The organism is Candidatus Lariskella endosymbiont of Hedychridium roseum, from assembly GCF_964020185.1.
Taxonomy (GTDB): domain Bacteria; phylum Pseudomonadota; class Alphaproteobacteria; order Rickettsiales; family Midichloriaceae; genus Lariskella.
This window is the reverse complement of record NZ_OZ026538.1, coordinates 1,268,770-1,326,440: the sequence shown is the minus strand read 5'-3', so window position 1 is coordinate 1,326,440 and position 57,671 is coordinate 1,268,770. Positions and strand designations below refer to the sequence as shown.

Sequence of the window (57,671 nt, the reverse complement as noted above, 5' to 3'; positions counted from 1 at the left end):
GAATCTACTCATCTATCACTATAGTAAAAAGATAATAGACCTCTTGCATAACCTCATTCTGAGGTAGAAATTCTTATAGAGTAGATTTTTGCAAAACGTCACCAAACAATGATCCACGTGAGTGTTTTTATGTTTTAGTGACAATCAAATCACGGTTTGGAACAGGTTATGCAAGAGGTCTAATACATATTATAGATTTTTTATATTAAGCTAGCAATAGAGAGCTAACGTACCATAGGCTAACTTGAGAAATAAGATTTTTTGTTCAGTAGGCTAGATTTTTCAATTCTACCTTACATGATATTTTTATACTGCCTTGACATACACCATTTTACAACTTTAGTAGTTGCTTACAACATATCCACTTGCAAAAATCGTTGAATTTTATATTTCAAAAACTTTAGAAATGTTGCTCCTGACTCAATTTTCACACATTATACTGTTAATAAAGGTGCTTGCGTGATGATTTTTTTAGAGTTTTCACATAAAGATAGATAAGAGCTGTTCTTGATATTGTTTGAATATTTGTGTAATAGTAAGAGCGCACCAAAGCTTGATGGATCCGTATACCATTGACTCTTTTTTAGAAACGATTTTAGTGCGCCGTGTCATTCGGCATAAATGATGTCGCGTGTTGCTATTATCTCTCTCGATACATACTGTGCCAGACTTTCCAATTGTATGACGCTCTTTGGGTAAAATTTTAGAAAAAGCATCCCAATCATCCGTATAAAAATGACATTCTTTCAGATGACTCACTTTTTGTAGAGCTTTTGGAATGTTGCAGTATCACGATTGCCTGTAACCCAGGCAAATGTTCTCCTTGTACTACGATCAACTGCCTTAATGATCCAAAGCTTGTTTTTTTTGAACCAATAAAATGCCACATCTCGTCGAATTCCATCTCCATAATATCCGAAGAGACACCTGGCTCCTGAGTCTTGCCCATCGCCTCTACTACCCAGCGATAAATTATGGACGGCGAATGCCATAATATCTTGCATAACATAGAAAAAGAGCCATTACCAAGACTATATAGCATAACGCATAATGCTTTCTTAACAGCTGTTTGAGGCTTCTTGCCCAGATCGCCCTCAACAAAATTTAGAACATGATCTGCACTTATAACGCTGTACACCCCCTCACAATGCCATTCTTTACAAAGATATCAGAGCAACATCCCTTACAACAAACCATAAAACCACTCTTTAGTTTTTAAAAAAGTGATCATATCATACTTCTATCTAATTGTGAAAACTCTCGATTTTTGAAGTATGACTAGTTTTCTGCCTATAAGAAATGAAGAGTTGGTATTTAACTTTTGCACATATGAAGTTAGGCTTCAAAAAGAGCTGGGAAGAGTCAAAGGAGAATTTGTATAATCAATACATAACGCTACAAGGACCTGACGATGCCAATTTTGCAAAGTATGAGAGTGTATAATTGCATTAAAATATCTTTAAGTACTTTTTACTTATCACTTCAAACTTTAGAGAAATAATTCATTAATCTGTTACAGTAAGATAAATAGAATGATGTCATGAAGTATATATAGTTGATTTTTTATTAGAAAGTTGCTAAGAAGAATCTTGGCGTATAGTAGAAGATGTTAGAGCGTCAATTGGAGATAAATTTTAGATGGGTTTGTAGCTCAGGTGGTTAGAGCGCACGCCTGATAAGCGTGAGGTCGGAGGTTCAACTCCTCCCAGACCCACCATCTTAATATTTGACTTTTACTTTTGCTGACTTGGTTTTGAATACCGAAGATTGTGATAAGAAATGTGATAGGTCAGCTATTTAACTAATATCTAATAATTCATATCACACTTGAGCATATGATAGTAACTAGATTGGCAAATTTTGGGCTCATTCTACATAGAGCAGTCGAAAAAGGTGTATTATTATTTGGCTCTGCTATATTTGCACTTCTAATTGCGAATTCTCATTATTTTGACGTTTATAATGCGATTTTGCACGAACAATTTACTCTTTCTTTTGGCAACCATGCTTTTAAATTATCATTAGAGTATTGGATAAATGACTTCTTAATGGCAATATTCTTTTTAGTTGTTGGTACTGAGATAAAACGAGAGTTAATTGCCGGTCATCTTGCAAACCCTGAGCAAAGGTTACTTCCTGTCGTTGCTGCTATTGGGGGCGTGCTGGTTCCTATTTTAATATATTTGACCTTTAACTATAATGACCACGTGAAAGTAAGGGGTTGGGCTATCCCCGCCGCTACTGATATAGCCTTTGCACTTGGTGTACTGCTACTCTTTGGAAAATCTCTTCCAGCTCAGCTCAAGATTTTTCTGACAGCCCTTGCAATAATAGATGATCTGATTGCAATAGTAATGATTGCTTTCTTTTATACAGAGACAATAATCTGGTATTATTTAGCTTGTGTAGCAGTTTGTGTGCTGGTTCTATTGCTTTTAAATCGCTATAAAGTAGCGTATATTCCAGTTTACTTGCTTGTTGGACTCATTATGTGGTACTGCTGCTATATGTCTGGCATACATGCAACAATCGCTGGTGTAATCCTTGGATTTTCCATCCCGCTTTATATTGATGAAAATTATTCACCACTGAGATCTTTAGAACATGCCCTCACACCATTTGTTTCTTATATTATTTTACCTATGTTTGCATTTGCAAATAGCGGCATTTTATTGTCAGACCTTTCATTCAATAGTATATTTAACTCAATTACTCTTGGTATAATATTTGGATTATTTTTTGGTAAACAGATTGGTATTTTTGGCACTATATTTCTCTTGGTGAAGTGTGGAGTAGTGAAGCTACAGCAGAAGGTTTCAATGCTGCATTACTACGTTGTATCTATAATGTGTGGCATAGGTTTTACAATGAGCCTGTTCATTGGAATACTATCTTTTGAAAATCAGATGTATTTGTCTAGCGCCAAAATTGGTGTAATGTTAGGCTCAGCCTTATCTTGTGTATATTGTGGTATTGTAATGCTAATCGTAAAATTATGCTCTTTTGAGCATGATTAGCTGCAAGGCATATATAAATAATATATCTTCGATCAATGAAAAGAGTTGCTATTTCATCGATTTGTTACGCACATTAATTTTTCTGAAAGTTGAATATACGAAAATTAGCTTGAAAGCACACATAGGCTAATTTTCTGGTATGTAATTTGTCCTGTACCTAGCAAATACTACTTAACAAAGTCCATAAGGCTTTTGGCAATTTTATCACTTTTTCTGCGGGACTTTCGGTGCATCATAATAACTTGAAACCGACATAAATCCTCAAGTCTTAGAGTTATGACGCAAGTGACTCAGAAGAATGAAAGTGCGCAAGTAGCACTGCCTTCATAAGTTGGGCGCGAGGATTTTAATAGCATAATTTTTTAGAGTGCATAGAAAATCAGGCCAAAAAGTCCTGCGCAAGTGGCTTTGCCGGCAGCGTCTACATAAGAAGCATTTTAAAGATGCCAATTTTGAAAAGTACGACGAATATTACTTTATTCTATTGATATCGCATAAGCGATTATAGATTGAAACGACCGATTATTCTTCTATTTTTTTTCGGACATCATCTGGAATGTTGTCCTTATATAAGTTATACATGAATTTTTCGTATAGACTGAAATCTTTGTATTTTTTACCACTTGGTATAGAGAAGTTGTGCATTGCACTGCTTGAACCGTGTTGCATAAATTGAAAAGAAGAAAATAAATCATTATCCACTTTTTTTCTTTCCTTGTTGTATTGACAGTACAAGTAAACTATGAGCAGCAATGCACCTATATTCACAATTTTGCTATTAAATGAGATCATAGAATGTTTTTAAAGTAATAATAATGCGTAACAAAAACCAGTAAGCGGCCCACCTCCATAAACTATGTGGCAACAGAAGTAGAAAGCTTGTAGTACATATACCAGCATGCAAATGAAGAGTTGGCGTTTATTATGTACATACTAAATTAAACTTTAAAAAGAGCCATGAAGAATGCTGGCATATGTGTATACACATAAAATAACATAAGGAGTATTTTGACAACGCCAATTTTGAAAAGTATGACTAGTATATACAAAGCAATGCCAAACTTCTTTGCAAAGATTTGCCATAAAAACGGCTCAACATTTAATCAATATAGCATATTAAAAAGAGATAAGTAGCAAAAACTTCACATGCAAAAAAACACATTTAATCTACATACAGAATTTTTACCAGCAGGCGATCAACAAAAAGCCATAGACTATTTAGTAAAAAATATAGACCAAGAAGCAAAAGATCAGGTATTACTTGGAATCACTGGTTCTGGCAAAACATTTACTATGGCAAATGTGATAGCGAAAACAAATAGGCCTACCATCATTATGGCTCATAATAAAACATTGGCGGCACAGTTATATTCTGAGATGAAAGGTTTTTTTCCTAATAATGCAGTAGAATATTTTGTTTCATATTACGACTATTATCAACCTGAGGCATATATTCCAAAGAGAGATCTATATATAGAGAAGGATGCAAGTATAAATGATAGGTTAGATTTACTTAGGCACTCTGCGACCAGAGCATTACTTGAAAGACAAGATGTAATAGTAGTTGCTTCTGTTTCCTGCATATATGGACTTGGTGCGCCAGAGCTCTATCTAAAAATGACTCAAAAGCTTGAAGCTGGTATGAAGCTTTCTAGAGAAGCATTGATAGAAAAGTTAGTGGAGCTGCACTATAAGAGAAATGATACCAGCTTTGAACGCGGTACATTTAGGGTTAGAGGAGAAAATATAGACATTTTCCCATCGCACTATCAAGATAGGGCTTGGAAAGTTACATTTTTTGGCAATGAAATAGAGAAAATTAATGAATTTGATCCAATTAATAATAAACGTACAAACACTTTATCTGAGATAACTATATTTGCCAATAGCCACTATGTAACACCGAGACCAACCCTTCAACAGGCCACTCGCCTTATCAAGCATGAGATGCAGCAAAGAGTAAAATATTTTGAAAATCAAAATAGGATGCCTGAAGCGTTTCGTATTGAACAAAGAGTGAAATTTGACTTGGAGATGATGCTAGAAACTGGTAGTTGCAATGGAATAGAGCATTATTCAAGGTATTTGTCTGGTAAAGAGCCAGGAGAGCCACCTCCAACTCTTTTTGAATATTTACCTAAAAATGCATTATTGTTTGTGGATGAAAGTCATGTGACTCTTCCACAAGTCGCCGCAATGTTTAATGGCGATAAAGTGCGTAAAGCAAATTTAGTTGAATATGGTTTCAGGTTACCATCTGCAAAAGATAATAGACCTCTGAAATTTGAAGAATGGGATACAATGCGCCCTCAAACTATTTTTGTCTCAGCAACTCCAGGAAAAATAGAACTTGAGTTAGCTGGAGACAAATGTATAGAGCAGGTAATAAGACCAACAGGACTTTTAGACCCTGTATGTATAATCAGACCAATTGAGACGCAGGTTGATGATTTATTAAATGAATGTAGAATTGCTGCTGAAAATAACGAGCGTGTTATGGTCACTACGCTTACAAAAAAAATGGCAGAAGATCTTGCAGACTATCTAGCAAATATAGGTGTAAAGGCTATATATCTTCACTCTGAAATACAGACTCTTGAAAGAGTAGAAATTATAAATAAGTTACGTATTGGCATTGTAGATGTATTAGTTGGAGTAAATTTATTAAGAGAAGGCTTGGATATCCCCGAATGTTCACTAGTTGCCATACTTGATGCAGATAAAGAGGGCTTTTTACGCTCAGAGACATCGCTCATACAAACTATCGGAAGAGCTGCACGAAATGCTAAAGGAAGAGTAATACTCTATGCAGATCGCATTACAAACTCTTTGGAGAAAGCTTTGAGCGAAACTGAAAGGAGGAGAAAAATACAAGAAACATATAATGAAGTGCATGGTATAACACCAGTTTCTGTCAAGAAAAAAGTAAGTGACGCTATCAATGAAGCGCTTGAGATTCTTGGAGCCACTGAAAATGGCGCAAAAATTTACAAAGATGATTCTTTAGACTTTAAAAAACTTAGTATAAGAGAAATAGAGAGAAGTATAGAGCGCATTAGATCTCAGATGCTTGCTGCAGCTAAAGACCTTGATTTTGAGCTCGCGGCTGAACTTAGAGATAAAATAATTACTCTGCAACAGTTCTTGATAGAAGCTGGCGTAGAAGAATAATACTAATTTCCTAGATGCCGCGCTCAAGGTCAGTGCCCGCGCGAGGATTTTAAGAGCATGATTTTTTAGAATGCCAGCGCCATATATAACAGCTTAACTTCAAAATTTTTTAGTTTTATAGGAAATGCTATTGGAAATTATATTATATTATGATCATAAAAATTGCTCTTATATTATCAAAGCAGTATAAATGACTTTTTATCGAATAAATCAATAAATTTATTATATATCGCGACGCCAAATTTAAAATTTAGGTGATAATACGCAATTTAACAATAAATAATTATGTAGTATTATAATAAGATGCTATAATCAAATTATGGTTGTATAGAATCGAGTACAGCGAAGCTTATCAGCAAGATAATGCTCAAAAGCATGATCTTTGCCAATTTTCGCTAAAAATACGAATGAGAATTGCAAAATTCTGCATAATCTCGGAATTAGCCTCGATTACCGCCTGTTTTCACAAGAATCATAGAATCCTTGCTTGTTTTGATATCTAAGCAAGCAAATTATGTCCTAGGCGCTGCCTTAAGTAAGTGCACGCGCATGAATTTGAAGGGCATGATTTTTTAGAGTGCAAGTGAATTTTCGAGTCAAATATTATATATTTGCGAAGAAATTGACGAAGTAATGCCAACTACCACAAATAACAACATATATTTGCTGTTTATTTTTTAGAAAATTTGAGAGTTTTCACATAAAGATAGATAAGAGCTGTTCTTGATATTGTTTGAATATTTGTGTAATAGTAAGAGCGCACCAAAGCTTGATGGATCCGTATACCATTGACTCTTTTTTAGAAACGATTTTAGTGCGCCGTGTCATTCGGCATAAATGATGTCGCGTGTTGCTATTATCTCTCTCGATACATACTGTGCCAGACTTTCCAATTGTATGACGCTCTTTGGGTAAAATTTTAGAAAAAGCATCCCAATCATCCGTATAAAAATGACATTCTTTCAGATGACTCACTTTGTTGTAGAGCTTTTGGAATGTTGCAGTGTCATGATTGCCTGTAACCCAGGCAACGGTTCTCCTTGTACTACGATCAACTGCCTTAATGATCCAAAGCTTGTTTTTTTTGAACCAATAAAATGCCACATCTCGTCGAATTCCATCTCCATAATATCCGAAGAGACAACTGGCTCCTGAGTCTTGCCCATCGCCTCTACTACCCAGCGATAAATTATGGACGCCGAATGCCCTAATATCTTGCATAACATAGAAAAAGAGCCATTACCAAGACTATATAGCATAACGCATAATGCTTTCTTAACAGCTGTTTGAGGCTTCTTGCCCAGATCGCCCTCAACAAAATTTAGAACATGATCTGCACTTATAACGCTGTACACCCCCTCACAATGCCATTCTTTACAAAGATATCAGAGCAACATCCCTTACAACAAACCATAAAACCACTCTTTAGTTTTTAAAAAAGTGATCATATCATACTTCTATCTAATTGTGAAAACTCTCAAAATTATTTATCAATTTTTGAGAGTCTATGGTTGTTTTATTTGTATCTTTGTTACATCCAAGCAGCATAAGACTTACGAGCAATAATGATACAAAAAATCTACACATAGCCATTTAAAAATATTGCATAAATAAGATATAAATCAATTACTACCGGCTAAAGCGCGGTAGTTTGTGTAACGCTTGCAAAGCAGATTAAAGGCGTAAACGCTAAAACTCTGATATTCTAAAATCATCTTTTTTGTGATGTTCCTCATGCTGTTCTATATATTTTTGCACTTCTTCTGAATTCACATTGCCAACTGTCACAACAAAATACCCTCTGGCCCAAAGATGTTGTCCCCAATACCGCTTACGGAGCAGTGCAAATTCCTGTAGCAACTTACGACTACTTATACCTTTAATATATTGCACAGCTTTAGATATTGATATACTAGGCGGAACCAATGCTAATATATGTACGTGATCAGGACTCATACTGCCACTAATTATATTTATGTAATTAGCAGCACATATTTCTCGGATTACTTCCCTAGTTCTAATCGCAACTTGCCCAGTTAAAACTCTATACCTATACTTAGTACAAAATACTATATGATACTTTAGGTCATATAGGCTGTGGGATCATCTCCTATATTCCATTCGTCCTCCCTTAGCACATTTCCTAGATAACTAATACTAAAGTGTTCGCCTAAAGGCGAGGGTGTTAACCATATCACATATAACTACATAAACTTAATATTATCAAGCGATATGTCGCCGATATTGCGATTTTAATATCAATTAAACACGAATCTATCTCTATCTAACCATAAGTAAATTATAAAAAGCATAATCACCTTATTATATCTAAAAGTCACAATACAATGAGTATATATAACAGGCGAATATATCATATTACATACAAATCCTTTTAAAGATACAATTTACGATACGTATTATTCAAGCTAATTATAAATCCTTATGGAGTTTTTATATTTGCAATATGATTATTGCAAATATTTTAATATATTAAGAGTATGTTAAATCTCATTTATGCATCTATAATACTGTTTGCATTACATTACTATGATGATATAAGGGACTTTGATATGTTGATTGTTTGTTAAATATTTTAGAGAATGGTTTATTGCTTGCAAATTCTCAGGTCACTTCGATTAAAAGACATAATGTATATAAAATGGCACTATTTGCTCCATTTGCAACTCATCAAGCCTTTTTTCATTTTTTTTCTTTTGATACAGTTTTGTGTACGCTTATGGCTGATAATTAGCGAATACCATAATATTAAGGAAGATCAGTGTTGTATATTTTATGTTTTTTTATGTGGAACTATAGAGGATATATGCATATTTATATGCCTTCTTACTATAACCTTCATTTTTCTCTCCCTTCCATTCAAAAAAGCAGCGTTCTCTAGATTATATAACGTAATTGTATTATTTTTTCTTGTTTCATTCGTATATCTTATAGCAACAGCAGAATATTTTTTCTGGGCTGAATTTCATAATCGTTTTAATTTTATTGCGATAGATTACTTGATTTATACAAAAGAGGTGATAGCAAATATCAGAGAATCATATTCTTTATATGTAATATTCTCTACAATACTTGTATTACCTTTGATTACTACATTTCTTTTATCAATGAATCTATGGAAAAAGAATATAAATAGTCTTTTATGTTTTAATCTCACTATTTTATATCGCGGGATTGCACTATGCGCTTTAGCAATCTTTTTATATGTTACTTCTGAGCAGTATCTATATGATATTAATAACCAGTATCTAAATGAAATTGCAAAAAATGGGTACCATGCCCTGCTTTCTGCACTTCAAGAAAGTGAACTTTCATATGATGACTTTTATCTACAAAGAGAAGAAAAGGATTTACTAAAGCGTTTAAGAGCTGAAATCATAACTCCAAATAGCAGATTTCTTAATGATGTCATTATGAGAGAGATAAAAGAAGAAGGTCCTGAAAAAAGATATAATGTAATGCTTATAGTTGTTGAGAGTTTGAGCGCAGAATTTTTATCTGCTTTTGGTGATAAACAGAATCTAACTCCTTATTTAAATGACCTTGTCAAAGAATCAATATTATTTACTAATTTATATGCAGTTGGAATAAGAACAGCATATGGTCTCTCCGCGCTAAACTTATCAATACCACCAATTCCTGGCCATGCAATAATCCAAAGATTACATAATGAGAATTTATTTTCATTAGGATATATCTTAAATAGCAAAGGATATGAAAGTAAATTTATACAAGGTGGAGATAGTAACTTTGATAATATGCGTTACTTTTTTTCGAATAACGGATATGAAGTTATAGATAGAAGTAATTTTGCGGAGGAGGAAGTAACATTTTCAAATGCGTGGGGAGTTTGTGATGAAGATTTATTTAATAAAGTGATTAGAGAGAGCAACAAATCGCACTCAAGAAATAAGCCTTTCTTTAATATGATTGCGACAATATCAAATCATACGCCTTTTACATATCCAGATAACAAAATAGATACTCCATTAAATAATAAAAGGAAAGGAGCTATTAAATATACAGACTATGCAATAAAACAATTTATTGAAAATGCTAAAACTCAAGCCTGGTTTGATAATACAATTTTTGTTATAACAGCTGATCATACTGCAAATAGTGCTGGAAAAGTAGAATTAGACCCTGTCAAATATAACATACCCATGATTATTTATGCGCCTAAAATTATTCCAACTATTGATTCATCAACAAAGCTAAATTGCTTAGAAAATAAAAAGGAAAATAGACTTCTTCGGAAATTTGTTCCAGTTACGCAAGTGAAAGGAGCATATGGAGCTGTGGAGCACAGTGTACAAAAAATACATGAGCATCCTGAAGTTAAGGATGTGACAAAGCAATGTGCCGCTGGAATAGAGTTTCAGAAGGAGTCTAATATTACAAAATACTCTGGCATGTATGTTGATCAACTCATTAGTCAGATTGATATAGCACCTACAATACTTGGAATGCTAAACATGAGTTATAACAGCACATTTTATGGAAAGAATGCATTAAAAGATGACATAAACAGAAGCTTTATTTCAAACTATCAAAAGCTTGGATACTTGACAGATAAATCGCTTTTTATATTAAAGCCACAAAAGTTGTACTCTCACTATAAATTAGATAAAAATAATGTTGTATCGGAGCTAATCAAAGATTCTACACCATTAGAAACAGCACTTTGCTACTTTCAAATTGCATCAAAATGGCGAAAATTTAACTCTATTTCGGTCGACTAGAAAGTCACATCCTACTTTGATGTTTAGCTTATATGCAAAAATACATTAGACCTCTTGCATAACCTCATTCTGAGGTAGAAATTCTTATAGAGTAGATTTTTGCAAAACGTCACCAAACAATGATCCACGTGAGTGTTTTTATGTTTTAGTGACAATCAAATCACAGTTTGGAACAGGTTATGCAAGAGGTCTATTAATTAGTAAGCACGCTTAAAAGTCTCAAAACAAGCATGAAATGATGCCACGAGTGTCAAAATAGCGCTTTAAATCCGTAAAAAAATGTGAGAGTTTTCACATAAAGATAGATAAGAGCTGTTCTTGATATTGTTTGAATATTTGTGTAATAGTAAGAGCGCACCAAAGCTTGATGGATCCGTATACCATTGACTCTTTTTTAGAAACGATTTTAGTGCGCCGTGTCATTCGGCATAAATGATGTCGCGTGTTGCTATTATCTCTCTCGATACATACTGTGCCAGACTTTCCAATCGTATGACGCTCTTTGGGTAAAATTTTAGAAAAAGCCTCCCAATCATCCGTATAAAAATGACATTCTTTCAGATGACTCACTTTGTTGTAGAGCTTTTGGAATGTTGCAGTATCATGATTGCCTGTAACCCAGGCAACTGTTCTCCTTGTACTACGATCAACTGCCTTAATGATCCAAAGCTTGTTTTTTTTGAACCAATAAAATGCCACATCTCGTCGAATTCCATCTCCATAATATCCGAAGAGACAACTGGCTCCTGAGTCTTGCCCATCGCCTCTACTACCCAGCGATAAATTATGGACGGCGAATGCCCTAATATCTTGCCTAACATAGAAAAAGAGCCATTACCAAGACTATATAGCATAACGCATAATGCTTTCTTAACAGCTGTTTGAGGCTTCTTGCCCAGATCGCCCTCAACAAAATTTAGAACATGATCTGCACTTATAACGCTGTACACCCCCTCACAATGCCATTCTTTACAAAGATATCAGAGCAACATCCCTTACAACAAACCATAAAACCACTCTTTAGTTTTTAAAAAAGTGGTCATATCATACTTCTATCTAATTGTGAAAACTCTCGAAAATGTTATAATAAACGCAAAAAACTTACGGATTTTGTGAAAGTATTCTTCATGAATAAACAGAAAGTTGCTATATTAAACCCTTATTATATTTACTACTATCTCAGGTCTTTTGCCTATTTGTTGTTTTAATATACTACGCACTATACTCACTGTAGTTTTTTCTATTGCCTTATCTGGCAAACGACCCGAAGATTTAAGCGCAGAATTTAGTTCTTTCGATATCATGTCTAAAAGTTCACTATCAGTAGAATACTCCAAAACGCCTGGCGCATTTATTCTCGGCTTTTTCACCATGACATTCTTACTATATAGTAAGTTAGCTACAACCAACCCATGATCGCGCATAGAACGGCGTTTTCTTATGATTGTACTATCTGAATCTATCAAACAATATCCATCTACAAGTGTATAACCTGACTCTACTACTCCTATTTTTATAGGGTTTGGTGAGTTTATTTGGAATACATCTCCATTTGCAATCTCAACTGCATGTTTGCAACCCTTTGACCTAGCAAGCTTAGCATGCTCATGAATATGTATTGCTTCACCGTGCACAGGAATAGCAATTTGAGGTCTAATCAAATCATACATCCTAGATACTTCATCTCTAGCAGGATGACCTGAGACGTGTACAAAATGATCCCTCTCTGTTAGAACTTCTATACCTTTTCTACAAAACTTATTAAATAACGCATATATTTTCTTCTCGTTTCCTGGGATGATCTTAGAAGAAAAGATTATAACATCTCCTTCATGCAGTTTAATGTTTGGATGCGTCTCATCAACCATCTTATTAGTTGCTGCAAGTAACTCTCCTTGACAACCTGTGCAAATTATTAAAACCTCATGCCTTTTAAATTGGCTGATTTGAGAATCTGGTAAAAATTCTGGCAAATCTTTGAGATATCCAGAAGCGATTGCTGCTCTATAAAGCCTCCAAAGAGATCTGCCAGCAAGTATTATCCTCCTACCAGACTCTGCTGCTGCCGTCGCTATTGCAGAAAGTCTTGCTATATTTGAAGCAAAGGTTGTTATAACAATCATTTTGTTCTCAAAGCCGCTTATTATCTCATGCAAGCTCTCTTGTAGCGCTCCCTCAGACCCTGACCAACCATGATTGAATATATTGGTTGAATCCCCGACCATAGCCAGCACTCCTTCATCACCAAGTGACTTGAGCTTTACTTCATCAGTTGCTTGTCCAATTAGTGGATCACGGTCAAGCTTCCAGTCTCCTGTGTGAAATATGTTTCCTTTATCTGTTCTTATCATTAGACCATTCATTTCAGGAATAGAGTGAGTAATATGAATCATCTCTACATTAAAAGGTCCTATATCAACCTTTTTGTTGGACAACATTTCATGTATAACAACATCATGTCCCAACCCTGCTTCAAGCATTTTTGCTTTTAGAACTTCTGATGTGAATTTCGTTGTATATATTGGACATTTGAAATCTGTCCAAAAGTATTGCACTCCTCCAATATGGTCTTCATGCGCATGCGTTAATACAAGTCCTACTACATCTTCTGCATATTTTGATATAAAACTAACATTAGGAACAACTACATCTACTCCTGGGAAGTTACCATCTGCAAATCCTATACCTAAATCTACCATTAACCATTTTCCTTTATGGTAGTAAAGGTTTAAATTCATGCCAATCTCTCCGGCACCGCCTAACGGCAAAAATAACAAATCGTTATAATACTTTTTAAAATCTAAGCTCATTTCTTATCTGAATTAATCTTGTTTAAATAAAACGTGTTTTAAAAGTTGGAAATTTTCAAGCACTTTTCCAGTTCCAAGCACAACACATGTTAACGCATCTTCCGCTATATATACAGGAATCCCAGTTGCAGATTGTATTACTACATCTAAGCCTTTGAGCAGGGCCCCACCTCCTGTCAGCATTATTCCACGAGTTACTATGTCTGATGAAAGTTCAGGCGGCGCAGACTCAAGCACAGTCTTCACAGTCGCTATAATCTGGTTAATTGGCTCATGCAAGCTTTCCGCTATTTTTTCTTCTGTCAGTACTATTTCTTTTGGAATTCCATGCAGTAGATCTCTGCCTTTGATCTGCATACTGTTTGCTTTACTCATCTTGGAAGTTGGATTTGCAGAGCCAATCTCTTTTTTAATTTTCTCGGCAGTAGATTCCCCTATAAGCAGATTATGATATCGTTTTATATAAGAGATGATTGCTTCATCCATTGTATCCCCACCGACACGTACAGACTTTGCAGTCACAACCCCGCCAAGTGATATAATCCCAACTTCAGTAGTTCCTCCTCCTATATCCACAACCATACAACCAGTTGGCTCTGTAACTGGAAGATTTGCTCCTATAGCAGCTGCCATAGGTTCTTGTATTAAATATACTTCTCTTGCTCCTGCACTCTCCACCGCATCTTGTATCGCTCTTCTTTCAACAGGTGTCGAACCGTATGGAACGCATATAATTACTCTTGGTCTTGCAAAAAAACTTTTATCATGAACTTTTATGATAAAATGTTTAACCATCTCTTCAGCAGCCTTAAAATCTGCTATTACTCCGTCTTTTAATGGTCTTATAGCGTGAATCTCTGTAGGAGTACGTCCAAGCATCATCTTTGCTTCTTGTCCAAATGCATATGGAACCATCGTACCTCTATGATTTAACAATGCAACTACGGAAGGCTCATCTAACATTATCCCTTTTCCTGGGATATAAACCAAAGTGTTCGCCGTCCCCAGATCTATAGCCATATCCAGCGAAAATAAACTAAAAAAAGCGTTAAACATAAAAGTTGTCAACTAATTAATAACAAAACGATCAAAGATTGGAATTTTTATAAAAAGCTAAACTGCTGTTACAATCACATCTTCATATTAATACTCTACCTGAGCAACACACATTAAACACAGCAATTTAGTTTGACACTACTTAAAAACATAGAACTCATACAACTATATCGCGCAAATAAAAGCATATAAATAAAACAAAAACGCTACACCATTTTATCATACTAACGGTGCAGATGATAGAATATTTACAAAATATAATCCAGCACTATATAATAGTGCTTCACTTACCTACTATTTATGATGTAGAGCATTTTGGCCCACAAGTATAGCTTTTGCTAATGTTACTTTTATATTAATCATTAATTTTGACAATGAATTTCTTTTACTGCTATACAACTCAAGAAATAGAAAGTTATATTATATACTGTAATTTTGAGGCTAACGTATGTTGAAAAAACCTCTAGTTATTTCTTTCATGTTAAGCGCAATGCTGATATATTTCACGTATCATATGTTTGCAGGAAATAGAGGATTATTTTCTTATTTTGGATACGAAAATATAATCGCTGAAAAAGAAGGTATTTTAGATTCTTTGAATTCCGAACAAATCGCCTTAGAAAACAAGGTTCATATGTTATATGCAGAAAGTATTGACATTGATTTTTTAGATGAACTCGCTAGAAGTAAATTAGGACTCATTGCAGAAGATGAGGAATGTATGTTGAACTACAGCTCATCTACAAGTATAGCAAAGCCTGAGTAGATTAGAGCGTATAGACGCAGCTTGCTTTTATCTTGTTTTCTATTTATACGTAAGAATTAAATATTACTTTGAAATACGTAAATGATAAACGTGAAGTTAACAAGATATACCGTGCTTAATCTGCACGCAATTACGCTTTACTTTTTTACATTTAGTTTATAGGTTAACTAACTCAACTATTATTTGTTTAAGGTTTATGCATGGCTTGCTCGGATAAAATAAAAGCAAGGATTGCGCCTTCGTCTCTTATCTCACAATACGTCAAGCTGAAGCCCAAAGGTGGTGGCGAATTTTTGGGTCTCTGTCCGTTTCATCAAGAAAACACACCATCATTTACTGTCAGTGACGTTAAGGGCTTCTATTATTGCTTCGGCTGTGCGGCTCACGGAGATATCTTTTCATTTATAATGGATTTTGAAGGACTAGATTATAAGACAACACTTGAGAAGCTGGCGGCTATGGCTGGTGTCGAACTAGAAAAAAAGCATGAGCAAAGCAGAGATAAAACTAAAGAAGTATGTTATGCAATTTTTGAAGAAATAACAAAATTTTACCACAATCATTTACATTCGCAAAATGATACTTCCGGGCTGGATTATCTGTGCCTTAGAAAGATAAAAACCGATATTATAACGTTATATAGATTAGGACTTGCTCCATATGACTCAAGCAAAATATTTTCATATTTGAAAAAAAGATTTACCCTCGAAGAAATTGCTTTGTCTTCTGTATTTGGGAAAGATTTAAGCAATCTTAAAGATTTGATGCGTGGTCGTGTGATATTTCCTATATTTGACCGTAGCAAGCGTGTTATAGCATTTGGTGGTAGATTGATAAACAGTAGTCATTATGGACCAAAGTACGTAAATTCATCTGAAAATCCACTATTTCATAAAGGCGATATTCTGTATGGACTCCATGAAGCAGAAAAGGCTGCGCGCAAGGCGCGGGAGATCTTCGTAGTTGAAGGATATATGGATGTGCTCGCTCTTGCAGGCTCTGGATTTAAAAACGCTGTTGCGCCACTTGGAACAAGTTTTAAAAAATCTCATGTTGAGTTGCTTTGGAATATATCTAAAAATCCTATTATATGTTTTGACTCTGACAATGCAGGTCTGACTGCTCAAAAACGTATAGCTCTTGAGGTTTTACCAGATGTTACTCCTCAAAAATCGTTACAATTTTTGATGCTGAAAGACGGAAAAGATATCGATGAGGTTATAAACAAGTTTGGAGGTGATATAGAAAGACTCGGAGAAGTATTAAATTCAAGTATATCACTTGTAGATTTTCTTTTTGCAACCGAATCTAGCGCAAGAAAATTATCAACTCCAGAATCTCAAGTAGAGTTTAAAAATACACTAATAAATCTTGCAGCTTCTATAAAGGATAAAGCACTAAGCATCGAATATAGGCGATATTTTTTAGACTTATTTTTTAAAAAACGATACAGTAAATTTAATAGTAGTTCTAAAAATGTAGCGCATTCTGCAGTACTAGCTAGTCAAATGAAATTCTTGATGAATAAAGAAAATAGTCATACAATGGCCATTTTGTGTGTATTGTTGAAATTTCCTGAATTGTTGAATGAACACGAGATATATGATGAGTTTGTGAACTTTGAAGCTAAAGATTTTGGTCTATTTAGCGAAATTAGGGACTACGTTTTGCAGCGCTCTGCTAATAATTGTAATAACGAGCTTGATTCTATAAAAGGAATAAAAAGTACAATATTGAGTAGAGCGGAAGAAGCAAGTGTTTATATAGGTAGCTCTATAGATGAAGCAAGAGCTGTTCTGACTAGGGCATTTCGTGTACATTCGTTACTAATATTGCGCTCTCAGATCGAAGAAACACAACAGGAGTTGCTGCAAAATCCGAGTGATGAGCTTATGTCTAGGCTTTTACAGCTTAAGTCATATGAATTGCGTTATAAGAATGAGCTAAAAATTGCGTAGTACTAAACTTTGCTTCAATTAAATTTTGATGATTAACCTAGTATTTATCACATTGGAGGTGAACTGGCTGTGAGTAATAACCTGCGAAAAGAAAAAGAGCAGAATAAAAATGCTGCTACTAAGAAAACTTTGGAAGAACTCATTGAAAAAACCAAGGATATAGGGTTTGCTAATTATGATGAATTAAATAAGATTCTTACTTCAAGTGCAGGTCAAGAAAAAGTAGATGACACAATGTCATTCTTTAGTGATGCCGGAATCAGCCTTTCTCAGGCTCGCGAAGATGAGGAAAACATAGATACTATAGATCTAGATGTTTCTATAAAACCACAAAACTCTTTTACTACTAAAGGAGAAAACGATGTGGATGAAGCTGAAGCTCTAAGTAGCAATGACCCTGTGAGGATGTATCTCAAAGAGATGGGGTATAGACTTCTTTTAACTAGAGATGGTGAAGTTGAAGTTGCAAAAAACATAGAAGAAGGGAATAGAAGAAGGATTGCACATCTATGTAGAAGTCCACTTGCTGTCAAAGCAATTATGAGGTGGTATGAAGGACTTGTGAATGATACTATAATGCTGCGTGAAGTGATAGATCTTGATGCTACATATTCACAAGAATTACATAAAGACAGTTTTGGCATAGAAGGCGGAAAGGGCGACTTTGATGAAGAATTGTCTGAGAATGAAAATATGGATTCAGAGATAGAGGATATAGATGAAAATGAGAGACATGAGAATGCTTCCATACTCAGCATGGAAACTGAACTAAGACCAAAGATCATGGCATTGTTTAATAGTGTTGTGGATTTAGGTAGTAAGCTTCTGGTTTTGCAACAAGAAAAATTAGATCTAATACTAACTGGAAAAGCTTTCTCAGCTGAACAACAAAAAACATATGAGGATTTAATATCGCAGCTTTCTGATATTATGCTTGAGATGCGATTGAATGAGACGAATATAGAAGCATTGATTAGTGAGCTTTATCAAAATAATAAAAAGCTGATTCAAGTTGAAACAGAGTTGTTAAAATTAGCTGTATCTTATGGGATAGATAGAGCAGACTTTTTGAATAAATATACAAAAGAAGAGCTAAATCCGAATTGGATTTCTAGCTTGAAAAAAGATCCTAAATACAGCAAGTTTATTTCTGAAAATGAAAGCAAAATTGATGAGATTAGAAATGAAATTAAGCAGATGGCAATAGTTTGGTCAATTGATGTAGCAAGCTTTAAGGAGCTTGTTGCGGAAGTACAAAAGGCTGAAAGGATGGTTGCTAAATCTAAAAAAGAGATGATAGAAGCAAACTTAAGGCTTGTAATTTCTATAGCTAAAAAATATGCAAATCGCGGCTTGCAGTTCTTAGATCTGATACAAGAAGGAAATATAGGGTTGATGAAAGCTGTAGATAAATTTGAGTATCGCAGAGGATATAAGTTTTCTACATATGCAACTTGGTGGATTAGACAAGCTATTACTAGGTCTATAGCCGACCAAGCAAGGGTAATTAGGATTCCTGTGCACATGATAGAAACAATAAATAAGATACTGCGCACTGCAAGACAAATGACACATGATTTGGGAAGAGAGCCTACACCTGAGGAAATAGCAGTAAAATTAGATATAGATGTAGACAAATCTAGAAAGGTGCTAAAGATAGCTAAAGAACCTATGAGTCTTGAAAATCCTGTTGGTGATGATGAAGGTAGCGTCCTTGGTGATTTCATTGAAGATAAAAATGCATTACAACCTCTGGATGTCGCTGTACGCTCTAATTTGCGTGACGTTACCACTAAAGTCTTAGCATCTCTAACACCAAGAGAAGAAAGAGTCCTGAGAATGAGGTTTGGTATAGGGCTTTCTATTCAAGATCATACTCTGGAAGAAGTTGGACACCAGTTCTCTGTTACCAGAGAACGTGTGAGACAGATTGAAGCAAAAGCCCTGAAAAAATTAGGAAGACCATATAGAGCGAAGCAATTTAAAGGATTTGTTTAAAATACGAATAAAAAGCTAGAATCTTATAATTTGCTTGTTATGTTTTTAAACTTTTATCTTATTATTGCGTAGCTTGATTGCTATAGTCGTTGCAACAATGCAGTTAAATGAAATTTAGTGATGCTAGTTATTTAGCTGCACTAGTTTTATGTCGAGAGTTATATTGTACTAAGTATAGGTATAGAGTTTTAACTGGGCAAGTTGCGATTAGAACTAGGGAAGTAATCCGAGAAATATGTGCTGCTAATTACATAAATATAATTAGTGGCAGTATGAGTCCTGATCACGTACATATATTAGCATTGGTTCCGCCTAGTATATCAATATCTAAAGCTGTGCAATATATTAAAGGTATAAGTAGTCGTAAGTTGCTACAGGAATTTGCACTGCTCCGTAAGCGGTATTGTGGGCAACATCTTTGGGCCAAAGGGTATTTTGTTGTGACAGTTGGCAATGTGAATTCAGAAGAAGTGCAAAAATATATAGAACAGCATGAGGAACATCACAAAAAAGATGATTTTAGAATATCAGAGTTTTAGCGTTTACGCTTTTAATCTGCTTTGCAAGCGTTACACAAACTACCGCGCTTTAGCCGGTAGTAATTGATTTATATCTTATTTATGCAATATTTTTAAATGGCTATGTGTAGATTTTTTGTATCATTATTGCTCGTAAGTCTTATGCTGCTTGGATGTAACAAAGATACAAATAAAACAACCATAGACTCTCAAAAATTGATAAATAATTTTGAGAGTTTTCACAATTAGATAGAAGTATGATATGATCACTTTTTTAAAAACTAAAGAGTGGTTTTATGGTTTGTTGTAAGGGATGTTGCTCTGATATCTTTGTAAAGAATGGCATTGTGAGGGGGTGTACAGCGTTATAAGTGCAGATCATGTTCTAAATTTTGTTGAGGGCGATCTGGGCAAGAAGCCTCAAACAGCTGTTAAGAAAGCATTATGCGTTATGCTATATAGTCTTGGTAAGGGCTCTTTTTCTATGTTAGGCAAGATATTAGGGCATTCGCCGTCCATAATTTATCGCTGGGTAGTAGAGGCGATGGGCAAGACTCAGGAGCCAGTTGTCTCTTCGGATATTATGGAGATGGAATTCGACGAGATGTGGCATTTTATTGGTTCAAAAAAACAAGCTTTGGATCATTAAGGCAGTTGATCGTAGTACAAGGAGAACAGTTGCCTGGGTTACAGGCAATCGTGATACTGCAACATTCCAAAAGCTCTACAAAAAGTGAGTCATCTGAAAGAATGTCATTTTTATACGGATGATTGGGATGCTTTTTCTAAAATTTTACCCAAAGAGCGTCATACAATTGGAAAGTCTGGCACAGTATGTATCGAGAGAGATAATAGCAACACGCGACATCATTTATGCCGAATGACACGGCGCACTAAAATCGTTTCTAAAAAAGAGTCAATGGTATACGGATCCATCAAGCTTTGGTGCGTTCTTACTATTACACAAATATTCAAACAATATCAAGAACAGCTCTTATCTATCTTTATGTGAAAACTCCCAGAATTTCTACCTCAGAATGAGGTTATGCAAGAGGTCTATTGATGTCACTTCCTGTTTTTGATTCTTATAGGTCTCAATTTTTTTTGGCACGCACACTATATTAGTACAGTACGCCAATTGTACTTCAGTAATAAAAAACAAAGTGCAGATTAATGCCAATTTTTGGCTATAACTCATCGTGTTGCGCATTATTATATAAACCTATGTCTTGAAACAATTGGTACGTAAAATCTATGTAATTTTGACTGCATATAAAATCAATGTCTGGGTAATATACAGCAAATTTCGATTTGCATTCCTCAGAAAAAGATTCTTTAAGCTCACCATTTTGCACTGTAACGAATTCTTTTGCATCAGGATTTTGTATGCTTGACGTGTAAGGTTTGATTCTTGCATTTGTTAATAAAGTCGTAGAAAAACTATTCAAGTCTATAAGACTTTGCGGCGGTTGGTTATTTGTGATTAAGCTAAGAAGTGCTTCTTCTTGTGTCCCGCTTGGATTTTGATTAAGCAGTGCTATTAGTGCAGAGAGTATTCCATTAGACAGGGATGAGGAAGCCTTTGCAACATCAATTCCTTGATTAGTTTGTAAAGATTTGAAGAGCGTTATAAGTTCACTATTATTCCTTATAGTTCCATATAACATAGAAAAACTGTATAGATAATCAAAAACAAATTCATTGGATTCTGTGTTATGCTTGGCTGTTTTGACGCAGTTCATTAACAAAGAATACATAGCCTTATAATGTTCAAGAGCATCCTTGAGCGACTCTTCTTTTGTTTTTTCTGCGTACTTCTTTTTAATAGACCTCTTGCATAACCTCATTCTGAGGTAGAAATTCTTATAGAGTAGATTTTTGCAAAACGTCACCAAACAATGATCCACGTGAGTGTTTTTATGTTTTAGTGACAATCAAATCACAGTTTGGAACAGGTTATGCAAGAGGTCTAATGTATTGTATCGTATAATTTGGCATAAAGAGACTGATTCCATTTTATAGTTTATAGTCTTGTGCGTCAAAATCGATTTGCTATGCTAATTTTTGGACATATAATTTGTCCTGTTTCTAGCAAATACCACTTAACAAAATCCATTTTTCTGCATGATTTTCTGCGGATCATCATTGCTTGCAGGCAAAGATAAATCCTTGGCTTTGAGAGTTATGAAGCAACAATTTTATAACTAAAGTTATAGTTTATTTGTGTGGCATAAAATCATATCATGCTAATTGTTAAAGTCTGGCATTATAGCGCAGCATTTTATTTCTACCTTATTGTTTTATTTTATGTATAAAACATTTCAAAATAGAATGACTTTAAGTGCTGCTTAGTACTTATTTGCGAAATATTTGCATCATTCATGCATTACTTTAATACGTTTTGTTTTCCTCTCAAATGTTGAGCTTATCACGCTTAAAGATTGTGCACGAGCAAATTATTCAGGTATGCACCAGTCAGTCTATCTGCCAAGGCATGTTTTGCTGCGCAAATAAATTGTTGCGCAGCAGTTAAATGTACAAAAATACTCACCAAACTATTTAATGCCAGTGCTTATGAATAAAGCCCTATGCTGTCAAAGAGATTGAAAACAGAAGAAACATATTCATCTCCACAGTAATACTTTGCTGCATATTGACCACTACTTTCTGTATATTCAGCGTTGCAAAGAGAAGTAAATGCTTTGTGCATATTAGTACCATGATCTGTATATTGATCGCCCTTTTCAAAGTTGCTGCTGGCTAAAGTTTTAAATACACTTTTTGCTTCGCCATGCATTGCTTTGTCATACAATTTTCTCTTTGAGCTTTCTATAATTGACTCAAACAATTTGCCAAAATCAATAATGCTTTCTCCTTCTTCTCCTTCCTGTCCCTTTCTCATCATCTTTTGTACTAGATCTGCAATTTGCTGATTGAATTTCTGTCCAGCAAATTTATCTTCATCTAGCGCGCTTTCATATGCGTCTTTAAATGCTTTGGAAAAAGTGCCGGCTAGAGCTTTAGCTTTTGTATTATCGCCTCTGAATGTTGCTGGCATTGAGTTTATATTCTTAAGCTTAGCTGTGACGCTTTCATCTTTGGATAAAACTTCAAACATCCCAAGGAATGATTTGATATCATCAGCCAGTGAACTTGTTCCTTCTATTTATGTGTGCGGCTGTTGCATTTTGCATAGACTTTTGCATGAGCGAGTTTATTGACTTGAAGTGTTGGAATGCATCAAAAACTTTTTTGTTGAATTCAACGCTTGCTTCAGCTTCTTGCATTAAATTAGTTTTGCAATGTGAAGAGAGTGGGAAATTTGCTGTTTGTTCATTGCAATTAGGTAAACCTACTTCGTTTTTCATGTCTATATTCTCTTTTTTAGTGTTATGTTGAGTTGAAAATTCTTTTTGTGCAAAATTACTTGTAATTTTATCGCTTTTTCTATGATCATCGCTGTATTGTTGCTTAAACTCTTCTGCATCTTTAATGCTGCTAGCTGCATCGCTATTTGTTTCGTTATCGTTATCGTAGCATTGCTCTCTCCGGCTCTCTGGAAGAATGCTATCCTTATAGCTAAACATATACTTCTCTAAATCTTATTAATACTACTCTTGATTGCTCTATAATTCTATAGATTGATAATACAAGCATTGTCCTGATAATAGACTTGCTACACATCTAATTTTAAATTAAACGAAGCTCATTCTATATTTTGCTGCAAAAATCGCCAATTAAATTAAAATTCGCTACCGGCTTCTTTACCGGGCATCGTCATCTGCTCTCTTTATCGATTTATCTGATAAATACTGAGAGCTTTAGCTTTAAGTTTGTGGAGAAATCTTTTTAATAAGCAAAAATCGCGATTCCAATGCGAAGTTGTAGAGCGAATTATAATACTAAATGCATTAATATTCAAATGATAGAATATGAAGAATACAGAGGAAGCAGTATAAAATCACCATTTTGTTACATAAATATTAACAATACGAATAATCTTCAGAAAAACAAGCGCTAAATTTTTGTAATTTGTTATTGTGCTGTTAACAAGACAATATGCGCGTAGCATCATAAACATAAATTTTATTTGACTGATAAGCTATAGCTAAGGCAGCATAAAAAAGTTATGCTAAACTTTGTCTTTTTGATAAATTTGAAGTCAGCTTTTCGCATGAAATAGCAGCCATAGCAAAAGAAGTTGAAGAGGCTATAATTGTAAGCTCTGATGTTAGATTTTAAACTTCAAGCTATGCAGTCCATCGGCCAAAATAACCTATAACTCCCTAAAATCTATCACGCAGCAATCAGGATAGACTAATGAACTAACTTGTAAATAAACTAAGCAATTTATCTCTATACATAGGCTTTTTCATTATAACCTCGTGAAGTAAATGTTTGCACATGAAGTGATTAATAATTGTAAAACCTTGCAATATTTCTTCGCGTTTAATCTGTTCTGTTTGATATAAAAAAAATTGCGGTAGTCTAAACAACTTTGATTCATATGGACCTGCGCATTCAGCTGAGACAGCGCATCCAGATTTTGGCGAGATAAATTTTAAGTTGTGATTTTTCCCACTGACTACGCATTTTGTAAGATCTAATCCAAAACCGCTTTCTTTTAATATTGCAAGTTCGAACAATAAATACTCCGCAGCAATAAGATTTAAAGAATCTACCTCAGAGCTTATTTTATATGCAATAACCTTACGGAAAAATCTTTCTGTGGTTTCAAAAGTAACACCTTGCGCATCTCCTTCTTGCAAGAAGGCATCAAGCAGCTGTATTACGCTATTTATAATCAACATTTTATGGTAGGAACTTGCAACTAGCGCAAAAGTATGCAAAACAGGTTCAAAATTATAGTACCCCAAACTTCCAAGCTTTCCAGACCATCTTGCTTGTACAATATTGCAAGGAGCAAGAGAGCATGAAAGTTTGTTGGGTCTATAAAGGCCTTTAACAACCCCATTTTGGTTAAGAAAACACTTTACAATAAACCTTGACTCTTGAAAATGAGTCATTCTTAAAATAATCCCTTTATCTTCTATTATCATTCAGATAGAATTCCTTTTGCGTGAGATGATAGTACTTGATTAAAAATGACATCCAGAGACTAACACCTAGTTTATCTTCATTAAAATCAAAATGCCGTCAAGGTGACTATTAATTCTCTATTATAAAATTTTGGTGCTTGTCTTTTTCTCTGCTTTTTGTTAGCGGCTCTGCTTGCAATATCAGATATGCATTAAACAGAAAAATAACGAGCCGCAAAACATGATATGCTGACGTAACATTGCTATATTATCATGCGCTTCGCTGGTTATTGAACTGTGGTTATTATAGCAGTATAACTTCAGTATTACAAAATGTAATAAGATGATAGGTGATGCGTTACGAAACAAGAGATAAATAGGATCATCATTGTGTGTTACACCTAATAAGTTGGTCATTTATACTGCTTTGTACTGTATTGTTTTATAAAAAGTAAGCAATGTAGTGATACAATCTGCGTACTGTGTTGATTTAAAATTCTGTGTAATCGATAAATTCTTAAAACATCTTAATTTCTTGCAGACTATATGAACAATGTATGCATCGTAAATTTATAACATGATGTCACATCACAGATGCGCTGCTTGATACTAATAATAATTAAAAGAGAAGATAAATAAAATGAATAACGGATTTATCAGAGTAAGGGGCGCAAGAGAGCATAATCTAAAAAATATTAATGTAGATATTCCAAAGAAAAAGTTAGTAGTAATAACGGGATTGAGCGGTTCTGGAAAGTCCTCTCTAGCTTTTGATACTATATATGCAGAGGGAAGACGAAGATATGTTGAGAGTTTATCTGCATATGCAAGGCAATTCTTGGAAGCACAAGCAAAACCAGATGTAGAATCTATTACAGGTCTTTCTCCTGCAATTGCAATTGATCAAAAGACTACCTCTAGAAATCCGAGATCAACTGTTGCAACAGCGACAGAAATATATGATTACCTTAGAGTTTTGTATGCAAGAATAGGGGTCCCATATTCACCAGCAACTGGACTGCCTATCGAAAGACAAACTGTTACTCAAATGGTTGATGATATCCTTTCTTTGCCTATGGGTACAAAACTATATGTAATGTCTCCTATAATTAAAGGACAAAAGGGAGAGCATAGGAAAGAACTTCTAATTTTGCGGAAGCAAGGTTATGAGAAAGTAAAGATAGATGGTATCTTTTACGATCTTGATGATCTACCAATGCTTGATAAGAATAAGAAGCATGATATTGCGGCTGTTGTAGATAGGATAGTTTTAGAAGAAAATCTTGGTAATAGACTGGCAGATAGTGTTGAGACTGCCCTCAAACTCAGCGATGGAATCTTATTCATTGAGATCATTTCAATTCCTGAAGAAAGTGTAGATCCAGAAAATGGTAATCAGTATAAGCCGGAGGATGTTCTTGTATATTCTGAGAAATTTGCTTGCTATATATCAGGATTTACGCTTACTGAAATAGAACCAAGAATTTTCTCATTCAATAGCCCTTATGGAGCATGTCCTAAGTGCAGTGGGCTTGGTACAGAAGTGTATTTTGATGCGGATTTGGTAGTTCCAAATCATAGTATTGGCCTAAAAGATGGTGCAATTTTGCCATGGAGTAAAGCTGCTTGTTCTGTTGTATCGCAGTTAAAATTTTATGATCAAACTATTGCTGCACTTGCTAAGCACTACAACTTTAGTTTGTTAGCGCCGTTTTCTTCTTTACCTGAAAAAATACAAAATATAATATTATACGGTTCTGGCAATGAAGAAATCACGTTTTCATATGATGATGGGTTAAGACGTTCTAATGTTAAGGGGCGATTTGAAGGTGTGATTCCATATCTTGAGAGAAAGCTACAGAAAACAGAAAGTAATGGTGTGATAGAAGAGCTCTCAAATTATCAAAGTGCGAAGAGTTGTCAGGCTTGTTTAGGATATGGACTAAAACAAGAATCACTATGTGTAAAAATTGCAGAGAAACATATAGGAGAAGTATGTGCAATGACAGTACTTGAGGCGATAGATTGGATCGATGGCCTTGAGTCAAAACTAAGTAACACACATAAACAAATTGGTGAGAGATTGCTGAAGGAAATAAAGAAACGCATATGTTTTTTAAAAGATGTTGGGCTTGATTATCTGACTTTAAACAGAAAATCTACCACTCTTTCTGGCGGAGAAAGTCAGCGGATAAGGCTTGCCTCACAAATAGGTTCTGGTCTGAGTGGGGTGTTATATGTGCTTGACGAACCTTCAATAGGTTTGCACCAGTGTGATAACATGAGACTTCTGACCACACTCAAGAATTTAAGGGATCTTGGTAATACTGTGATCGTAGTAGAACATGACATGGATACTATGGTTGAAGCCGACTACTTAATTGATGTTGGGCCTGGTGCTGGAGTGCATGGAGGCAACATAATATCACAAGGAACCCCTGCAGAAGTGACCAAAGATTCGAGTAGCATTACTGGAAAATATCTTGCAAAAGAGCTAAATATAGATGTTCCAAAAGAAAGAAGGCAGACAGACCCAAACAAGAAAATCGAAATTATTGGAGCAAGATCAAACAACTTAAAGAATATTTCTGCTCACTTCCCGATTGGCAGCTTTATATCAGTTACAGGTGTATCTGGTAGTGGAAAATCTAGCTTTGTGATTAATACGCTTTATAAAGCTGCTATAAAGAAATTACATAATACCAAGGTTGTGCCTGGTCAGCATGATAAAATACTTGGTCTTGAATATATAGATAAGATAATACAAATTGATCAATCTCCAATAGGCAGAACACCAAGGTCAAATCCTGCGACTTATACTAGTGCGTTTACGCATATAAGAGATTGGTTTACAGGGCTTCCAGAATCCAAGGCAAGAGGGTATAGCCCTGGTAGATTTTCCTTTAACGTAAAAGGTGGAAGATGTGAAGCATGTGAGGGAGATGGAGTAATCAAGATAGAGATGCATTTTTTACCTGATATATATGTACAGTGCGAAGAATGTAAAGGGGCTCGTTATAATCGAGAGACATTAGAAGTCAAGTATAAGGGGCATTCTATAGCAGATGTTTTGACACTCACTATTGATGATGCAGCTGCGTTTTTTGAAAATATTCCATTAATTTATGAGAAATTAACAGCACTTCAGGAAGTTGGTTTGGGTTATATGCGTCTTGGACAATCAGCCACAACACTTTCTGGTGGAGAAGCCCAGCGTGTGAAGCTTGCTAAAGAGTTATCAAAAAAATCTACAGGTAGAACTCTTTACATATTAGATGAGCCAACAACTGGATTGCATATACATGACATTAAAAAGCTGCTGGCTGTTTTGCATAAGCTAGTTGATGGTGACAATACTGTTACTGTAATTGAGCATAATCTAGATGTGATCAAGACTTCAGATTATATTATCGATATAGGGCCTTATGGTGGGAATAAAGGTGGCACTATTGTTGCAACTGGAACTCCTGAGGATATTGCAAGAAATCCAAACAGTATTACAGGTCAATACCTAAAGCCATATTTGCCGTGTCTATAAGTATACCACAGGTAAAATGAAGAGTTGGGTGTTTGAATTATGCCATATGCAATCTAACTTCGTATATATGCAAGTTAAATATTGAAAGGCTAATCGACAGCTTGTTATAGAGTTTATAAGTGATGTAGTCCATCCACAAAAATTGATATACGCAAACAAATAAATTTTTGTGGAGAAGTGAAATGTGCAAAATTTAGCCCTTAGATCGGTCCTGTGCTAATTTTTGGATATATTAATTTGTCCTGTGCCGCGCGCAAACACTACTTTCACAAAATCCGTAAGTTTTTTGCGCTGACTTATAACATTTCCTTACGGATTTAAAGCGCTATTTTATGCGCACTTTCGAGGCTTTTGGGCGCGGGGGCGGCGTATTATGGATTTAACTTTAGCCTTAAAATTAGCTCAAATGAGTCTCAATAGGATTTAAATCTGGCGAATAATGAGGTAAGAAAAGTAGATGCAACCTGCATTTTCTATGATCAATTTTTGATGGATATACTTCATGTTATAATAAAAGTTATAAATATGCAGATTGTCATATAAAGCAAAAAATGCTGTATACAATATACACCATTTTGTGATGGGTCTATTAAGTGCATAGATGTGTCTTTTTTCAAGAAAAGCTTCCATGAAATTGTAACCAATCCCAATATGAGGATCATGATAATCATGCTTGTAAGCAGCAATATGCAGAGTGATAATAGAAACATATTTTGTGCTATTAGTACTAGCATTGAAGATATACAGATGGAAGTAGATGCAAGTAATCTAAATGTAGTAGTTTGTAACGCTACGCGCCAGTCTTTTTTTACCACTGCTTGTTCGATTAAGAGTCCATATTGTCTATAAAATATTGTATTATAAACTTGCATTATGGAGCTGACTACTATTTCTGCCGCTACTATTATGAACATAATATATGCCATATTTTCTCCATAAAATGACCTGATACTAAAGCTTGCCACCAGAGAAGTGCAGAAAATTTGTGATGTATGATAAATAAACGCTGCAATGTTGCCATTGTATAGTTGATTTGTGATTTGTGATCCATATCTTCCAGAGCTATTTATTGCCCTTCTGATTAATAGAGATGATAGACCAAGCACAGAATATGATACCAGATTGATTAGTTCTCCCAGCGGAGACTCTTGTGCTTCACGTGATATTACTCCAGAAACTAAAAGAAAAGATACTGTGATGATACAAATCACAGAGTATACGTACATGTTATATTGTTCTGCTTTAAGGCGTGGCAAATCTATGTCGAACAATATATTTGAGCTTTTGAGGAATAAAACTATTAGAGAAATAACATAGAAAAGTTCAAGGCATATTATAAATATATCGTATTGTGTAATAGACAAAAAATCTTGTAAATTTCCCATTGTGTTTACTAATTTAGAGATATAGTGCAAAAATTAGGCGCATATTATATAGAATTTGTAATATTACAGCTCAAATTTGATATGCTTCTAATTTTACAATGCTTCACATTTTATTTATAAATCTTTGAATTTATACTGTTATCAAGATGTGAATACATTTAAAAACTCTTTTTATGGCTGCCTTCTTCTTCAGCTCTAGTTTAAAAATCCTCATATACGCAACACTTGGATTCTGAAGTTGATATAAAGCAATATATATACTCGTTATATTTCATAAATTGATGCATCTTAAAGACTGCTCGTTATGTATTGATTATACGCATGCTATCTTAGTTCTTGCTATCTCTTTTTGAAATATTGCACCGCTGGCCGGGCCATAGCTTCGTATCAAAATACGAAAATACCAACTCTTTATTTCCCTGCAGTATAATTTATCATATTTTTCAAAATTGGTGCCTTTAAAATGCTCCTTATGTATTTTGTTTCAACATTGCTGGCAAAGTCATTGTGAAAGTATTTTTGGCCTGATTTTTAAGTATTGCTTCGTTAATTTCTTCGTAAATATGTGAAAATATTTGATACAGAAATTAACTTACGCTCTAAAAAAACTATGCCATCAAAATCCTCGCTCGTGCACTTTGCAGGTAGTAGCATAAATAACCAATCATAATTTATCGTACGAAAAGTTATTTAATGATACAAACATTATATTTAAAAAATTTCAATTTTAAAAATAAACATCAAATTATGATGACGGTAAAATCAATAATCGAGAGTTTTCACATAAAGATAGATAAGAGCTGTTCTTGATATTGTTTGAATATTTGTGTAATAGTAAGAGCGCACCAAAGCTTGATGGATCCGTATACCATTGACTCTTTTTTAGAAACGATTTTAGTGCGCCGTGTCATTCGGCATAAATGATGTCGCGTGTTGCTATTATCTCTCTCGATACATACTGTGCCAGACTTTCCAATTGTATGACGCTCTTTGGGTAAAATTTTAGAAAAAGCATCCCAATCATCCGTATAAAAATGACATTCTTTCAGATGACTCACTTTGTTGTAGAGCTTTTGGAATGTTGCAGTGTCATGATTGCCTGTAACCCAGGCAACGGTTCTCCTTGTACTACGATCAACTGCCTTAATGATCCAAAGCTTGTTTTTTTTGAACCAATAAAATGCCACATCTCGTCGAATTCCATCTCCATAATATCCGAAGAGACAACTGGCTCCTGAGTCTTGCCCATCGCCTCTACTACCCAGCGATAAATTATGGACGGCGAATGCCCTAATATCTTGCATAACATAGAAAAAGAGCCATTACCAAGAACTATATAGCATAACGCATAATGCTTTCTTAACAGCTGTTTGAGGCTTCTTGCCCAGATCGCCCTCAACAAAATTTAGAACATGATCTGCACTTATAACGCTGTACACCCCTCACAATGCCATTCTTTACAAAGATATCAGAGCAACATCCCTTACAACAAACCATAAAACCACTCTTTAGTTTTTAAAAAAGTGATCATATCATACTTCTATCTAATTGTGAAAACTCTCAAATCATCAATCATACACTGCATTCATGAAGTAGTCTCACAGTTTTTTGTTTTGCTTCTAATAGAATTCGATTTTAGCTGTCCACAAGCTGCCATAATATCTTGTCCTCTATTCTTTCGTATTGGTGATGGGTATCCATTATCTTCGAGAATTTTTGCAAATTTCCTGATTTGTGTATTGGAAGAAGTACGAAATTCAGTTCCAGGCCATGTATTAAATGGTATTAGATTTACTTTGGCCGGGAGGGAAGCAAGCAATTTCACCAACTCTTTTGCTTCCCCAATGCTATCATTGATGCCGTCTAGCATCACATATTCAAAAGTGATGCGTTTATTTCCGGTAATTGCAGAGTACTCGCGGCAGGCTTCTATCAGTTCTTGAATTTTATACTTCTTATTTATAGGAACTAACTTATCACGGAGTGAATCGCGCGTGGCGTGCAGAGAGACTGCAAGATTTATTCCCAGTTCCTCGGCGCAACGTACTATTTGAGGTATTATTCCAGATGTTGATAATGTAATGCGATTTTTAGATATATTTAGGCCATTTTTATGCATCATATTTTTGACTGCGATTGATACATTTTCATAGTTTAAGAGCGGTTCTCCCATACCCATAAGTACGATATTTGTTATGCGTTTCTGAAACTGTTGTTTAGTTGTGTTATTTTTTTCTTGTTCTAAGAATTTTTTAGCTAGCATGACTTGCCCTATAATCTCTCCAGCCTTGAGGTTTCGCACAAGTTTTTGTGTTCCTGTATGGCAGAACTTGCATGTAAGTGTACATCCTACCTGTGATGAAATGCAAAGAGTTCCTCTTTCTATTTCTGGAATGAAAACTGTTTCTATAGTATTGTCGTCTTGCATTTTTAGTAGCCACTTTACTACTTCATCTTGTGCTGTTTGTTGCGTTGCGATTTGAGGATATTGTATCTCGCATTGCTCATCTATTGTGAGGCGTAATTCACGTTGCAAGTTGGACATATTATCAAAATGTTCAACTCCCTTGCGATACACCCAGTCCCAAATTTGCATTGTTCGGAAAGGTTCTTGTTGCATATCGAGTAGTAGATCCTTTGCTCTATTAAATTCTAGGTCTAAGAAATTAGCTTTATTCATTTGTTATCTTATCATAAGTTAGTTAGTTATCTGCCTGCGCCATAACTCTAAGAAGTGCAGGATTAATGTTGATTGTAAACGATTATAATGCGCTGAAAGTCCAACAGAAAAAGTGGCAAAATTGCCAAAAACCTTATGGATTTTGTGAGGTGCTGCCTTAAGTAAGGGCATGCGCACGGATTTGAAAGGCATGATTTTTTAGATGGCCAGTTAATTTCTGAATCAAATACTTATATATTTGCGAAGAAATTAATAAAGTAATACTTAGAAATCATGCTAAAAGGTCTCTGCAAGTGGCTTTGCCCGTAGTATATAAGTAGTATTTGCTAAGTACAGGACAAATTTATATATCCTAAAATTAGCGCATGGCAGTTCTAAAAGCTAATTTTTGTATATTTAACTTTACGCAAAAATTGTTTTGCGCAAGCAAATAAATTTTTGACGGGCAGACTAGTTACTTTCCTCTTCCAAAGCTGATTACGCTTGGCATTTTTGATGACCCCAGTATTGGTGGCGGTGTTATACTACTTGCGATATTTGCCAAACTCATAGAATTTGCCATACCTTGAAAAGCAAGGAAAAATCTATCCATAAAGTCAAAAGCGATAGATGAAGTTTTTTTTGGTATCCTTTCGAGTGAGAGATCCATATCGTTGAATATAGTGGCTCCATTAGATGCGCCTATTGATGCTCCGTTTGATATGCCACGTGACATAGATGAAGCGAAAGAGCCCATTGCGCCATCAAAATCCATATACACATTCTCCCTAAATATTGTTTAATAATCAAAACAGAGTCTGCATTTTGGCAGCTCTATACTTAAGCAAGCTTCATTGTAACACAAAGTTAAAAATTAGTTGCTGCGGGTTACTTGTAGAACTTTCCATTATGTCAGAAGGCGTATTGCACAAGTGTTATGATGCAGCACTAAAATAGCTATGTAATTTAGATTTTACAGTATAGCTCTGCAATAATCGATAAATATAACTCTTTTTTAAAATCTATTATGCTATTTATTAATAAGTCCTGAGTGACCCATTGCCAACTCTTGAATTCTTGATTTGCTGTATCAACTTTAATATCAGAGTCATTACCTAAGAAACGCACTAGAAACCATTTTTGAATTTGTCCTATATACATTCCATCCCAGAGTTCATTAATCATTTCCTTTGGTAGATCATACTTAAGCCATTGTTTGCTTTCCGCTATCAGTTCAACACTTTCTTTTGGTACCATGACTTCTTCATATAGTTCTCGAAATGCGGCTTGTAGAGGTGCTTCTCCTTCATGCATGCCGCCTTGTGGCATTTGCCATCCTGGGATTTCACAATCTATACGTTGTCCCGCAAGTATTAGACCATTTTTATTAACAAGCATTATTCCTACGCCTTTTCTATAGCTAGAATTTGTTGCTGCCATTTTTTATCTCCTACACATATAATCAATAGACCTCTTGCATAACCTCATTCTGAGGTAGAAATTCTTATAGAGTAGATTTTTGCAAAACGTCACCAAACAATGATCCACGTGAGTGTTTTTATGTTTTAGTGACAATCAAATCACAGTTTGGAACAGGTTATGCAAGAGGTCTAATGAATAAAATAATTTAATTTCAATTCATAATGCGTTTGTTAAATAACAAACATAAGTTTTTACGCAAGTTTTAGTTAAGTTTATGGCAAAATAATGCTTAAAATGTATATATAAAGAGCATTATTTCTCTTCTTTAGATTCGGCTTTGCGGTGTTGAATACTAGATTAGTGTATACAAAAAAGGCAATGAAGCGGCATGCTCGTCATATTTTTTGAAATCAGCGTCTTACAAAAAGCTTCTTATGTATTTTTGTACATGGCTTTGTTAACCAAGCCACTTGCGTAGACATTTTTGGCATGATTTTTAGTATTATTTCGTTAATTTCTTTGTAAATAATGTACTCTAAAAATTTAGCTCTTAAAATCTTTGCTTAGTGCACTGATGAATGCAGTGCGATACGTGCACTTCCATTCTTGGCTTGCTCTTTTTTAAGTCTAACTGCGTTTATCAGCAGTACATGAGTCTTGCGAAACAGCAACCTTCTACTACATATATGTTTTTAGATCGAAGGTCTATTAAACATGTTCATTATGTGTTCATTATGCTTACGTAAAAACGTTAAAGATTTTGACAGAATGCTAAGTAATAAGCAACACATATATGTGAGGCATTATTTCTCATTGAGTGGTATATAGGTTTTGCGCTCGTAAGATTGGTGTTTTGTGTAATAGAGTAGTGGATATTTGACGCAAATGCAGCTTGTCAAGCATACTTGATTTGTCAGTAGAATAAAAAAATGTAAAATGAGTGTTGACTATTTATGTGTAATCCTCTATAACCTGTTGATGACTTGTTGTCTTTGAAATTGTGAATGTAAACCAAATGAAAAAATAATGATAACCGTATCAATAAAGCTGAATTACAAATTTAGTTCTGTAAGCAATAAAAGCAGTCAGTAAGCTTTAAATATGAGAAGAGCATTTGATGGATGCCTTGGTGGTAGGAGGCGATGAAGGACGTAACAGGCTGCGATAAGCTGTGGGGAGGTGCCAATAACCTTTGATCCGCAGATTTCCGAATGGGGAAACCCGCCGAGTTTACTCGGCATTCTAAGATGAATCAATAGTCTTAGAAAGCAAACCTAGGGAACTGAAATATCTAAGTACCTAGAGGAAAAGAAATCAAACGAGACTCCGTTAGTAGTGACGAGCGAACGCGGACTAGGCCAATGTTCTTGCTGTAATAATTAGAATCTCTTGGAAAAGAGAGCCATAGTAGGTGATAGCCCTGTATAAGTAAAAAACAGTAAGGAATTTGAGTAAGGCGAGGCACGTGAAACCTTGTCTGAATATGGGGGGACCACCCTCCAAGCCTAAGTACTATCTACCGACCGATAGTGAACAAGTACCGTGAGGGAAAGGTGAAAAGAACCCCGATTAGGGGAGTGAAATAGAATCTGAAATCAAATGCTTACAAGCAGTCGGAGCGGTCCAGTCCATTTATGGATTGGTGCTGTGACGGCGTACCTCTTGTATAATGGGTCAGCGAGTTAGTGTATCTGGCGAGGTTAAGCCGTTAGGTGTAGCCGTAGCGAAAGCGAGTCTGAATAGGGCGCTTAGTCAGATGCATTAGACCCGAAACCGGGTGATCTAGCCATGAGCAGGCTGAAGTTAAGGTAAGACTTAATGGAGGGCCGAACTCGTCACTGTTGCAAAAGTGTGAGATGACTTGTGGCTAGGGGTGAAAGGCCAATCAAACTCGGAAATAGCTGGTTCTCCGCGAAATCTATTTAGGTAGAGCGTTGTTTGGTTACCGTCGGGGGTAGAGCACTGGATAGGCTAGGGGGGCCCAAAGCCTTACCAAACCTAACTAAACTCCGAATACCGACGAGTATAAAACAGCAGGCAGACTGTGGGTGCTAAGATCCATAGTCGAAAGGGAAAGAGCCCAGACCGCCGTCTAAGGTCCCCAAGTTATAGTTAAGTGTGAAAGGATGTGGGAACGCCAAAACAACTAGGAAGTTGGCTTAGAAGCAGCCATCTTTTAAAGAAAGCGTAATAGCTCACTAGTCTAATAGCGATCCTGCGCCGAAAATGTATCGGGGCTTAAACTATATACCGAAGACGCGGGTTCATGTGTGTAACAACATGTGAGCGGTAGCGGAGCGTTGTGTAAGTCTGTGAAGGTGTGTCGTAAGGCATGCTGGAGATATCACAAGTGAGAATGCTGACATAAGTAGCGTAAAGGGATGTGAGAAACATCCCCGCCGAAAGTCCAAGGTTTCCTACGTAAAGTTAATCTGCGTAGGGTTAGCCGGCTCCTAAGACGAGGCTGAAAGGCGTAGTCGATGGGAATCACGTTAATATTCGTGAGCCTGCCAGTAGTGACGAAAGTAAAGAATTGTGTGAAGTTAATGGATTCTGAGCGCAGTTTTAGCTTTCCAGGAAATAGCTCTGGCATATAGACCGTACCCCAAACCGACACTGGTGGACAGGTAGAGTATACCAAGGCGTGGAGTGAATGATATTGAAGGAACTAGACAAATTGCACCTGTAACTTCGGGAAAAGGGTGGCCTCACTTAGGCAACTAAGATGAGGTGGCACAAACTAGGGGGTGGCGACTGTTTATCAAAAACACAGGGCTCTGCAAACTCGTAAAGAGGAAGTATAGGGTCTGACGCCTGCCCGGTGCTGGAAGGTTAAGGTGAGGAGTGCAAGCTCTGATCTGAAGCCCCAGTAAACGGCGGCCGTAACTATGACGGTCCTAAGGTAGCGAAATTCCTTGTCGGGTAAGTTCCGACCTGCATGAATGGCGTAACGACTTCCCCATTGTCTCCAATATTACCTCAGCGAAATTGAATTCTCCGTGAAGATGCGGAGTGCCCGCGGTTAGACGGAAAGACCCCGTGAACCTTTACTATAGCTTTGCATTGGTGTTAGGGATTAAATGTGTAGGATAGGTGGGAGACTATGAAGCAGAGGCGCCAGCTTTTGTGGAGTCATCCTTGAAATACCACCCTTTTAATTTTTGACATCTAACCACGACCTGTGAATCCAGGTCTGAGACAGTGCATGGTGGGTAGTTTGACTGGGGCGGTCGCCTCCCAAAGAGTAACGGAGGCGTGCGAAGGTAAGCTCAGGCTGGTCGGAAATCAGCTGTAAGAGTGCAATGGCATAAGCTTGCCTGACTGCGAGACTGACAAGTCGAGCAGAGACGAAAGTCGGTCATAGTGATCTGGTGGTCCCGCGTGGAAGGGCCATCACTCAACGAATAAAAGGTACTCCGGGGATAACAGGCTGATGAGCTCCAAGAGCCCATATCGACGAGCTCGTTTGGCACCTCGATGTCGACTCATCACATCCTGGGGCTGTAGAAGGTCCCAAGGGTTCGGCTGTTCGCCGATTAAAGTGGTACGTGAGTTGGGTTCAGAACGTCGTGAGACAGTTCGGTCCCTATCTGCCGTGGGTGTAAGGAAAATTGAGAAGATCTGACTTTAGTACGAGAGGACCGAGTTGGACATACCACTGGTGTACCAGTTGTTCCGCCAGGAGCAGCGCTGGGTAGCTATGTATGGAAGGGATAACCGCTGAATGCATCTAAGCGGGAAACCCACTTCAAAACTAGTTTTCCCAATTAGTGCCGTGAAAGACTATCACGTTGATAGGCTGGGTGTGTAAGCAGAGCAATCTGTGTAGCTAACCAGTACTAATAGCACGATTGATTTAATGTTTAATGACTGTTTGTTGCATGCAGTACTAAATTTGTAGCTTTTGCTATTTTTTTGTTGTGCTCTGATTATTCTTATTGGAGCATTGTGGTTTGCTTCACATTTTAAAGCCCTGTTCTTGTGGCTTGGTGGTTATAGAAGAGATGAAACACCTGATCCCATTCCGAACTCAGAAGTGAAAAGCTCTATCGCCGATGGTATTATGTCTTAAGACATGAGAGAGTAGGATGTTGCCAAGCTCTGAGAGCAGGGCTTGTTTATTCTTAGGCGTCTGATACTCTCTATTCTTTTTCATTGAGCTTTTTCAAAAATATCATAAGTTTAACTTTATATCATAAATAATCTCAACTCGATATAATGGTAATTTTTCTATCTGCATAGAATGCTGCTATTGCGATAGGATATGATAGTCAAGAAAGTTGAATGTATTATATATTTGAAAGCAGAATCTGCAGTGTAATAGAGACATAGGAATGGTGGATTAAAGAGCTAGTACGCGCGCCAAAAGTCTCAGAAGCTGTATCAAACGGTGTTTATGGCATTGCTAACTAAAGATAGATGTCAGCAAGTTTTTATTAAAAAGCATTAAGATTGAATTGAAGATCATATCTATAGCATTGCTGTCACGTTTGGTTTTACGATGAAACCTGGTTAAATAGCGCCATATTAATGAGTTGAATGATTCCACTAAAGACGTTTCTGCCTTAGTAGAATAGTGCTTTTTAGCAATCTTTTAGCAATCATAAATTTTTTATGTAGTTATATGTGATATGGTTAAGACCCTCGCCTTTAGGCGAACACTTTAGTATTAGTTATCTAGGAAATGTGCTAAGGGAGGACGAATGGAATATAGGAGATGATCCCACAGCCTATATGACCTAAAGTATCATATAGTATTTTGTACTAAGTATAGGTATAGAGTTTTAACTGGGCAAGTTGCGATTAGAACTAGGGAAGTAATCCGAGAAATATGTGCTGCTAATTACATAAATATAATTAGTGGCAGTATGAGTCCTGATCACGTACATATATTAGCATTGGTTCCGCCTAGTATATCAATATCTAAAGCTGTGCAATATATTAAAGGTATAAGTAGTCGTAAGTTGCTACAGGAATTTGCACTGCTCCGTAAGCGGTATTGTGGGCAACATCTTTGGGCCAGAGGGTATTTTGTTGTGACAGTTGGCAATGTGAATTCAGAAGAAGTGCAAAAATATATAGAACAGCATGAGGAACATCACAAAAAAGATGATTTTAGAATATCAGAGTTTTAGCGTTTACGCTTTTAATCTGCTTTGCAAGCGTTACACAAACTACCGCGCTTTAGCCGGTAGTAATTATAAACATCATAATGGTCACTGCCTGATATCTCTATCTTGTAGCTAATTTGTAATCGCATAGCCATTAGAAGATAGGATGCAAAACCCTGGTATGCTCACTTCAAAATCAACAACTTTATTTCTCTCCATATCAACAGCAAGCCATATATAGACTTTGTTAGTTTGTCCATCCGGCAAAAGTATGCATTATCGCTTTTGAAATACCTTGGTACAACTGTGTATTGTTTATTATATGTTTTGTTGCTCAGCTGACGGTATCTGTGTCAATTTGCTGTGATTTTTTTATGGCAGAATGAGCAAAATGTCTGCAAGGCGTGCAAAATGCTGCGTTTTAAGCATGTGTCCTCTATTGCCACTTTGTGGCATTTGATTTTTATCTGCTTAAATTAAGGTGATTAGCCAGATATAGTAAATTAAGTTGAAGTTTACGCATATATATAGATGTGTGTTACACTCAAAGGAAAATGCCATCCTCATACAGCGAAGATTTTCGGAAAAAGTAATAACATATGTATGCTTTGGTTCAATTCTTTAATACGTAAACCTCAACTTAATTTACCATAGTGTGCGTCCTATAGCATTCAGATTCATACCTATGGCTGATATAAATGGGTTTATTATGTCTCATATTATCCCTCGCAGATAATTACGTCCAAGGCGACCAAAATGCCTCAAATCTCCGATTATAGGTTCAATTGCACTTCTTCGCTTCATCATCTTTTTATCAGAAAAACAATGCTCAAGCTTGCCGAGAAATTTAAGCTTTCCTATGACAGTCTCAATTAAAGCTCTTTTTAGCAACATCACCTTATCTATCATTGGCATTCATATACTTTTCATGCCTTTTTTTACCATTGTGATAAGCTGAATACCTTGAGAATACAGATCTTCAAATAATTCTTTTGATACATATCCATGATCTCAAAACATTTTCCCAAAAAGACCTGTAATCATCTGCCTTAAAGCCTTTCTATCATCTTGATTTCCACTACTAAAAGATACTTTTATCAAATTACCTCATGGATCTATTACCAAATGAAGCTTCAAACCAAAAAACCAACCTTTAGTAGTGTGACTTCGATTTGCTGATTCATTAAAAACTTTATGAGAATAAATCCTATAATTTTTGCAGACTCCAATGCTGGTTGAGTCTACAAAAGAAATACCTGTGCAATCCTTTAATAAATGCAAGCAGTAACATAATAAAATACTGAAAATTTCTACTAATTAATTTTGTGAAGTGTACATAGCTAACAAGCTTAAAATCATCTGCATGATCCTTGCATTATAATTGTCTCATAATAGTGCTTAAAACAATCACAACAAGATTCATAGTAACAAATTAGTATGGTTAATACTTCGTTGCTAGACAAATAATTCTTCATTCCAGGTTTAGATTTGCAATTATTAATTGCGGGCAATTTGCAATATAGATCTTGCATAACATCATCGACAAAACAGTACATTTCAGTACAATACTTTTTCATAGGTTATTTTTATGTGTTAAAAAATTTTAAAATAACATATAACTCCCTAACAATCTACCATGCAACCAATCAGTTAATTGGCAACTTGCTCTATATACAGCTGTTGGTTATTGATATTTTAACAAAAAAGTATGGTATTGTTAAAGTGCTGCATCTAAGGTGTTAGAATAGAAAATAAAAAGTTGCTAAAATGAACCAAGACTTATCAAGTTATCTATGCTCTTTTGTTATAAGATATAGGGTGTATTTATTAAGTCTGTCTTTGTTGGCAGTCAGTGCTGCACTGTTTAGTGTATTTGTAAATTATCAGATTAAAGAGATAATAGATGGCATCAGTAATAACAGAGAGAACCTAACGTTTGGGCACGCACTTTATCACAGCAAAAGTGCAGAGTTTATGCTATGTATGTTTGTGCTATTCAAAGTTGGGCATCATAGTATATTTTTCATCGGTAGACTTTTTGATATAAAGTATAAACCACAGATATTGATTACAGTTGTTGAAGAGGCTTGTGTTAAAACCATGCAGCACTCGTTGCACTGGTTTGAGTCTCATTTGTCTGGTGAAATAGCTGCAAAAGTTACTGACCTGCAAGAGAGCATAATCGCGCTTATAAGTCTTTTTTACAGATCGCTTATCAACATTTCATCTATAATAATAGGTATAGTTTTTCTCTTTGTTGTCAATTATATCACAGCTTTAGTTCTAATATCATTTGTTGCGCTGTACGCTCCTGTTTTATTTGTTCTGTTAAGGAAGCAGATGCATTTGCAAGAATTATATATAAGAGCGAGGCAGGAGTCTATTGGAATAATAAATGACTCCATTTCAAACATATTCAGTATAAAGATAATAGGTAGTGTAATGTCTGAGCTTCGTCTCAAGCTCATTCCATCATTAAATAGATGGCGTAACGCGGATAGAGTTGCAAGAAAGTACGATGCTTATTATGTAGATATGGCAGATACTATCATAGTGATATTAATGGGCGGGATCCAGATGAGTGTTTTGATATACCTTTATCAGACTGCACAAATTACAGCAGGAAGCTTCGCATTTATCGCAATGGTTACTTTGAACATACATAGAGAGTTGGATAATTTACTAGAGAATATGCTATTTTCTATAAACCCAAAAATTGCAATTATAAAATCTTCTTATAAATTCATAAATTCCAAGTTAGATGTTAAAGACCCAAAAAATGCCACACTCATTCCAAGGGTTAGTGGCGATATAAAATTTGAGAATGTGACATTTTCATATGACGATATTGAAAGATTTGGTGACATAATATATGACGAAGAAAGCAACGCTAGACGAGTGGTATTTAGTGATTTAAACTTGCATATTAAAGCAGGAGAACATGTTGGGATCGTCGGGGCTTCTGGTGCTGGCAAAACTACCTTAATTAAATCTTTTTTAAGGTACTTTGATATTTCTAAGGGCAGTATTTTAATAGATGGACATAACATCAAAGATATAACACAAGAAGTGCTTAGAAAGCAGATTGCTGTGATACCGCAGGATATTACCCTTTTTCATAGAAGTATTTTGGAAAATTTACAGATTGCAAAATATGAAGCATCTACAGAAGAGATTTATGCTGCTGCTAAGAAGGCACGTATACATAATGAGATAAAAAACATGCCAAATGGTTATCATTCCATTGTAGGAGAGAGGGGGATAAAAGTAAGCGGTGGTCAACGGCAGAGAATAGCAATTGCAAGAGCGATATTGAAAAATACTCCTATACTGATTTTGGATGAAGCGACTTCTGCACTAGATACACATACAGAGACATTGATACAAGAATCTATACATGAGGTACTTAGCCAAAGAAAGACAACTACTATAGTTATTGCACACCGTCTTTCTACACTGCGTTCTATGGATAGAATTGTAGTATTGCAATCTGGCTCTATAGTGCAGGATGGTTCACACGATCAGCTAATTGATACAGATGGCTTATATCGTACTCTATGGAATGCTCAGTCATCTAAAACCAGAGATTCTATATGAAAATAAATTGTGAGATTAGATTTTGTTGTAGTGATTGGCGAAGTTTAAGACAAATCAAGCAATATATAAGAAGTATCGCAAAATGCACTTTGACTCATTTTGAGCAGTTTACTAAATTAGAAAGTATTACAATATCTATACTTTTGGCAAGCGATTATACTATGCAAGAACTGAATCTTAAGCATAGAAATAAAAATCTCCCTACTAATGTTCTATCTTTTCCTTATGAAGAAAAGCTTTTGAGTGATGAATTCAAAGAGCGGGATATTTTCTTAGGAGATTTAGCGTTTGCATTTGGTGTTATTGAAAGAGAGGCTGTTTCTCAAGGAAAAGAGTTTCAGGCGCATTTTGCTCATCTCATTGTGCACGGTATTCTACATCTATTAGGCTTTGATCATACACTTGATGTTGATAGAGAGATTATGGAAGCATTAGAGATTAAAATTTTGAGTAAGTTGGGTATAATAGATCCATATGAGCTGCACTAAATAAAATTGCTAGTCAAGGTTGATATTGGACTGCAAGCAATTATGAGACGCCGAAAGTCCTGCAGAAAAAGTGGCGAAACTTATATATGCACTTCTTTGTATTGCTGAAAAACTCTGCTATGCACTTGTATAACATAATACATAGTCTATCCGCCAAAAATTGAGTTATTAGTACGCACACCAAAAGTCTCGAAAGTGCGCATGAAATACTGCTCTGAGTGTCAAAATAGCGCTTTAAATCCGTAAGAAAATGTTATAATAAACGCAAAAACCTTACTGATTTTGTGAAAACAGTATTTGCTTAGGCACATGAGTAATAACGTATCCAAAAATTAGCACAGGGCCAAATCATGGACCACTTTTTGTACATTTAACTTCTCCACAAAAATTTATTTGCATAGCAAAGCAATTTTTGACGGATATACTGCTTAGAGGACGCTAATTTTTGAAAAATATGGCTAGTATATTGCTCAAGATAGTAATTATCTTACCATTTATTTCTTTACCTTAAGCGATTCTATCAACTCTATTGTTGCTTCTGGAGTTAGATGCTCATAATAATCATTGTTTATCTGCACAATCGGCGCATTAATACACGCCCCAAGACATTCAACCTCAACTAGAGAAAACTTTCCATCTTCTGATGTTTGACCAACACATATTCCAAGATGTTTTTTACAACTCACAAGAATTTCATCTGAACCTCTGAGCCAACAAGGAGTTGTCCTGCATACTTGAAATAAATACTTACCAACTGGTTCTTTGTTATACATCGTATAGAAATGTGCAACTTCATAAACATACATAGATGGAATCTCAAGCATCTTTGCTATATAATCCATTGCATCTATCGATATCCAATTATCGTGCTGTTCTTGTACTAAATATAGCAATGGCATAACAGCACTGCGCTTTTTATCTTTTGGATATTTGGCCAGAACTTCTTCAGCACGCTTGAGATTTTCTGGTGTAAAGCTAAAAGTTCCATGCTGTGAGAAATTTTTTATTGTATTATGCATATCAGTTATCTATCTACCTCACCAAAGACTATATCTAATGTTCCAATATTCGTCACAACATCAGCCAGCATATGCCCCCTACTCATAAAATCCAAACCTTGCAAATGAGCAAAACCAGGCGCTCTAATATGACATCTGTATGGTCTATTACTTCCATCCGATACTAGATAGAGGCCAAACTCTCCCTTTGGGGATTCGACTGCAACATAAGTTTCTCCTGCTGGTACAGTATAACCCTCCGTATAAAGCTTAAAATGATTAATTAAAGCCTCCATAGACTTTTTCATTTCACTGCGCTTAGGTGGCGATATCTTAGGATCTTGAGTTTTAATTTCACCTTCTGGCATCTTATCTAAACATTGTTCTATAATCTTTATAGACTGTCTCATTTCCTCCATACGCACTAGATATCTATCATAACAATCTCCGTTTTTTCCAACTGGAATTTTAAAGTCTAATTCGTTATATATTTCATACGGCTGAGAACGGCGCAAATCCCAAGCGACACCCGATGCACGGATCATAGGACCAGAAAAGCCATAGTCCAGCGCTTCTTTTGGAGTGACTACACCTATTCCAACTAACCGCTGCTTGAATATCCTATTTTCCGTTAAAACAGTCTCTATATCATCTATCTTATCATGGAATGATTTGATGAAGTGCCCTATATCCTTCAGGAGGCCTTTTGGCAGATCGCTTGCAACTCCTCCTGGCCTAATATAAGAAGCATGCATTCTAGCTCCGCTAGCGCGCTCATAAAATTCCATCATCTTCTCGCGTTCTTCAAACATCCAAAGCAGTGGTGTCATCGCTCCTATATCCAAAGCATGAGTAGTAATGCTAAGCAAATGATTCAAAATTCTGGTAATTTCACAAAAAAGAACTCTTATATACTTAGCACGTATTGGTATTTCGCATTGAAGTAGTTTTTCGACCGCAAGAGCAAAACAGTGTTCTTGTGCCATTGGAGAGACATAATCAAGCCTATCGAAATAAGGTACGGCTTGTAGGTATGTTTTATATTCTATCAATTTTTCAGTACCTCTATGCAAAAGCCCAATATGTGGATCAGCACGAGTTATAACTTCCCCATCCATTTCAAGAATTAAGCGCAGTACACCATGTGCCGCAGGATGTTGAGGCCCAAAATTGATAGCAATATTCCTCTTATCATTCATAATCAATTAACTCTGTTTATTTGATGTCCACTCTATATATTTTATACTTATTATCACTACGTTGCAAAATGAACTTTTATACTATTAGTAGTTATAATAGCTAATATATTCATACGTATTAAGAATAAATGTAGATATCGAAGCTTAAATATTACATAAGCATGTGTGGCAAATGACATGGATTTTGCCGCTTTCTGCATTAATTTTTTAGAATTTGCATTGTATTTGCGATTTATAATCGCCAATATACTAAATATAACGCAAAAACAATTAATTGCACACACCTTTTTCACAAATTTACTCTCTTCAAAAATAATCTGCAATCCTGAAATCTTGCGATACTCTGCGCTTTTCTAGATAATGTATCTAAATAGATTTTCCGCACTATGTCTATATTTATTGATACTTGAACTGCTTATTTATACAGAGACTTGTAATATAGAAGATAAAATGCTATACATTAGTCTCGAAGAGAGGAGTTCGGCTGTGTATTAATTATTTCGATGCAGTATACTCGTCACACTTCAAAAGTTGGCGCCTGAAGGATCGCTCGTTATGTATTGATTATACACATGCCCACAGCACTCTTCATAGCTCTTTTTGAAGTCTAACTTCATATGTATACAAGTTAAATATCAATTCTTCATCTACGAGAAGTATATATTTGCTTATATCAGTCATCTTTTCTTTTTTTAGATCTTGTTCTCTTGTAAATTTAGTAAAACTATATTACGTAAAATTTGGCATTGCTAACCAAGAATAGATTTTGCTTTTAAATTCGCGTATATGTATACTGCCTTGATAGTAAGTTATATTGGAAGCATTATATATGTTAAGTTGTAAGCATTGTGGCAGCATAGGAAGCACAAAGAATGGCTATATTAAAGGTCGTCAGAGGTATAAGTGCCCAGAGTGTAAAAAGAGCTATAAGTCTGGAGATATGAGAGTAAAGTACAGCCTTAATAAAAAGATGAAGGTTGTTAGTATGTATCTGGAGGGAGTTGGAATTAGATCAATCGAGAGATTAGAAAAGGTCTCGAGTTCACTTATAATAAAGTGGATTAGAAAATTCTCAAAGCTTCTAAAACAAAGGCTGAATGATGTTACGATACCTGAGGATGCCAAGCAAATCTCAATTATTGAGCTGGATGAGCTTTTTAGTTATTGCCAAAAAAAACTAACAAAGTCTACATTTGGCTTGCTGTTGATAGGGACAGAAATAAAGTTGTTGATTTTGAAGTGAGCATTGTCAGGGATTTTGCATCCTATCTTCCGATTGCCATGCGATTACAAAGTAGCTACGAGATAGAGATATCATGCAGTGACCATTACGACGTTTATGAAAAATTTAGGATTGCTAAAAAACACTATTCTACTAAGGCAGAAACGTCTTTAGTGGAATCATTCAACTCATTAATACGGCACTATTTAGCCAGGTTTCATCGTAAAACCAAACGTTACAGTAAGGCCATAGATATGATCTATAACTCTATCCTAATGCTTTTTAATAAAGACTTGCTGATATCTATCTTTAGTTAGCAATGCCTAAAATTTAGCTAAAGAAAACATTGTATCGAATTTGAGGTTTATGTTATTCTGCTGAACTATAGTTCTGGTTTTGAGCTAATCAATACTTGTCATGTAATTCGTAGAGTTATCTTATGTGCGGCCGTGGTGGAATTGGTAGACACGCAACGTTGAGGGCGTTGTCTCGCGAGAGGTGAAAGTTCGAGTCTTTTCGGCCGCACCATTTATATAATGTATTCTGTTATTTCTCATAGTATATTTTTGATAAATTCATGACGAACTCGATAAAGCGTTGGTCACTTGAAGAGGCGAATGCCTTGTTCAATCAGCCATTTTTCGACTTGATATATAGCGCTCATACTGTTCTTAAAGAACATTTTGACCAAAATACTGTACAGGTAAGTACCTTGCTTAACATAAAGACTGGTGGCTGCCCTGAAAATTGTAAGTATTGTTCACAATCTGCACATTATAAAACCGAATTAAAGAAAGAACCGCTTTCTGATTTGGAGTCTGTGATGAATGCAGCCAGATCTGCAAAAGAGTCTGGAGCAACAAGGTTTTGTATGGGGGCCGCATGGCGCTCTCCAAGTTCGAAAGACTTAATGCAAACTATAGAGATGATAAAAGGCGTCAAATCTCTTGGTATGGAGACATGCGCTACATTTGGTCTACTAAATTCTAGTCAAGCTTCGCTACTTAAAGAAGCAGGTCTTGATTATTATAATCATAACATTGATACGTCTGAAGATTTTTATCCAAATGTTATTACTACAAGAACATTTCAGGATAGACTCGACACTATAAAGTGCGTGCGGGAAGCTGGTATGAGCGTTTGTTGCGGCGGTATAATAGGAATGGGGGAATCACTAAGCGACAGAATAAAAATGTTAATGGTTTTGGCTAATTTATACAAGCCACCTGAATCTGTACCTCTTAATCTACTTGTAAAAATCCCAGGAACACCGCTTGAAGCTGCATTTGATGTTGAACCATTTGAATTTGTTAGGCTAGTTGCGCTTGCAAGGGTGATGATGCCAAGATCTTACATAAGACTTTCTGCTGGCAGAGTAAGCATGTCTGAAGAATTACAAGCACTTTGCTTGTTTGCTGGTGCTAATTCTATATTTGCTGGAGATAAATTGCTGACTACTGAAAATAATGCACTGAGCGCTGATGAAATACTATTTCAGAAACTTGGGCTAAAAAAGTTACTAGAAGCTAATTGTAAACCAATATGAAAAACAAAAATCAACGCATAGCAAAATTTATAGCAAGCTCTGGTTACTGCTCTAGGCGTGATGCAGAAAAATTAATATTAGAGGGAAAAGTAAAGCTAAACTGTCAGCCTGTACTACATCCTGCCACTCTTGTATCAGGTCAGGAATCTATTACAGTTGATGGAAAAAAGCTAGGCGCAATTCCAAAAGCAAGAATATGGCTATATAACAAGCCAAGAGGGCTCATTACTTCACACAAAGATACCAAGGGCAGAAAAACAGTTTTTGAATCTCTCCCAGAGTATCTGCCAAGAGTTATTTCAGTAGGCAGGCTTGATTATAACACCGAAGGTTTGTTATTACTCACCAATAGCGGAAGTCTAGCAAGAAAACTTGAACTTCCCGCGAATCAATTAACACGCAGATATAGATGCAGAATATTTGGCTCTATAAACGATACACAAATTAAAGCTCTGAGTGATGGCATTACTATCGATGGAATATCATATAAGAGCATTGCAGTAAGCATACCTGAGAGAAAACATACTTATACAGATAGTAAGAGTAAGTTGATGTGGCCTAAAAAAAAGGCTAAAAATAGCATCAACCATTTAGCAAAGAATTCTACTTCAAATTCATGGATTGAAATATCGCTATCAGAAGGGAAAAACAGAGAAATCCGCAAGATATTTGAGCATTTTGGCATGGAAGTTAGTAGACTTATCAGAACTCACTATGGACCTTTCAATCTTGGAGATCTACAAACAGGAGCTGTAAGAGAAGCAAATGCAGAGGAGATGCACAAAATTATGGAGATTTAGGGGAGTTTTCACAATTAGATAGAAGTATGATATGATCACTTTTTTAAAAACTAAAGAGTGGTTTTATTGTTTGTTGTAAGGGATGTTGCTCTGATATCTTTGTAAAGAATGGCATTGTGAGGGGGTGTACAGCGTTATAAGTGCAGATCATGTTCTAAATTTTGTTGAGGGCGATCTGGGCAAGAAGCCTCAAACAGCTGTTAAGAAAGCATTATGCGTTATGCTATATAGTCTTGGTAATGGCTCTTTTTCTATGTTATGCAAGATATTAGGGCATTCGCCGTCCATAATTTATCGCTGGGTAGTAGAGGCGATGGGCAAGACTCAGGAGCCAGTTGTCTCTTCGGATATTATGGAGATGGAATTCGACGAGATGTGGCATTTTATTGGTTCAAAAAAAACAAGCTTTGGATCATTAAGGCAGTTGATCGTAGTACAAGGAGAACAGTTGCCTGGGTTACAGGCAATCGTGATACTGCAACATTCCAAAAGCTCTACAAAAAGTGAGTCATCTGAAAGAATGTCATTTTTATACGGATGATTGGGATGCTTTTTCTAAAATTTTACCCAAAGAGCGTCATACAATTGGAAAGTCTGGCACAGTATGTATCGAGAGAGATAATAGCAACACGCGACATCATTTATGCCGAATGACACGGCGCACTAAAATCGTTTCTAAAAAAGAGTCAATGGTATACGGATCCATCAAGCTTTGGTGCACTCTTACTATTACACAAATATTCAAACAATATCAAGAACAGCTCTTATCTATCTTTATGTGAAAACTCTCAGATTTAGTAGTCTGTTCGTTAAAAATCAATTTGCTGCGCAAATCAATTTGTGGCGGATTGACTCTTTTATATACGCCAGAGGTCTCAGAAACGGCATAAAATGCTGTTTAGAGTGTTAAAATATTATTTTAAATCCGTAAGAAAATGTTATAATAAGCGCAAAAAACTTACGGATTTTTATAGCAAGCATTACATTCACATTTTTGAATATGCACTTGCAATTTGAAAAGCGTTTGAGTACTTTTTCAAGAGTGGACAAGCTGTATAATGCCTATTTTATACAAACCATTCAAAAATTTAGCTATACTAAAAATTCCATCCATGAGTGATGAGTAATGCCGCTGATTTAGGCTTTTGGTGGATGAGATTATGTTATATCAGAATTTATATATCTTCAGGGCTATTTATTTAAACGTTCCTTAATGATTTGAAGATGGTGTGGAGTGATTTCATCATATCTCCATATGAACAAACCACCTAAATTCAAATTAATAATTTGATCAAGAAAATAATTGAGGTTCCAGTCTGTAAGACCTTTAGTAGTTAGTGCTAAAATAATTTTATCTTTATCCATGCCATAAGAGATACTTTTTTCTAATGCTTGTTTAACGTTATTCACAATATCATCTTTATTCCACATTGCAGAACCATAACAATAATGAACTAGTCGATTACATTGCTCTGATTTTATGATCATATTCACTTTATCCATTAACTTCTTTCCTGCTTCCGTATTTGGGTGGTTATAAGAATAACCTGCAATAAAACCAAAGCTTGTTTCTTTACCATTTTCTTTGAGTTTTTTCATTGTTTCAATAATGAGTGTGATATTCATATTGCACTCATCATCAAAATCAACACAGTCCCAATTTTTATTTAGTGTTGCCGAGATGATTCTTGATACCTCATACGTACTAGATGGCTTCCCTTCAGGAGCACAACCTCCTCCTCCATACACCCAAAGTCTTTTCCCTTTAAAACAAGGATTCATATCTGGTTTTGATTCATTTTCTGGACTCCAGCCTGGTGTGTTTATGTCTCCTGTTGTGAGTCCATCAAGATTGGTGACCATACCATACATTATGTAATCAAACTCATTAAATGGATAACGTGTTCGAGACATTCTCCAACCACCAAGTAACCTACTCATATACACCACTTCATTTTTATTGTTGTCATCTAAGATATCGTACCTAAAAATTCAAATGAACAATATAAATTTTAGTACTTTCAAATAAGATACATAAACAGTGCACATAACTTAAAGTAGGCTAAAAATCTTGTTAGAAGACTTTTTTATATTCTCTTTTTCTATATTGATAACTACGCATTTCTCTGTGAATTACCCATGTTATAGCATTAGTGTGCAATATAATTCTGCTATATTTTTCAAAATTAGCATCGTCACAATTCTCAATTTTTTGCCAGTCCATTAGTTAAAATGCTCTATATCCTCATGTTGATGGAATAGCTGAAGTAATTCTTCTAGTTTCATTTTTGATTTCTTTTCTTTGTTTATATCAAGTACAATACGTCCTTCTGATAACATAATAATCCTATCACCATACATAATTGCGTCTTGCATGTTATGTGTCACCATAAGTGATGTAATATCATTTTTCACTATACAAGCTGCAGTATAGTACATAAGTTGTCGCTGCATCTTTGGATCAAGTGCACAGCAGTGTTCATCAAGCAACAATAGTTTTGTATGGAAAAGAGTGGCCATTACGACTGCTATCATTTGTTGTTGCCCACCTGAGAGATTACCAACTTTTGAGTTAAAGAATTTATCGAGTCCTAAGTTCAAAGATATTACTTCTTCTTTTATTCTATCAATATTATACATATAGTGCTTGAGTTTTGGGCTGGTTACTCGCATTCTTGCAAGTGCCAAGTTTTCTAGCAAAGTCATTTCTTGAAATGTGCCATTCGTAATATTCTGGGTAACATATGTTATAGATTTTGACCTTTGCTGTAGTGAAAGGTTTGTGAAGTCTTCTTCATCTATTACTATAGATCCTTTATCAATTTTATGTTCACCTACTATAGTCTTAATCAGAGTTGACTTACCTGAACCATTACTACCTACGCATACACAAAACTCCCCTTTGTTCAAACTAAAACTTAGATCATCAAGTGCTGTCTTAAATACACCAGGAAAGGATTTATAGACATTTTTTATATGCAGCACTTAATCAACCACCGTCACATTATCTAAATTCTCAGGAATTTTAATATTGAAAGCAGCAGCTTTTTTCTTGTTTATAAAACAAACATGGTCAGATAATTGAGGATATATAATCGGTATGGAAGCTGGATTTACACCATCAAGTAGTTGAACTATTATATTAGATGCGGCAAGACCAATTTTATAATTCGATACTCCAAAACTAGCCACAACAAGATTCTCTTTAACAGCGTTCTCATCTGCATTAAAAACTGGAATCTTTAACCTGTCTGCTTGTGCAACAATTGCAGGAAGTGACGGTTGTATATATCCACTCGTCCCAACATATATAAGATCCACAGGATCGCTACTAAATCTTTGCATTCTTAGCGGAATATCTCTCTGACTATCTATCGGTACTGCAATTACTTCCATATCATAGACCTTAGCAGCTTCTTTCATCATATCAAGTAAAGAGATATCATTCACTTCAGATGTAGAATATAGCATTCCGATCTTTTTAGCTTCTGGCATAATACTTGTTATAAAATCAAGGAATGCTGCTAAATTTTGTCTATCAGATAGACCAGTGATGTTTCCAGAACTATATTCTCCTTGATGTACTAAGTTTGCTGCTTCTGGGTCTGTAACATTCACGAACAATATTGGAACGTCTATAATAGCTTTCTTAGCAGCTTGTGAAACAGGAGTGGAAAGTGTTACAAATACATCAGGTTGCCTAGCTCTAAGTCTAGTTAGTACCTGCATAATCATATTTTGATCGAAGTTGACATCCATTTTGTCAAATTTTATATCTCTTGAATCTTGCAATCCATGTTGTTGCAAGCCATCTACAATCCCTCTAATTGTATCGTCTAGCGAAGCATGAGGTCCATAACTTGCTATTGCTATTTTAGGGAGTTGATTGTTTTTTTCCAAAAGTAGAATAAAACACAATCCTAGGAATATAGCGATAATTATAAATGTAATTGCCAGTTTTTTATATGAGAAATATTTTGTCATAAATAAAAGATCTATTTTGATACAGAAAAGATCTATTTTGATACAGTGAAAATCTCAAAGCCGTTACTTGTTACGCCTAAAGAATGTTCAAATTGAGCAGAAAGTGATCTATCCTGAGTCACGGCAGTCCAACCATCTCTCAGCAATTTAGTCTTATACCCACCAACATTAACCATTGGCTCTATCGTAAAAAACATTCCTTCTGTGAGTACAACATCTAATTTCTCATCATAGTAATGCAATACCTGAGGTGGTGCATGAAATATTTTACCAAGACCATGGCCACAATAGTCACGTACTACAGAATATCCATGTTTCTCTGCATATTCTTGTATTACCTTGCCTATGGTATTGAGTTTTACACCAGGTTTTACAGCTTCTATTCCAAGCATCATAGCATCGTAAGTAATCTGTATTAAGCGTTTTGCTTTGATACTAGCATTGTCACCAACAGAATACATTCTGCTGGTATCACCATGCCATCCATCAACTATCACAGTCACATCTATATTGAGGATATCACCATTCTCCAGCTTCTTGTCACTAGGAATTCCGTGACAGACGACGTGATTTACAGAAGTACAAATTGATTTTGGGAAGCCTTTATAGTTTAAAGGCGCTGGAACAGCACCTTTCTGTATTATCATGTCATGGCACAACGTATTGAGATGGTCTGTAGTTACTCCAGGTTCCACAAAATCAGCTATATAATCTAGGACTTGAGATGCTAGCTTTCCAGCTTTGCGCATGCCTTCAAAATCCTCTTTAGAGTGTATTATAATATTTTGTTTTTCAGATTTCACTGTATTGTTCTTAAATATGTTTAAATCAGCTATATACTCGTCATACTTTTCTAAATTAGCGCTTTTTAGAATGCTCCTTATGTATTTTGTTAACACATGCGCCAGCATTCTTCATAGCTCTTTTTGAAGTCTAACTTCGTGTGTACATGGCCCTGTTCATCAAGTTATTATGTAGGACTTTTTGGCCTGATTTTTAAGTATTACTTCGTTAATCTCTACGCAAATATGTAAAAGCATTAAGCACAGAAATTAAAAAATCATGCCATAAAAATCCTCGTGCGTGCATTTTGTGATCATTGCTATAATCAAATACAAACTCCTTATTTACCTATGGTATACTTATACTTTGCATTACTTCAAACGTATGCTCCAGTATGTTGTATGTTAATTGTAGAAGTCAAGATTTGATCTTACAGACAGTTATAAATTTTATATCTGCTTGTCAGTTAAGTTTTGACTGTCAGATATGTAACTGAGATACAAGATTTCATTATTCTTTTCCACAGCTAACTTTTTACTATCCAAAAAAGTTTGCATAGGTGTTTTTCCATAACAATATTTACCAGAATGAGGTCTTTCATTGTTGAAATATTCTAACCAAATATCAAGATCTAATTGCAAGTCATCCAATGATGTATAAATCTTTTTACGCATAGCTGTATCAAAGAATTCTTGTTTCATAGTTTTATTAAAACGTTCACACATACCATTAGTTTGAGGTGAATATGCTTTAGTTGTTGTATGCTCTTACTGAGAAATAACTCAAAAGCATGATGTTCTATATTTCCCTTATATTCTCCTCCACGATCTGTAAGAATACGAAGCATCGGTATCCCTTGACTCTCATACCATGGTAACACTCGATCATTTAGCATATCAGCAGCAGTAATCGCAGTTTTGTCAGTATACAGTTTAGCATCAGCAAATCTACTGTAGCTATCAATAAATACCTGAGCATAAACCTTTCCTATCCCTTTGAAATTGCCTACATAATATGTGCCTTGGCAACCTAAATAACCTGGATGTTGTGTCTCAATTTCTCCATGTGCTTCTTTTTCATTACGGCGTTTCTCTAGTACTTGCAGCTGTGCTTCGGTCAATATAATACCATCTTGGGCCATCTTAGCTTCTAAGGCTTTCAATCTTTTATTGATATTATTCAAATCATTACGTAACCAAATCGATCTTACTCCTCCAGGAGAAACAAGTATACTACTCTTCTTCAGCTCATTTGATACTCTAAGTTGTCCATATGCTGTACTCTATCGCCATATCAACTACTGCTTTTTCTACTGCAGGATCTACTCTATTAGCGATTATTGGCTTCTTGTGACTTATCTCGTATAGCGCTTCTTCTCCTCCTGTTTCATATAGTTCTTTAAATCTGTAATAGCTATCTCTACTATAACACATTGCCTTACATGCAGATTATATACTACCAAGGCTTTTTGCCAATTCAAGTAAACCTAGTTTCGGTTTGATGATTTGAGAGTTTTCACAATTAGATAGAAGTATGATATGATCACTTTTTTAAAAACTAAAGAGTGGTTTTATGGTTTGTTGTAAGGGATGTTGCTCTGATATCTTTGTAAAGAATGGCATTGTGAGGGGTGTACAGCGTTATAAGTGCAGATCATGTTCTAAATTTTGTTGAGGGCGATCTGGGCAAGAAGCCTCAAACAGCTGTTAAGAAAGCATTATGCGTTATGCTATATAGTCTTGGTAATGGCTCTTTTTCTATGTTATGCAAGATATTATGGCATTCGCCGTCCATAATTTATCGCTGGGTAGTAGAGGCGATGGGCAAGACTCAGGAGCCAGTTGTCTCTTCGGATATTATGGAGATGGAATTCGACGAGATGTGGCATTTTATTGGTTCAAAAAAAACAAGCTTTGGATCATTAAGGCAGTTGATCGTAGTACAAGGAGAACAGTTGCCTGGGTTACAGGCAATCATGATACTGCAACATTCCAAAAGCTCTACAACAAAGTGAGTCATCTGAAAGAATGTCATTTTTATACGGATGATTGGGATGCTTTTTCTAAAATTTTACCCAAAGAGCGTCATACAATTGGAAAGTCTGGCACAGTATGTATCGAGAGAGATAATAGCAACACGCGACATCATTTATGCCGAATGACACGGCGCACTAAAATCGTTTCTAAAAAAGAGTCAATGGTATACGGATCCATCAAGCTTTGGTGCGCTCTTACTATTACACAAATATTCAAACAATATCAAGAACAGCTCTTATCTATCTTTATGTGAAAACTCTCAAAATTTTATGTTCCGATAATTCTTTTTATAGGTTAATCTGCATACAAGTGCTGTTTAACGACGCTGCCGGTACTGTAAGATTGATGACAAGGATATCAAGATGAATGAAGTTGAGGCAATAAAACGTGAAATTACTAAACTGGCTTTAACACTTGCAAGCAAAGAAGGATGGAATAATCAAATCCTTGAGAAAGCAAGCGCGAAAGCAGGGGTTGATTCTGGAATGGGAGCTCTCCTTTTTAATGGCGATATAAGAAATGTCATAGAGTATTTTATAAACAATGTATATAAGGCCGCATATTCTGAGTATTTTACCTCTACTGCCAGAAGTAGCCGTATACAGGATATAATAGTCGAGTTCTTTACAATCTGTTTGCGTACACTTGCCCCAAATAAACCTGCTATCTCTAAAATGTTATCGTTTTTTATGCTCCCTTGGAATACGGCATTTGGTATAAAAACACTTTGGTGCTGTGCAGATAATGTTTGGTATGAATTATTGAATGATGAATCATTGGACTTCAACTTTTATACAAAACGCTGCTTATTAAGTTATGCGGTTCTGAATGCAATTTTATTTTGGCAGAATGACGAATCTGTTGAATATATAGACACTATTAGTTTTTTGCGAGCAGAACTTAGCTCTATAGTAAAAACTGGAAGTTTTATTAAAAAATTATGCAAATGAAAGTTCCAATATATTTTTTTGTAGCAATTCTACTATCGTTGCTACTACAAGGGTGTGGAAAAAAGGGTGATTTAGTTTTAGTAGATTCTAATGTTCATCATCCTTCCGTGGATTTAGAATATGAAAGCTAGAGGTTAGCTCATGCATAATATATTTTCTTGTTCGTATGTCAAAACTCGATTTGCTACGCAAATAAATTTTTGTGGAGACGTTAAATAGACCTCTTGCATAACCTGTTCCAAACTGTGATTTGATTGTCACTAAAACATAAAAACACTCACGTGGATCATTGTTTGGTGACGTTTTGCAAAAATCTACTCTATAAGAATTTCTACCTCAGAATGAGGTTATGCAAGAGGTCTAATGTGCAAAAAGTATCTATGGAGCGTCTGGCATTGTTGCATAATGAGACTATTTCATTATCAGTACATATAAAACCCTAAAGCTTCTCACTTCAAGAAGCTTTAGAAGATATAAGAATGAAGTCTTTTTTTAAGAGATTTAGAGTATTTACCTTAATAATCATCTCAATTTGCCTTTTAATATCGCATTTGGCAACAAAATATCTGCCAAATGCCTGCTTAAAACTGGCAAAATAAGCCTCTATTCTTGAGCGCCTGTAATAGCCTGTATCTTTTTTCCAAAGCTTTAAGCCTTCTTTTTTGTCATCATGCCTTTTCATATAGCTAATAGATTCGTTGAAATCTTTAAATGCGGGTAGACCAAGAATGGTAACCAAACGTTAATGTTGGTGGCGTTATCTATGTCTTTTCTACGCATTATGCAACAATGCCGATTTGGCCCTGCGCTAATTTTCGGATATATAATTGGCCCTATGCTGCAAATGCTACTTTCACAAA

51 protein-coding genes, 2 tRNA genes, 2 rRNA genes and 4 pseudogenes are annotated in these 57,671 nt (G+C 35.6%); 29 read left to right on the top strand and 30 right to left on the bottom strand.

Annotation, left to right across the window (positions count from 1 at the left end):
• Nucleotides 1-480: 480 nt before the first annotated feature.
• Nucleotides 481-759: an IS1 family transposase gene (locus AACK98_RS06755; RefSeq protein ID WP_339040346.1), complete on the bottom strand. Its 279-nt coding sequence runs from the start codon at nucleotides 757-759 to the stop codon at nucleotides 481-483.
• Nucleotides 722-1,138 (bottom strand): hypothetical protein, encoded by a 417-nt coding sequence (locus tag AACK98_RS06750; protein ID WP_339040949.1) that lies wholly within the window; start codon nucleotides 1,136-1,138, stop codon nucleotides 722-724. Before AACK98_RS06750 ends, AACK98_RS06755 begins: the two co-directional genes overlap by 38 nt.
• Nucleotides 1,139-1,640: 502 nt before the next feature.
• Here AACK98_RS06750 and AACK98_RS06745 point away from each other — a divergent pair.
• Nucleotides 1,641-1,717: transfer RNA gene (locus AACK98_RS06745), tRNA-Ile, on the top strand.
• Between the two features lie 118 nt (nucleotides 1,718-1,835).
• The gene (gene nhaA / locus AACK98_RS06740; RefSeq protein ID WP_339040947.1) at nucleotides 1,836-3,017 is read left to right on the top strand and encodes a Na+/H+ antiporter NhaA; all 1,182 of its coding nucleotides are present in this window, start codon (nucleotides 1,836-1,838) and stop codon (nucleotides 3,015-3,017) included.
• A 522-nt stretch (nucleotides 3,018-3,539) separates the two neighbouring features.
• On the opposite strand, the gene AACK98_RS06735 is transcribed toward nhaA, so the two are convergent.
• Nucleotides 3,540-3,719 carry a hypothetical protein gene (locus tag AACK98_RS06735; RefSeq protein WP_339040945.1) on the bottom strand — a complete coding sequence of 60 codons (180 nt, stop codon included), beginning with the start codon at nucleotides 3,717-3,719 and terminating at the stop codon, nucleotides 3,540-3,542.
• 444 nt (nucleotides 3,720-4,163) lie between these two features.
• Between AACK98_RS06735 and uvrB the strand changes: the two genes are divergently transcribed.
• Nucleotides 4,164-6,188, top strand: a complete 2,025-nt coding sequence (gene uvrB / locus AACK98_RS06730) for an excinuclease ABC subunit UvrB (RefSeq protein WP_339040943.1) — start codon at nucleotides 4,164-4,166, stop codon at nucleotides 6,186-6,188.
• A 696-nt stretch (nucleotides 6,189-6,884) separates the two neighbouring features.
• Here uvrB and AACK98_RS06725 read toward each other — a convergent pair.
• The 3 genes and pseudogenes from AACK98_RS06725 to tnpA (AACK98_RS06715) all read right to left on the bottom strand — a co-directional run.
• On the bottom strand, nucleotides 6,885-7,253 hold the full coding sequence (locus AACK98_RS06725) for an IS1 family transposase (protein ID WP_339042651.1): 369 nt from the start codon (nucleotides 7,251-7,253) through the stop codon (nucleotides 6,885-6,887).
• On the bottom strand, nucleotides 7,160-7,543 hold the full coding sequence (locus AACK98_RS06720) for a hypothetical protein (RefSeq protein ID WP_339040941.1): 384 nt from the start codon (nucleotides 7,541-7,543) through the stop codon (nucleotides 7,160-7,162). Before AACK98_RS06720 ends, AACK98_RS06725 begins: the two co-directional genes overlap by 94 nt.
• Nucleotides 7,544-7,877: 334 nt before the next feature.
• Nucleotides 7,878-8,279 (bottom strand): annotated as a pseudogene (gene tnpA, locus AACK98_RS06715) (IS200/IS605 family transposase); the annotation flags it as partial.
• Nucleotides 8,280-8,866: 587 nt separating this feature from the next.
• On the opposite strand from tnpA (AACK98_RS06715), the gene AACK98_RS06710 reads away from it, so the two are divergent.
• Nucleotides 8,867-10,948 (top strand): LTA synthase family protein, encoded by a 2,082-nt coding sequence (locus tag AACK98_RS06710; RefSeq protein WP_339040939.1) that lies wholly within the window; start codon nucleotides 8,867-8,869, stop codon nucleotides 10,946-10,948.
• A gap of 291 nt (nucleotides 10,949-11,239) precedes the next feature.
• Here AACK98_RS06710 and AACK98_RS06705 read toward each other — a convergent pair whose 3' ends face one another.
• From AACK98_RS06705 to AACK98_RS06690, 4 genes are all read right to left on the bottom strand, one after another.
• Entirely contained in the window at nucleotides 11,240-11,608 is a 369-nt protein-coding gene (locus tag AACK98_RS06705) for an IS1 family transposase (protein WP_339042637.1), read from the bottom strand.
• Entirely contained in the window at nucleotides 11,515-11,898 is a 384-nt protein-coding gene (locus tag AACK98_RS06700) for a hypothetical protein (protein ID WP_339040938.1), read from the bottom strand. The genes AACK98_RS06705 and AACK98_RS06700 overlap by 94 nt, the downstream gene beginning before the upstream one ends.
• Nucleotides 11,899-12,099: 201 nt before the next feature.
• On the bottom strand, nucleotides 12,100-13,758 hold the full coding sequence (locus AACK98_RS06695; RefSeq protein ID WP_339040936.1) for a ribonuclease J: 1,659 nt from the start codon (nucleotides 13,756-13,758) through the stop codon (nucleotides 12,100-12,102).
• A gap of 12 nt (nucleotides 13,759-13,770) precedes the next feature.
• Nucleotides 13,771-14,814 (bottom strand): rod shape-determining protein, encoded by a 1,044-nt coding sequence (locus tag AACK98_RS06690; RefSeq protein WP_339040934.1) that lies wholly within the window; start codon nucleotides 14,812-14,814, stop codon nucleotides 13,771-13,773.
• 448 nt (nucleotides 14,815-15,262) lie between these two features.
• Between AACK98_RS06690 and AACK98_RS06685 the strand changes: the two genes are divergently transcribed.
• The 7 genes from AACK98_RS06685 (at nucleotide 15,263) to AACK98_RS06655 (ending at nucleotide 21,066) form a co-directional block, all read left to right on the top strand.
• Nucleotides 15,263-15,580, top strand: coding sequence for an FtsB family cell division protein (locus AACK98_RS06685; RefSeq protein WP_339040932.1), 318 nt, complete (start codon nucleotides 15,263-15,265; stop codon nucleotides 15,578-15,580).
• A gap of 200 nt (nucleotides 15,581-15,780) precedes the next feature.
• Entirely contained in the window at nucleotides 15,781-17,538 is a 1,758-nt protein-coding gene (gene dnaG / locus AACK98_RS06680; RefSeq protein ID WP_339040930.1) for a DNA primase, read from the top strand.
• Nucleotides 17,539-17,607: 69 nt separating this feature from the next.
• Complete coding sequence (rpoD, locus tag AACK98_RS06675; protein WP_339040928.1) at nucleotides 17,608-19,536, top strand: RNA polymerase sigma factor RpoD; 1,929 nt, start codon at nucleotides 17,608-17,610, stop codon at nucleotides 19,534-19,536.
• A gap of 107 nt (nucleotides 19,537-19,643) precedes the next feature.
• Nucleotides 19,644-20,075: an IS200/IS605 family transposase gene (gene tnpA / locus AACK98_RS06670; protein ID WP_339040926.1), complete on the top strand. Its 432-nt coding sequence runs from the start codon at nucleotides 19,644-19,646 to the stop codon at nucleotides 20,073-20,075.
• 334 nt (nucleotides 20,076-20,409) lie between these two features.
• Nucleotides 20,410-20,703 carry a hypothetical protein gene (locus AACK98_RS06665; protein ID WP_339040924.1) on the top strand — a complete coding sequence of 98 codons (294 nt, stop codon included), beginning with the start codon at nucleotides 20,410-20,412 and terminating at the stop codon, nucleotides 20,701-20,703.
• Nucleotides 20,661-20,825 carry a hypothetical protein gene (locus tag AACK98_RS06660; protein WP_339040402.1) on the top strand — a complete coding sequence of 55 codons (165 nt, stop codon included), beginning with the start codon at nucleotides 20,661-20,663 and terminating at the stop codon, nucleotides 20,823-20,825. Before AACK98_RS06665 ends, AACK98_RS06660 begins: the two co-directional genes overlap by 43 nt.
• Nucleotides 20,788-21,066 (top strand): IS1 family transposase, encoded by a 279-nt coding sequence (locus AACK98_RS06655; RefSeq protein WP_339040922.1) that lies wholly within the window; start codon nucleotides 20,788-20,790, stop codon nucleotides 21,064-21,066. The genes AACK98_RS06660 and AACK98_RS06655 overlap by 38 nt, the downstream gene beginning before the upstream one ends.
• A gap of 175 nt (nucleotides 21,067-21,241) precedes the next feature.
• Here the strand turns inward: AACK98_RS06655 and AACK98_RS06650 are convergent, their stop codons facing one another.
• From AACK98_RS06650 to recO, 4 genes are all read right to left on the bottom strand, one after another.
• Entirely contained in the window at nucleotides 21,242-21,901 is a 660-nt protein-coding gene (locus AACK98_RS06650) for a hypothetical protein (RefSeq protein ID WP_339040920.1), read from the bottom strand.
• 725 nt (nucleotides 21,902-22,626) lie between these two features.
• A complete protein-coding gene (locus AACK98_RS06645) occupies nucleotides 22,627-23,172 on the bottom strand; it encodes a hypothetical protein (RefSeq protein ID WP_339040918.1) in 546 nt (181 codons plus the stop codon).
• Nucleotides 23,173-23,194: 22 nt separating this feature from the next.
• Nucleotides 23,195-23,641, bottom strand: coding sequence for a hypothetical protein (locus AACK98_RS06640; protein ID WP_339040916.1), 447 nt, complete (start codon nucleotides 23,639-23,641; stop codon nucleotides 23,195-23,197).
• A gap of 738 nt (nucleotides 23,642-24,379) precedes the next feature.
• Nucleotides 24,380-25,114 carry a DNA repair protein RecO gene (gene recO / locus AACK98_RS06635; RefSeq protein WP_339040913.1) on the bottom strand — a complete coding sequence of 245 codons (735 nt, stop codon included), beginning with the start codon at nucleotides 25,112-25,114 and terminating at the stop codon, nucleotides 24,380-24,382.
• A 619-nt stretch (nucleotides 25,115-25,733) separates the two neighbouring features.
• Here recO and uvrA point away from each other — a divergent pair.
• The gene (uvrA, locus tag AACK98_RS06630; RefSeq protein ID WP_339040911.1) at nucleotides 25,734-28,631 is read left to right on the top strand and encodes an excinuclease ABC subunit UvrA; all 2,898 of its coding nucleotides are present in this window, start codon (nucleotides 25,734-25,736) and stop codon (nucleotides 28,629-28,631) included.
• 397 nt (nucleotides 28,632-29,028) lie between these two features.
• On the opposite strand, the gene AACK98_RS08310 is transcribed toward uvrA, so the two are convergent.
• Entirely contained in the window at nucleotides 29,029-29,115 is an 87-nt protein-coding gene (locus AACK98_RS08310; protein WP_410520030.1) for a transposase, read from the bottom strand.
• A 551-nt stretch (nucleotides 29,116-29,666) separates the two neighbouring features.
• Here AACK98_RS08310 and AACK98_RS06625 point away from each other — a divergent pair.
• A complete protein-coding gene (locus AACK98_RS06625) occupies nucleotides 29,667-29,948 on the top strand; it encodes a hypothetical protein (protein ID WP_339040909.1) in 282 nt (93 codons plus the stop codon).
• 847 nt (nucleotides 29,949-30,795) lie between these two features.
• Here AACK98_RS06625 and AACK98_RS06620 read toward each other — a convergent pair.
• The 4 genes from AACK98_RS06620 to AACK98_RS06605 form a co-directional block, all read right to left on the bottom strand.
• Nucleotides 30,796-31,320: an IS1 family transposase gene (locus AACK98_RS06620; protein WP_339040907.1), complete on the bottom strand. Its 525-nt coding sequence runs from the start codon at nucleotides 31,318-31,320 to the stop codon at nucleotides 30,796-30,798.
• Between the two features lie 281 nt (nucleotides 31,321-31,601).
• Nucleotides 31,602-32,696, bottom strand: a complete 1,095-nt coding sequence (rlmN, locus tag AACK98_RS06615) for a 23S rRNA (adenine(2503)-C(2))-methyltransferase RlmN (protein ID WP_339040905.1) — start codon at nucleotides 32,694-32,696, stop codon at nucleotides 31,602-31,604.
• 454 nt (nucleotides 32,697-33,150) lie between these two features.
• The gene (locus AACK98_RS06610) at nucleotides 33,151-33,450 is read right to left on the bottom strand and encodes a hypothetical protein (RefSeq protein WP_339040903.1); all 300 of its coding nucleotides are present in this window, start codon (nucleotides 33,448-33,450) and stop codon (nucleotides 33,151-33,153) included.
• A gap of 191 nt (nucleotides 33,451-33,641) precedes the next feature.
• A complete protein-coding gene (locus tag AACK98_RS06605; protein ID WP_339040901.1) occupies nucleotides 33,642-34,115 on the bottom strand; it encodes an RNA pyrophosphohydrolase in 474 nt (157 codons plus the stop codon).
• 1,075 nt (nucleotides 34,116-35,190) lie between these two features.
• Between AACK98_RS06605 and AACK98_RS06600 the strand changes: the two genes are divergently transcribed.
• The 3 genes and pseudogenes from AACK98_RS06600 to tnpA (AACK98_RS06590) all read left to right on the top strand — a co-directional run.
• Nucleotides 35,191-37,961: ribosomal RNA gene (locus AACK98_RS06600) — 23S ribosomal RNA — on the top strand.
• A 121-nt stretch (nucleotides 37,962-38,082) separates the two neighbouring features.
• Nucleotides 38,083-38,197, top strand: a 5S ribosomal RNA gene (rrf, locus tag AACK98_RS06595).
• 633 nt (nucleotides 38,198-38,830) lie between these two features.
• Nucleotides 38,831-39,232: pseudogene (gene tnpA, locus AACK98_RS06590) on the top strand (IS200/IS605 family transposase); the annotation flags it as partial.
• A gap of 108 nt (nucleotides 39,233-39,340) precedes the next feature.
• Here the strand turns inward: tnpA (AACK98_RS06590) and AACK98_RS06585 are convergent.
• From AACK98_RS06585 to AACK98_RS08305, 3 genes and pseudogenes are all read right to left on the bottom strand, one after another.
• A complete protein-coding gene (locus AACK98_RS06585; RefSeq protein ID WP_339040899.1) occupies nucleotides 39,341-39,475 on the bottom strand; it encodes a hypothetical protein in 135 nt (44 codons plus the stop codon).
• Nucleotides 39,476-39,922: 447 nt separating this feature from the next.
• Nucleotides 39,923-40,117 (bottom strand): hypothetical protein, encoded by a 195-nt coding sequence (locus AACK98_RS06580; RefSeq protein WP_339040898.1) that lies wholly within the window; start codon nucleotides 40,115-40,117, stop codon nucleotides 39,923-39,925.
• Nucleotides 40,118-40,123: 6 nt separating this feature from the next.
• A pseudogene (locus tag AACK98_RS08305) lies at nucleotides 40,124-40,489 on the bottom strand (transposase).
• 486 nt (nucleotides 40,490-40,975) lie between these two features.
• Between AACK98_RS08305 and AACK98_RS06575 the strand changes: the two are divergent.
• Together AACK98_RS06575 and ybeY are read left to right on the top strand one after the other, a co-directional pair.
• Complete coding sequence (locus tag AACK98_RS06575) at nucleotides 40,976-42,805, top strand: ABC transporter ATP-binding protein/permease (RefSeq protein WP_339040896.1); 1,830 nt, start codon at nucleotides 40,976-40,978, stop codon at nucleotides 42,803-42,805.
• Nucleotides 42,802-43,293 (top strand): rRNA maturation RNase YbeY, encoded by a 492-nt coding sequence (ybeY, locus tag AACK98_RS06570; protein WP_339040894.1) that lies wholly within the window; start codon nucleotides 42,802-42,804, stop codon nucleotides 43,291-43,293. The genes AACK98_RS06575 and ybeY overlap by 4 nt, the downstream gene beginning before the upstream one ends.
• A 494-nt stretch (nucleotides 43,294-43,787) precedes the next feature.
• Here ybeY and nuoE read toward each other — a convergent pair whose 3' ends face one another.
• Both nuoE and AACK98_RS06560 read right to left on the bottom strand, forming a co-directional pair.
• The gene (gene nuoE, locus AACK98_RS06565; RefSeq protein WP_339040892.1) at nucleotides 43,788-44,312 is read right to left on the bottom strand and encodes an NADH-quinone oxidoreductase subunit NuoE; all 525 of its coding nucleotides are present in this window, start codon (nucleotides 44,310-44,312) and stop codon (nucleotides 43,788-43,790) included.
• A 5-nt stretch (nucleotides 44,313-44,317) separates the two neighbouring features.
• On the bottom strand, nucleotides 44,318-45,490 hold the full coding sequence (locus tag AACK98_RS06560; protein ID WP_339040891.1) for an NADH-quinone oxidoreductase subunit D: 1,173 nt from the start codon (nucleotides 45,488-45,490) through the stop codon (nucleotides 44,318-44,320).
• 829 nt (nucleotides 45,491-46,319) lie between these two features.
• Here AACK98_RS06560 and AACK98_RS06555 point away from each other — a divergent pair.
• From AACK98_RS06555 to AACK98_RS06525, 7 genes are all read left to right on the top strand, one after another.
• Nucleotides 46,320-46,733 carry a hypothetical protein gene (locus tag AACK98_RS06555; protein WP_339040889.1) on the top strand — a complete coding sequence of 138 codons (414 nt, stop codon included), beginning with the start codon at nucleotides 46,320-46,322 and terminating at the stop codon, nucleotides 46,731-46,733.
• The gene (locus AACK98_RS06550; RefSeq protein ID WP_339040222.1) at nucleotides 46,655-47,029 is read left to right on the top strand and encodes an IS1 family transposase; all 375 of its coding nucleotides are present in this window, start codon (nucleotides 46,655-46,657) and stop codon (nucleotides 47,027-47,029) included. The genes AACK98_RS06555 and AACK98_RS06550 overlap by 79 nt, the downstream gene beginning before the upstream one ends.
• A 126-nt stretch (nucleotides 47,030-47,155) precedes the next feature.
• Nucleotides 47,156-47,240: transfer RNA gene (locus AACK98_RS06545), tRNA-Leu, on the top strand.
• 49 nt (nucleotides 47,241-47,289) lie between these two features.
• A complete protein-coding gene (gene bioB / locus AACK98_RS06540; protein ID WP_339040887.1) occupies nucleotides 47,290-48,258 on the top strand; it encodes a biotin synthase BioB in 969 nt (322 codons plus the stop codon).
• The gene (locus AACK98_RS06535; RefSeq protein WP_339040885.1) at nucleotides 48,255-49,058 is read left to right on the top strand and encodes a pseudouridine synthase; all 804 of its coding nucleotides are present in this window, start codon (nucleotides 48,255-48,257) and stop codon (nucleotides 49,056-49,058) included. Before bioB ends, AACK98_RS06535 begins: the two co-directional genes overlap by 4 nt.
• Before the next feature lie 124 nt (nucleotides 49,059-49,182).
• A complete protein-coding gene (locus AACK98_RS06530) occupies nucleotides 49,183-49,599 on the top strand; it encodes a hypothetical protein (protein WP_339040770.1) in 417 nt (138 codons plus the stop codon).
• Complete coding sequence (locus AACK98_RS06525; protein ID WP_339040883.1) at nucleotides 49,562-49,840, top strand: IS1 family transposase; 279 nt, start codon at nucleotides 49,562-49,564, stop codon at nucleotides 49,838-49,840. Before AACK98_RS06530 ends, AACK98_RS06525 begins: the two co-directional genes overlap by 38 nt.
• 409 nt (nucleotides 49,841-50,249) lie before the next feature.
• Here AACK98_RS06525 and AACK98_RS06520 read toward each other — a convergent pair whose 3' ends face one another.
• The 5 genes and pseudogenes from AACK98_RS06520 to AACK98_RS06500 form a co-directional block, all read right to left on the bottom strand.
• Nucleotides 50,250-50,999: a hypothetical protein gene (locus AACK98_RS06520; protein WP_339040881.1), complete on the bottom strand. Its 750-nt coding sequence runs from the start codon at nucleotides 50,997-50,999 to the stop codon at nucleotides 50,250-50,252.
• A 282-nt stretch (nucleotides 51,000-51,281) separates the two neighbouring features.
• Complete coding sequence (locus AACK98_RS06515; protein WP_339040879.1) at nucleotides 51,282-52,043, bottom strand: ABC transporter ATP-binding protein; 762 nt, start codon at nucleotides 52,041-52,043, stop codon at nucleotides 51,282-51,284.
• Nucleotides 52,044-52,958 carry an ABC transporter substrate-binding protein gene (locus AACK98_RS06510; protein ID WP_339040878.1) on the bottom strand — a complete coding sequence of 305 codons (915 nt, stop codon included), beginning with the start codon at nucleotides 52,956-52,958 and terminating at the stop codon, nucleotides 52,044-52,046.
• Nucleotides 52,959-53,074: 116 nt separating this feature from the next.
• Nucleotides 53,075-53,845, bottom strand: a complete 771-nt coding sequence (gene map / locus AACK98_RS06505; RefSeq protein ID WP_339042649.1) for a type I methionyl aminopeptidase — start codon at nucleotides 53,843-53,845, stop codon at nucleotides 53,075-53,077.
• A 429-nt stretch (nucleotides 53,846-54,274) separates the two neighbouring features.
• Nucleotides 54,275-55,258, bottom strand: a pseudogene (locus AACK98_RS06500) (IS481 family transposase).
• Between the two features lie 197 nt (nucleotides 55,259-55,455).
• On the opposite strand from AACK98_RS06500, the gene AACK98_RS06495 reads away from it, so the two are divergent.
• The 4 genes from AACK98_RS06495 (at nucleotide 55,456) to lptM (ending at nucleotide 56,942) form a co-directional block, all read left to right on the top strand.
• Nucleotides 55,456-55,839, top strand: coding sequence for a hypothetical protein (locus tag AACK98_RS06495; RefSeq protein ID WP_339040876.1), 384 nt, complete (start codon nucleotides 55,456-55,458; stop codon nucleotides 55,837-55,839).
• Complete coding sequence (locus tag AACK98_RS06490) at nucleotides 55,743-56,114, top strand: IS1 family transposase (protein WP_339042647.1); 372 nt, start codon at nucleotides 55,743-55,745, stop codon at nucleotides 56,112-56,114. The genes AACK98_RS06495 and AACK98_RS06490 overlap by 97 nt, the downstream gene beginning before the upstream one ends.
• Before the next feature lie 109 nt (nucleotides 56,115-56,223).
• Entirely contained in the window at nucleotides 56,224-56,811 is a 588-nt protein-coding gene (locus AACK98_RS06485; RefSeq protein ID WP_339040874.1) for a COQ9 family protein, read from the top strand.
• Complete coding sequence (gene lptM, locus AACK98_RS08300; RefSeq protein WP_410519980.1) at nucleotides 56,802-56,942, top strand: LPS translocon maturation chaperone LptM; 141 nt, start codon at nucleotides 56,802-56,804, stop codon at nucleotides 56,940-56,942. The genes AACK98_RS06485 and lptM overlap by 10 nt, the downstream gene beginning before the upstream one ends.
• A gap of 323 nt (nucleotides 56,943-57,265) precedes the next feature.
• Here the strand turns inward: lptM and AACK98_RS06480 are convergent, their stop codons facing one another.
• On the bottom strand, nucleotides 57,266-57,550 hold the full coding sequence (locus AACK98_RS06480; RefSeq protein WP_339040871.1) for a hypothetical protein: 285 nt from the start codon (nucleotides 57,548-57,550) through the stop codon (nucleotides 57,266-57,268).
• Between the last annotated feature and the right edge of the window lie 121 nt (nucleotides 57,551-57,671).

Excerpts from the sequence above, each read along its gene's own strand:
- nhaA (WP_339040947.1), top strand. The coding sequence starts at position 1,836 with ATGATAGTAACTAGATTGGCAAATTTTGGGCTCATTCTACATAGAGCA.
- uvrB (WP_339040943.1), top strand. The coding sequence starts at position 4,164 with ATGCAAAAAAACACATTTAATCTACATACAGAATTTTTACCAGCAGGC.
- AACK98_RS06695 (WP_339040936.1), bottom strand. The coding sequence starts at position 13,758 with ATGAGCTTAGATTTTAAAAAGTATTATAACGATTTGTTATTTTTGCCG.
- AACK98_RS06690 (WP_339040934.1), bottom strand. The coding sequence starts at position 14,814 with ATGTTTAACGCTTTTTTTAGTTTATTTTCGCTGGATATGGCTATAGAT.
- AACK98_RS06685 (WP_339040932.1), top strand. The coding sequence starts at position 15,263 with ATGTTGAAAAAACCTCTAGTTATTTCTTTCATGTTAAGCGCAATGCTG.
- dnaG (WP_339040930.1), top strand. The coding sequence starts at position 15,781 with ATGGCTTGCTCGGATAAAATAAAAGCAAGGATTGCGCCTTCGTCTCTT.
- tnpA (WP_339040926.1), top strand. The coding sequence starts at position 19,644 with ATGAAATTTAGTGATGCTAGTTATTTAGCTGCACTAGTTTTATGTCGA.
- AACK98_RS06650 (WP_339040920.1), bottom strand. The coding sequence starts at position 21,901 with ATGAGGTTATGCAAGAGGTCTATTAAAAAGAAGTACGCAGAAAAAACA.
- AACK98_RS06645 (WP_339040918.1), bottom strand. The coding sequence starts at position 23,172 with ATGTTTGAAGTTTTATCCAAAGATGAAAGCGTCACAGCTAAGCTTAAG.
- AACK98_RS06640 (WP_339040916.1), bottom strand. The coding sequence starts at position 23,641 with ATGTTTAGCTATAAGGATAGCATTCTTCCAGAGAGCCGGAGAGAGCAA.
- recO (WP_339040913.1), bottom strand. The coding sequence starts at position 25,114 with ATGATAATAGAAGATAAAGGGATTATTTTAAGAATGACTCATTTTCAA.
- uvrA (WP_339040911.1), top strand. The coding sequence starts at position 25,734 with ATGAATAACGGATTTATCAGAGTAAGGGGCGCAAGAGAGCATAATCTA.
- AACK98_RS06620 (WP_339040907.1), bottom strand. The coding sequence starts at position 31,320 with ATGCAAGATATTAGGGCATTCGCCGTCCATAATTTATCGCTGGGTAGT.
- rlmN (WP_339040905.1), bottom strand. The coding sequence starts at position 32,696 with ATGAATAAAGCTAATTTCTTAGACCTAGAATTTAATAGAGCAAAGGAT.
- AACK98_RS06610 (WP_339040903.1), bottom strand. The coding sequence starts at position 33,450 with ATGGATTTTGATGGCGCAATGGGCTCTTTCGCTTCATCTATGTCACGT.
- AACK98_RS06605 (WP_339040901.1), bottom strand. The coding sequence starts at position 34,115 with ATGGCAGCAACAAATTCTAGCTATAGAAAAGGCGTAGGAATAATGCTT.
- AACK98_RS06580 (WP_339040898.1), bottom strand. The coding sequence starts at position 40,117 with ATGATAGATAAGGTGATGTTGCTAAAAAGAGCTTTAATTGAGACTGTC.
- AACK98_RS06575 (WP_339040896.1), top strand. The coding sequence starts at position 40,976 with ATGAACCAAGACTTATCAAGTTATCTATGCTCTTTTGTTATAAGATAT.
- ybeY (WP_339040894.1), top strand. The coding sequence starts at position 42,802 with ATGAAAATAAATTGTGAGATTAGATTTTGTTGTAGTGATTGGCGAAGT.
- nuoE (WP_339040892.1), bottom strand. The coding sequence starts at position 44,312 with ATGCATAATACAATAAAAAATTTCTCACAGCATGGAACTTTTAGCTTT.
- AACK98_RS06560 (WP_339040891.1), bottom strand. The coding sequence starts at position 45,490 with ATGAATGATAAGAGGAATATTGCTATCAATTTTGGGCCTCAACATCCT.
- AACK98_RS06555 (WP_339040889.1), top strand. The coding sequence starts at position 46,320 with ATGTTAAGTTGTAAGCATTGTGGCAGCATAGGAAGCACAAAGAATGGC.
- bioB (WP_339040887.1), top strand. The coding sequence starts at position 47,290 with ATGACGAACTCGATAAAGCGTTGGTCACTTGAAGAGGCGAATGCCTTG.
- AACK98_RS06535 (WP_339040885.1), top strand. The coding sequence starts at position 48,255 with ATGAAAAACAAAAATCAACGCATAGCAAAATTTATAGCAAGCTCTGGT.
- AACK98_RS06520 (WP_339040881.1), bottom strand. The coding sequence starts at position 50,999 with ATGAGTAGGTTACTTGGTGGTTGGAGAATGTCTCGAACACGTTATCCA.
- AACK98_RS06485 (WP_339040874.1), top strand. The coding sequence starts at position 56,224 with ATGAATGAAGTTGAGGCAATAAAACGTGAAATTACTAAACTGGCTTTA.
- lptM (WP_410519980.1), top strand. The coding sequence starts at position 56,802 with ATGCAAATGAAAGTTCCAATATATTTTTTTGTAGCAATTCTACTATCG.